Source organism: Comamonadaceae bacterium M7527, from assembly GCA_021044545.1.
Taxonomy (GTDB): Bacteria; Pseudomonadota; Gammaproteobacteria; order Burkholderiales; family Burkholderiaceae_C; genus RS62.
The window spans coordinates 1,611,426-1,669,096 of record CP087990.1; the positions used below are offsets into that span (position 1 = coordinate 1,611,426).

General features: G+C 56.9%; 45 protein-coding genes and 5 pseudogenes (1 of these 50 only partly in view). 20 read left to right on the forward strand and 30 right to left on the reverse strand.

The genetic code is table 11. The features are described 5' to 3' along the window. Nucleotides 1-66 precede the first annotated feature (66 nt). Together LN050_07860 and LN050_07865 are read right to left on the reverse strand one after the other, a co-directional pair. A complete protein-coding gene (locus LN050_07860; protein ID UFS55716.1) occupies nucleotides 67-1,794 on the reverse strand; it encodes a pseudouridine synthase in 1,728 nt (575 codons plus the stop codon). Between the two features lie 62 nt (nucleotides 1,795-1,856). Next, nucleotides 1,857-2,567 (reverse strand): Crp/Fnr family transcriptional regulator, encoded by a 711-nt coding sequence (locus LN050_07865; protein ID UFS55717.1) that lies wholly within the window; start codon nucleotides 2,565-2,567, stop codon nucleotides 1,857-1,859. A 157-nt stretch (nucleotides 2,568-2,724) separates the two neighbouring features. Between LN050_07865 and LN050_07870 the strand changes: the two genes are divergently transcribed. The 7 genes and pseudogenes from LN050_07870 (at nucleotide 2,725) to LN050_07900 (ending at nucleotide 11,329) form a co-directional block, all read left to right on the forward strand. Further along, nucleotides 2,725-4,671 carry an AMP-binding protein gene (locus LN050_07870; protein UFS55718.1) on the forward strand — a complete coding sequence of 649 codons (1,947 nt, stop codon included), beginning with the start codon at nucleotides 2,725-2,727 and terminating at the stop codon, nucleotides 4,669-4,671. Between the two features lie 65 nt (nucleotides 4,672-4,736). Continuing rightward, nucleotides 4,737-5,523: pseudogene (locus LN050_07875) on the forward strand (ABC transporter ATP-binding protein). A gap of 34 nt (nucleotides 5,524-5,557) precedes the next feature. Further along, nucleotides 5,558-6,487: a branched-chain amino acid ABC transporter permease gene (locus LN050_07880; GenBank protein UFS55719.1), complete on the forward strand. Its 930-nt coding sequence runs from the start codon at nucleotides 5,558-5,560 to the stop codon at nucleotides 6,485-6,487. 38 nt (nucleotides 6,488-6,525) lie between these two features. Then, a pseudogene (locus LN050_07885) lies at nucleotides 6,526-7,600 on the forward strand (branched-chain amino acid ABC transporter permease). Between the two features lie 117 nt (nucleotides 7,601-7,717). After that, entirely contained in the window at nucleotides 7,718-9,046 is a 1,329-nt protein-coding gene (locus LN050_07890) for an ABC transporter substrate-binding protein (GenBank protein ID UFS55720.1), read from the forward strand. A 145-nt stretch (nucleotides 9,047-9,191) separates the two neighbouring features. Further along, a complete protein-coding gene (locus tag LN050_07895; GenBank protein UFS55721.1) occupies nucleotides 9,192-10,022 on the forward strand; it encodes an ABC transporter ATP-binding protein in 831 nt (276 codons plus the stop codon). Nucleotides 10,023-10,060: 38 nt separating this feature from the next. Further along, nucleotides 10,061-11,329, forward strand: a complete 1,269-nt coding sequence (locus tag LN050_07900; GenBank protein ID UFS55722.1) for an AMP-binding protein — start codon at nucleotides 10,061-10,063, stop codon at nucleotides 11,327-11,329. Nucleotides 11,330-11,343: 14 nt separating this feature from the next. Here LN050_07900 and gshB read toward each other — a convergent pair whose 3' ends face one another. The 9 genes from gshB to apbC all read right to left on the reverse strand — a co-directional run bounded on the left by gshB (nucleotide 11,344) and on the right by apbC (nucleotide 20,180). Further along, entirely contained in the window at nucleotides 11,344-12,336 is a 993-nt protein-coding gene (gene gshB, locus LN050_07905) for a glutathione synthase (protein ID UFS55723.1), read from the reverse strand. 47 nt (nucleotides 12,337-12,383) lie between these two features. Continuing rightward, nucleotides 12,384-13,667 carry a molybdopterin molybdotransferase MoeA gene (locus tag LN050_07910; GenBank protein ID UFS55724.1) on the reverse strand — a complete coding sequence of 428 codons (1,284 nt, stop codon included), beginning with the start codon at nucleotides 13,665-13,667 and terminating at the stop codon, nucleotides 12,384-12,386. A gap of 75 nt (nucleotides 13,668-13,742) precedes the next feature. Further along, on the reverse strand, nucleotides 13,743-14,600 hold the full coding sequence (locus LN050_07915) for a formate dehydrogenase accessory sulfurtransferase FdhD (GenBank protein ID UFS55725.1): 858 nt from the start codon (nucleotides 14,598-14,600) through the stop codon (nucleotides 13,743-13,745). Nucleotides 14,601-14,604: 4 nt separating this feature from the next. Further along, on the reverse strand, nucleotides 14,605-15,207 hold the full coding sequence (gene mobA, locus LN050_07920) for a molybdenum cofactor guanylyltransferase MobA (GenBank protein UFS55726.1): 603 nt from the start codon (nucleotides 15,205-15,207) through the stop codon (nucleotides 14,605-14,607). After that, nucleotides 15,137-15,889 carry a molecular chaperone TorD family protein gene (locus LN050_07925; protein ID UFS55727.1) on the reverse strand — a complete coding sequence of 251 codons (753 nt, stop codon included), beginning with the start codon at nucleotides 15,887-15,889 and terminating at the stop codon, nucleotides 15,137-15,139. The genes mobA and LN050_07925 overlap by 71 nt, the downstream gene beginning before the upstream one ends. Then, nucleotides 15,889-17,973 carry a 4Fe-4S dicluster domain-containing protein gene (locus LN050_07930; protein ID UFS55728.1) on the reverse strand — a complete coding sequence of 695 codons (2,085 nt, stop codon included), beginning with the start codon at nucleotides 17,971-17,973 and terminating at the stop codon, nucleotides 15,889-15,891. Before LN050_07930 ends, LN050_07925 begins: the two co-directional genes overlap by 1 nt. Continuing rightward, nucleotides 17,970-18,620 (reverse strand): DUF3306 domain-containing protein, encoded by a 651-nt coding sequence (locus tag LN050_07935; GenBank protein ID UFS55729.1) that lies wholly within the window; start codon nucleotides 18,618-18,620, stop codon nucleotides 17,970-17,972. The genes LN050_07930 and LN050_07935 overlap by 4 nt, the downstream gene beginning before the upstream one ends. Next, nucleotides 18,613-19,104: a DUF3305 domain-containing protein gene (locus LN050_07940; GenBank protein UFS55730.1), complete on the reverse strand. Its 492-nt coding sequence runs from the start codon at nucleotides 19,102-19,104 to the stop codon at nucleotides 18,613-18,615. The genes LN050_07935 and LN050_07940 overlap by 8 nt, the downstream gene beginning before the upstream one ends. Then, entirely contained in the window at nucleotides 19,101-20,180 is a 1,080-nt protein-coding gene (gene apbC / locus LN050_07945) for an iron-sulfur cluster carrier protein ApbC (protein UFS55731.1), read from the reverse strand. Before apbC ends, LN050_07940 begins: the two co-directional genes overlap by 4 nt. Nucleotides 20,181-20,397: 217 nt before the next feature. Between apbC and LN050_07950 the strand changes: the two genes are divergently transcribed. The 5 genes and pseudogenes from LN050_07950 to LN050_07970 all read left to right on the forward strand — a co-directional run bounded on the left by LN050_07950 (nucleotide 20,398) and on the right by LN050_07970 (nucleotide 25,477). After that, complete coding sequence (locus LN050_07950) at nucleotides 20,398-20,589, forward strand: formate dehydrogenase (protein UFS55732.1); 192 nt, start codon at nucleotides 20,398-20,400, stop codon at nucleotides 20,587-20,589. Nucleotides 20,590-20,634: 45 nt separating this feature from the next. Further along, the gene (locus LN050_07955) at nucleotides 20,635-23,607 is read left to right on the forward strand and encodes a formate dehydrogenase subunit alpha (protein ID UFS55733.1); all 2,973 of its coding nucleotides are present in this window, start codon (nucleotides 20,635-20,637) and stop codon (nucleotides 23,605-23,607) included. Nucleotides 23,608-23,623: 16 nt separating this feature from the next. Further along, nucleotides 23,624-24,239, forward strand: a pseudogene (fdh3B, locus tag LN050_07960) (formate dehydrogenase FDH3 subunit beta). 15 nt (nucleotides 24,240-24,254) lie between these two features. Further along, nucleotides 24,255-24,482, forward strand: a complete 228-nt coding sequence (locus LN050_07965; protein UFS55734.1) for a hypothetical protein — start codon at nucleotides 24,255-24,257, stop codon at nucleotides 24,480-24,482. Beyond that, entirely contained in the window at nucleotides 24,479-25,477 is a 999-nt protein-coding gene (locus LN050_07970) for a formate dehydrogenase subunit gamma (GenBank protein ID UFS55735.1), read from the forward strand. Before LN050_07965 ends, LN050_07970 begins: the two co-directional genes overlap by 4 nt. Before the next feature lie 130 nt (nucleotides 25,478-25,607). Here the strand turns inward: LN050_07970 and LN050_07975 are convergent, their stop codons facing one another. The 8 genes and pseudogenes from LN050_07975 to LN050_08010 all read right to left on the reverse strand — a co-directional run bounded on the left by LN050_07975 (nucleotide 25,608) and on the right by LN050_08010 (nucleotide 36,212). Then, nucleotides 25,608-27,482 carry a potassium transporter Kup gene (locus tag LN050_07975; protein ID UFS55736.1) on the reverse strand — a complete coding sequence of 625 codons (1,875 nt, stop codon included), beginning with the start codon at nucleotides 27,480-27,482 and terminating at the stop codon, nucleotides 25,608-25,610. Nucleotides 27,483-27,637: 155 nt separating this feature from the next. Then, complete coding sequence (gene gshA, locus LN050_07980; GenBank protein ID UFS55737.1) at nucleotides 27,638-28,933, reverse strand: glutamate--cysteine ligase; 1,296 nt, start codon at nucleotides 28,931-28,933, stop codon at nucleotides 27,638-27,640. Between the two features lie 91 nt (nucleotides 28,934-29,024). After that, a complete protein-coding gene (locus LN050_07985; protein ID UFS57361.1) occupies nucleotides 29,025-30,278 on the reverse strand; it encodes a glutamate-5-semialdehyde dehydrogenase in 1,254 nt (417 codons plus the stop codon). A 76-nt stretch (nucleotides 30,279-30,354) separates the two neighbouring features. After that, nucleotides 30,355-31,407 (reverse strand): DNA polymerase III subunit delta, encoded by a 1,053-nt coding sequence (gene holA / locus LN050_07990; GenBank protein ID UFS55738.1) that lies wholly within the window; start codon nucleotides 31,405-31,407, stop codon nucleotides 30,355-30,357. Between the two features lie 30 nt (nucleotides 31,408-31,437). Beyond that, nucleotides 31,438-31,995: a hypothetical protein gene (locus LN050_07995; GenBank protein UFS55739.1), complete on the reverse strand. Its 558-nt coding sequence runs from the start codon at nucleotides 31,993-31,995 to the stop codon at nucleotides 31,438-31,440. A gap of 7 nt (nucleotides 31,996-32,002) precedes the next feature. Further along, entirely contained in the window at nucleotides 32,003-34,681 is a 2,679-nt protein-coding gene (leuS, locus tag LN050_08000) for a leucine--tRNA ligase (GenBank protein ID UFS55740.1), read from the reverse strand. A gap of 70 nt (nucleotides 34,682-34,751) precedes the next feature. Beyond that, nucleotides 34,752-35,517 (reverse strand): annotated as a pseudogene (dapB, locus tag LN050_08005) (4-hydroxy-tetrahydrodipicolinate reductase). Nucleotides 35,518-35,582: 65 nt separating this feature from the next. After that, nucleotides 35,583-36,212 (reverse strand): outer membrane protein assembly factor BamE, encoded by a 630-nt coding sequence (locus LN050_08010; GenBank protein UFS55741.1) that lies wholly within the window; start codon nucleotides 36,210-36,212, stop codon nucleotides 35,583-35,585. Between the two features lie 188 nt (nucleotides 36,213-36,400). On the opposite strand from LN050_08010, the gene fur reads away from it, so the two are divergent. Next, nucleotides 36,401-36,829, forward strand: a complete 429-nt coding sequence (gene fur / locus LN050_08015) for a ferric iron uptake transcriptional regulator (protein UFS55742.1) — start codon at nucleotides 36,401-36,403, stop codon at nucleotides 36,827-36,829. A gap of 25 nt (nucleotides 36,830-36,854) precedes the next feature. On the opposite strand, the gene hprK is transcribed toward fur, so the two are convergent. The 4 genes from hprK to LN050_08035 form a co-directional block, all read right to left on the reverse strand. Next, the gene (gene hprK, locus LN050_08020; GenBank protein UFS55743.1) at nucleotides 36,855-37,808 is read right to left on the reverse strand and encodes an HPr(Ser) kinase/phosphatase; all 954 of its coding nucleotides are present in this window, start codon (nucleotides 37,806-37,808) and stop codon (nucleotides 36,855-36,857) included. A gap of 48 nt (nucleotides 37,809-37,856) precedes the next feature. Next, complete coding sequence (gene ptsN, locus LN050_08025; protein ID UFS55744.1) at nucleotides 37,857-38,330, reverse strand: PTS IIA-like nitrogen regulatory protein PtsN; 474 nt, start codon at nucleotides 38,328-38,330, stop codon at nucleotides 37,857-37,859. A gap of 146 nt (nucleotides 38,331-38,476) precedes the next feature. Next, nucleotides 38,477-38,806 (reverse strand): ribosome-associated translation inhibitor RaiA, encoded by a 330-nt coding sequence (gene raiA / locus LN050_08030; protein ID UFS55745.1) that lies wholly within the window; start codon nucleotides 38,804-38,806, stop codon nucleotides 38,477-38,479. A 168-nt stretch (nucleotides 38,807-38,974) separates the two neighbouring features. Beyond that, nucleotides 38,975-40,216 (reverse strand): MFS transporter, encoded by a 1,242-nt coding sequence (locus LN050_08035; GenBank protein ID UFS55746.1) that lies wholly within the window; start codon nucleotides 40,214-40,216, stop codon nucleotides 38,975-38,977. A 65-nt stretch (nucleotides 40,217-40,281) separates the two neighbouring features. Here LN050_08035 and LN050_08040 point away from each other — a divergent pair, with 65 nt between their 5' ends. Both LN050_08040 and corA read left to right on the forward strand, forming a co-directional pair. Beyond that, nucleotides 40,282-40,896 carry a patatin-like phospholipase family protein gene (locus tag LN050_08040; protein UFS55747.1) on the forward strand — a complete coding sequence of 205 codons (615 nt, stop codon included), beginning with the start codon at nucleotides 40,282-40,284 and terminating at the stop codon, nucleotides 40,894-40,896. Nucleotides 40,897-41,699: 803 nt separating this feature from the next. After that, a complete protein-coding gene (gene corA / locus LN050_08045) occupies nucleotides 41,700-42,683 on the forward strand; it encodes a magnesium/cobalt transporter CorA (protein UFS57362.1) in 984 nt (327 codons plus the stop codon). A 6-nt stretch (nucleotides 42,684-42,689) separates the two neighbouring features. Here corA and LN050_08050 read toward each other — a convergent pair whose 3' ends face one another. The 3 genes from LN050_08050 to LN050_08060 form a co-directional block, all read right to left on the reverse strand. Beyond that, nucleotides 42,690-44,372, reverse strand: a complete 1,683-nt coding sequence (locus LN050_08050; protein UFS55748.1) for a long-chain-fatty-acid--CoA ligase — start codon at nucleotides 44,370-44,372, stop codon at nucleotides 42,690-42,692. Between the two features lie 181 nt (nucleotides 44,373-44,553). Further along, entirely contained in the window at nucleotides 44,554-45,972 is a 1,419-nt protein-coding gene (pntB, locus tag LN050_08055; protein UFS55749.1) for a Re/Si-specific NAD(P)(+) transhydrogenase subunit beta, read from the reverse strand. A 15-nt stretch (nucleotides 45,973-45,987) separates the two neighbouring features. Further along, entirely contained in the window at nucleotides 45,988-47,592 is a 1,605-nt protein-coding gene (locus tag LN050_08060) for a Re/Si-specific NAD(P)(+) transhydrogenase subunit alpha (protein ID UFS55750.1), read from the reverse strand. 140 nt (nucleotides 47,593-47,732) lie between these two features. Here LN050_08060 and LN050_08065 point away from each other — a divergent pair, with 140 nt between their 5' ends. The 3 genes from LN050_08065 to mnmA are packed head-to-tail and all read left to right on the forward strand — an operon-like array spanning nucleotide 47,733 to nucleotide 50,156. After that, on the forward strand, nucleotides 47,733-48,236 hold the full coding sequence (locus LN050_08065; protein ID UFS55751.1) for an NUDIX hydrolase: 504 nt from the start codon (nucleotides 47,733-47,735) through the stop codon (nucleotides 48,234-48,236). A 29-nt stretch (nucleotides 48,237-48,265) separates the two neighbouring features. Beyond that, on the forward strand, nucleotides 48,266-49,024 hold the full coding sequence (locus tag LN050_08070; protein UFS57363.1) for a sulfite exporter TauE/SafE family protein: 759 nt from the start codon (nucleotides 48,266-48,268) through the stop codon (nucleotides 49,022-49,024). A 34-nt stretch (nucleotides 49,025-49,058) separates the two neighbouring features. Continuing rightward, a complete protein-coding gene (gene mnmA, locus LN050_08075) occupies nucleotides 49,059-50,156 on the forward strand; it encodes a tRNA 2-thiouridine(34) synthase MnmA (protein UFS55752.1) in 1,098 nt (365 codons plus the stop codon). A 207-nt stretch (nucleotides 50,157-50,363) separates the two neighbouring features. Here mnmA and LN050_08080 read toward each other — a convergent pair whose 3' ends face one another. Together LN050_08080 and ssb are read right to left on the reverse strand one after the other, a co-directional pair. Next, nucleotides 50,364-50,768: a hypothetical protein gene (locus LN050_08080; GenBank protein UFS55753.1), complete on the reverse strand. Its 405-nt coding sequence runs from the start codon at nucleotides 50,766-50,768 to the stop codon at nucleotides 50,364-50,366. Between the two features lie 130 nt (nucleotides 50,769-50,898). Further along, on the reverse strand, nucleotides 50,899-51,429 hold the full coding sequence (ssb, locus tag LN050_08085; protein UFS55754.1) for a single-stranded DNA-binding protein: 531 nt from the start codon (nucleotides 51,427-51,429) through the stop codon (nucleotides 50,899-50,901). A 142-nt stretch (nucleotides 51,430-51,571) separates the two neighbouring features. On the opposite strand from ssb, the gene LN050_08090 reads away from it, so the two are divergent. Then, the gene (locus LN050_08090; protein UFS55755.1) at nucleotides 51,572-52,924 is read left to right on the forward strand and encodes a chloride channel protein; all 1,353 of its coding nucleotides are present in this window, start codon (nucleotides 51,572-51,574) and stop codon (nucleotides 52,922-52,924) included. A 48-nt stretch (nucleotides 52,925-52,972) separates the two neighbouring features. Here the strand turns inward: LN050_08090 and LN050_08095 are convergent, their stop codons facing one another. After that, nucleotides 52,973-54,154 (reverse strand): MFS transporter, encoded by a 1,182-nt coding sequence (locus LN050_08095; GenBank protein UFS57364.1) that lies wholly within the window; start codon nucleotides 54,152-54,154, stop codon nucleotides 52,973-52,975. A 245-nt stretch (nucleotides 54,155-54,399) separates the two neighbouring features. Here LN050_08095 and uvrA point away from each other — a divergent pair, with 245 nt between their 5' ends. Then, the gene (gene uvrA / locus LN050_08100; GenBank protein ID UFS57365.1) at nucleotides 54,400-57,255 is read left to right on the forward strand and encodes an excinuclease ABC subunit UvrA; all 2,856 of its coding nucleotides are present in this window, start codon (nucleotides 54,400-54,402) and stop codon (nucleotides 57,253-57,255) included. Here uvrA and LN050_08105 read toward each other — a convergent pair. Then, nucleotides 57,252-57,671 (reverse strand): annotated as a pseudogene (locus LN050_08105) (glutathione S-transferase family protein) (it continues 212 nt past the right edge of the window). The gene uvrA and the pseudogene LN050_08105 overlap by 4 nt on opposite strands.

Here is a 57,671-nt window from a genome sequence, read left to right on the forward strand (position 1 = left end):
CGAGACTCCCAGGGTTTTTACTTAAAACCTTGATTGTACCGACGCTTGTGGCGCCCACCCTGCCCTTTAGTTAGAGAAACGCTCAGTGGGGGCCAGAAACCGCCACTGACCCACTGGCAAGTTGCCCAGCACCACGGTGCCAATGCGAATGCGCTTCAAGCCCACGACTTTCAAGCCGACTTGCTCACACATTCGGCGAATTTGGCGCTTCTTGCCCTCTTTAAGCACAAAACGCAATTGCTCGGGGTTTTGCCATGACACCTGCGCTGGGCGCAAGGCTTGGCCGTCTAGCGACAAGCCTTCACGCAACAAGCTCAAACGATCTGGCGGGAATACGGACTCCACATCGGTTTCCACCACCTCAGAGTCAGCATGTGGGTTGTCGCCCACCCAGTGCACGCGCACCAGATACTCTTTTTCAACGTCGGAGTTTTCGCCAATCAGTTGACGCGCGACCAGGCCGTTTTGGGTGAACACAATCAAGCCAGTAGAGTCAATGTCCAAACGCCCCGCTGGTGCCAAGCCACGCGTGAAGCGCGCCTGAAACCGGGTGCGCACGGGGTCTTGCACCCATTGCGACTGAGGACCAATCAAGGTGGCGGCACTGTCGTGGCCGTCTTCTGGCAAGCCGCTGACGTAGCCCACAGGCTTGTGCAGCAATATGGTGACTTGTTGCGCTTGCTCGGCTTGCGCAGCATCAGCCACTTCGATGTTGTCGACCTCAAATACGGTCTGGCCCATAGCAGCCACTTCGCCGTTCACCAACACCCAACCCTTTTCAATCCAGGCATCGCCCTCGCGGCGTGAGCACATACCCAACTCAGCCAAGCGCTTGTTAAGGCGTACGCCGCCTGCTTTCTCGGCGTCGGTTTTAGGTCCCAAGTGCGCAGGCTTGTGCGCTGCGGCTGCCTCATGGCGGTTGGCGCGCGCCGGTGCCTGCATGTTGTCGCGCGCACCGTAGCCGTCGCGACTCGGTGCACGGTCGCGCCTGGGCGGCGCATCACGGAAGGCCTCTCGTCTGTCATCAAAACGCCCATCGTCTCGCGCCTCAAAGCGGCGTTCGTCCCTGGGCGCTGAACGCCTGTCATCAAATCTGGGCGCTTGGTCTCGGTAGCCACGCTCACCACCTTCAGAAGCGGTGCGGCGCTCGTAGCCGTCTCGTGGCCTGTCGCTGAACCTATCGCCAAAACCGTTATCGCGTCGGTTATCGACGCGGTCGTTTGAACGCTCGTAGCGGTGCTGGCGCGTGGGGTCCTCTGAGGGCCTGTAGTTGCTGGGCCGCGCATTGGCCAAGGCCGACAAGGCCCTGGCCGCTGAGGAGTCGCCTGTGGGCTGGACGCGCGGCGCGGCGCGATCACGGCTGTCGCCTCCCATGTCATGGCGGGGCTCAAAACGCTGATCACGCCTAGGCTGGTAATTGGGCTCATACCCAGGCGAGGGCGCGCGTCTGGGTGCCTCGTCGCGCCGCTCCCAAGAGCTTTGGCGTTCGTAGTGCGGCTCTCGCTGGCCACCACGGTTGTCGCTTGGGCGGTAGTCTTGGCGCTCATGACCGTACCTAGGCGGCTGCGACTCTGGCTCTGGACGGGCTGCGGCACGCTCCAGCTTTTGCATGGCGGTGCTTGCAGCTTGTCGCACCTCTAGCTCGTAGGCGCTGGGCTCGCGCTTGACAAACCGCGCCAGCGGCGCATTACCACGTGCGGGCTTGCGCGGGGCAGCACCAAAGTTGTCGCGTTTGCCAGCAGCACGCAGCGTAGGCTTGCGTGCGTCGTTTGAATCAGATGATTGATCAGTCATAGTGGGCGTTTCTCAACGTTAAAAATAAAAATCACAGTAAACAATGGGCTTTTAGCGCCCGCCTAGTTCAGCTCGCCAAAGCGCAATGCGTCCAGGTCTAGCACCCGCAAGCCGCCGTACTCTACGCTGATCCAACCTTTAGCGGACAACACTTTAAGGGCTTCATTCACGCGCTGGCGCGACAGGCCCACCAAATACGCCAGCTCTTGCTGCGTAATGCGCAACATTTGCGCCACACCGGGGTATAGCTTGGGGTCAAACATGGACGCAAGGTTTCTGGCCACGCGCAAGTCTGGGTCGTTTAGGCGGTCAATTTCTCTGGCCGCAATGAACTGGCCCAAACGCTCGTTGAGTTGGTACATCACAAAGCGGTTAAAGCCCAAGGAATGGGCGATGAGCCAGTGAAACATGTCCACTGAAATACCCGCCACACGGCTGGTGCGAAGCGCCTGGATGTTGTAGCGGTAAATCTCACGCTTGAGCACGGTGCCCTCGCCAAACCAGCCACCGGGGGCCACACCCGTAAACGTAATGGCAGAGCCTCGGCTGTCGTCGTTGCTCATTTTTAACAACCCGTCTATGAGGCCAAACCAATAGGTCACGGGTTTGCCTATACGCACCACGTAGTCACCTGGCTGGGCCACAGTCACCAGCATCTCGTTGCGCACGTAGGCACGCTCGTCAGCGCTGAGCTCTTTAAGCCACGCAATCTGCTCAAACTCGTCATCGGACAAGCTTCTGGCGCTGTTTCTGAGGGTCTCAATTGACGGCATGGCGACAAAGTACGCGGTATTTGGTGTAAGTCTAGGGAATGTCCTAGCAGGGATGACCCTGTGATTGTCGTCGAACCGACAGCTAAACGTCAAATGCTTGTCTAGTATCAGTCGTAAATACCACGCATCGTGGCGCCAAGCCAACGGAGACACCTACATGCAACACACCTTTGTCAGCCTTCTTGCTCACCACGCCAAAACGCGACCCACCGCGCCGGCCATGCGTGAGAAAGCGTTTGGCATTTGGCAGGCCATCTCGTGGGCAGACATGGCCGCCTTGGTTAACAACATCGCTGCTGGCTTGCATGTTGCAGGCTTGCAGCGCGGGGAACATGTGGTGGTAGTGGGCTCTAACCGTCCGCGCTTGTACGCCACCATGCTGGCCACGCAGAGCTTGGGCGCCATTCCCGTGCCGCTGTACCAAGACGCAGCTGGCGCTGAGTGCGTATTCCCCATCAACAACGCCGACATGCGCTTTGCAGTGGTAGAAGACCAAGAGCAAGTCGACAAAATGCTGGAGATTCGCGAGCAGTGCCCGCAACTAAGTCACATTTACTTTGACGACCCACGTGGCCTGCGCAACTATGAAGAACCAGGTCTGTCTGCCATTGACCAGCTTATAGAGGCCGGTCGCGCGTTTAACGCCAGCAACCCTAATTTTGTGCGCAGCGAGGCAGCCAAAGTACAGCCAGCAGACGTGGCCGCCATGTTTTTTACCTCTGGCACCACAGGCAACCCCAAAGGCGTGGTGCACACCCACTTGAGCCTGTTGGACCGTGCGGCAGTAGGCGCCGCCTTTGACAAGCTCAAGCCAGATGACGAGGTATTGGCCTACTTGCCCCCCGCATGGATTGGTCAAAACATTTTCAGCTACGCCCAGTGGCTGGCCGTGGGTTATGTGGTGAATTGCCCAGAGTCCGCCGCCACTGTATCAATTGACCTTAAGGAAGTGGGCCCCAGCTACTACTTTGCGCCGCCGCGCGTATTTGAAGGCTTGCTCACCAGCGTGATGATTCGCATGGAAGATGCGGGCGGCTTCAAGCGCAGCATGTTCCACTATTTCATGGATGTGGCCAAGCGCATTGGTCCCAGCAAAATGGATGGCAAACCCGTTGGCTTGCTAGACAACTTGCTATACGGCCTGGGCGACATCATGGTGTACGGGCCGCTGCGTAACAACCTGGGCATGAGCCGCGTGCGCGTGGCCTACACCGCTGGTGAGGCCATTGGTCCTGACTTGTTCAGTTTTTACCGCTCCATTGGTGTCAACATCAAACAGCTGTACGGCTCTACCGAGACCGCCGTGTTTGTATGCTTGCAGCCTGACCACCAAGCCAAAGCCGACACCGTGGGCGTGCCTTGTGACGGCGTTGAAATCAAACTGGCAGATAACGGCGAAATCTTGGTGAAGTCACCCGGCTTGCTCAAGGAATACTACAAAAACCCCAAGGCCACAGCCGAAGTGTTGTCTGAAGACGGCTGGTACCACACCAGTGACGCGGGCTTCTTGGATGCAGACGGTCACCTCAAAATCATTGACCGTGTCAAAGACGTGGGCCGCATCAAGGGCGGTGCGTTTGACGGCGCCATGTTTGCGCCCAAATACGTTGAGAACAAGCTGAAGTTTTTCTCATTCATCAAAGAAGCCGTGGCCTATGGCGACCAGCGCGAACGCGTGTGCGTGATGATCAACATTGACTTTGACGCAGTGGGCAATTGGGCCGAGCGCCAAAATCTGCCGTATGCAGGCTATACCGACTTGGCGCAAAAGCCTGCTGTCTACGAGCTCATCAAGAACTGCGTTGAGCAGGTAAACGCCGACCTCAGCCGCGACGAGATGCTGGCAGGCTCGCAAATTCACCGCTTTCTGGTGTTGCACAAAGAGCTGGACGCAGACGACGGCGAACTCACACGCACCAACAAAGTACGCCGCGGCTTTATTGCCGAGAAGTTCTCTGAGCTGGTTGATGCGCTGTACGGCGGCAAGACCGAGCAGTTCATCAACACAGAAGTGAAGTTTGAAGACGGCCGTGCAGGCAGTGTCAGCGCCACACTCAAGATTGCAGACACTCAAATCTTTGCGCCCGTGAAAACGGCGGCTTAATTGGCAACCCCAACGCGCAAGCCTTAGCAACCTACACAACAACCCATACAGCGACAACACTCAACATGGCTAAACGACAAATAGGCGACGTCATTCTTGATGTCAACAACATCAGTTTGCGCTTTGGCGGCGTTAACGCACTGACAGACATTTCGTTTGATGTGCGCGAGCACGAAGTGCGCGCCCATCATTGGCCCCAACGGTGCGGGCAAAAGCTCCATGCTCAACTGCATCAACGGCGTGTACCAGCCGCAAGAAGGCAGCATCTCGTTTAAAGGTCAAACCTTCAAACACATGAACAGCCGCCAAGTGGCAGAAATGGGCATTGCGCGCACCTTTCAAAACCTGGCCTTGTTCAAAGGCATGAGCGTTATTGACAACATCATGACCGGGCGCAACCTGCGCATGAAAAGCAACATCTTGCTGCAAGCCCTGCGCATTGGCCCGGCTGCACGTGAAGAGGCCGAACACCGCGAATTTGTTGAACAAATCATTGACTTTCTGGAAATCCAGGCGTTTCGCAAAACACCGGTCGGTCAACTGCCATACGGTTTGCAAAAGCGTGTTGATTTGGGCCGTGCCCTGGCCATGGAGCCGCAAGTGCTGCTGCTGGACGAGCCCATGGCCGGCATGAACCTGGAAGAAAAGCAAGACATGTCGCGCTTTATCCTGGATGTGAACGACGAATTTGGCACCACCATCGTGCTCATTGAGCACGACATGAGCGTGGTGATGGACATTTCAGACCGCGTGGTCGTGCTGGACTACGGCAAAAAAATTGGCGACGGCACACCCGAAGCAGTACGCGCCAACGAAGACGTGATCAGCGCCTACTTGGGCACCAGTCATTAATCACGAACCACGCATTAAAGAGCACTGAATCATCATGGCATTCTTTCTAGAAACACTATTTGGCGGCCTTATGGCTGGCATGCTTTATTCGCTTGTGGCGCTGGGCTTTGTGCTCATCTTTAAAGCATCAGGCGTATTCAACTTTGCGCAAGGCGCCATGGTGCTGTTCGCAGCGCTGGCCATGGCGCGCTTTTCAGAGTGGATACCCAACTGGACGGGCACCGACAGCTTGCTGATTGCCAACTTGCTGGCGTTTGTGGTGGCCGCTGTGCTCATGTTCTGCATGGCATGGCTTGTTGAGCGCTTGGTGCTGCGCCACCTGGTTAACCAAGAGGGCACCACACTGCTCATGGCCACATTGGGCATCAGCTACTTTGTAGACGGTTTAGGCCAAACTTTGTTTGGCAGCGACATTTACCAGATCAACATAGGCATGCCCAAAGACCCCGTGTTTTTGCTTGAAAACACGTTTGACGGCGGTGTACTCATCAGCCAAGAGGACTTGTTTGCCGCACTCATTGCAGCTGCTTTGGTGCTGGCGCTGTCTATATTTTTCAACAAAACCAAAACGGGGCGCGCCCTGCGTGCCGTAGCTGACGATCACCAGGCTGCCCAAAGCGTTGGCATTCCGCTGAACCGCATTTGGGTCATCGTGTGGTGCGTCGCTGGCATTGTGGCCCTGGTCGCCGGCATGATTTGGGGCTCAAAGCTGGGTGTGCAGTTTTCGCTGACCACAGTGGCCTTGCGTGCGTTGCCAGTGATTATTTTGGGCGGTCTGACCTCTGTGCCAGGCGCCATTATTGGCGGTCTCATCATTGGTGTCGGCGAGAAGTTGTCAGAGGTTTACCTGGGCCCTTACGTGGGCGGTGGTATCGAGATTTGGTTTGCCTACATGCTGGCTTTGGTGGTGTTGATGTTCCGCCCACAAGGTCTGTTCGGCGAGAAGATTATTGACCGCGTTTAACAGCGCTACACCCCGCACAACACACAGAGACTACGCACATGTTTTACAGAGAAAACGGTCAATTCAAAACCAGCTACGCAGCTGACCAGCAAATATTCACCATCGCCCAAGACAAATGGGCGGTGCTGGCCATGGTGGCCTTTGCCTTCTTCGCCGTGCCGCTCATTGCCGATGAGTACATGATGCGCGCCATTTTGATTCCCTTCCTTATCTTGGCGTTGGCCGCGGTAGGGGTGAATATTCTTGTGGGCTACTGTGGGCAAATCTCACTGGGCTCTGGCGCATTCATGGCCGTAGGTGCATATGCGGCATACAACACCTTTGTGCGGATTGAAGGCATGCCACTGATCGTGGCCATTTTGTCTGGCGGTTTTTTTGCCACCTTGGTTGGCATCGTGTTTGGCTTTCCCAGCTTGCGCGTGAAAGGCTTGTACTTGGCGGTAGCCACCTTGGCTGCACAGTTTTTTTGTGACTGGGCGTTTTTGCGCATTGGCTGGTTTACCAACAACACACCCAGCGGGTCAGTCTCGGTGTCCAACTTGCACATTTTCAACTGGAGCATTGACTCACCCGTCGATAAATACCTGTTCTGCCTGGGCGTGCTCACAGTGTTTGCATTGCTGGCCAAAAACCTGGTGCGCTCACACATTGGCCGCGAGTGGATGGCCATACGCGACATGGATGTGGCTGCATCCGTTATTGGCATTCGTCCCATGTACGCCAAGCTGTCCGCCTTTGGCGTGAGCTCCTTCATAGTAGGTGTTGCCGGCGCCATGTGGGGCTTTGTACACCTAGGCGCATGGGAGCCTGCGGCCTTCTCTATTGATCGCTCATTTCAGCTGCTATTCATGGTGATCATTGGTGGTAGGCTCCATCATGGGCAGCTTCTTTGGCGCCGCCTTTATTGTGGTGCTGCCTATTTTCTTGAACCAGTTTTTGCCGGCACTTGGCAGCTTGTTTGGCGTGGAAATTTCAACCGCTGGCGTTTCACACGCTGAGTTCATGATTTTTGGCGCACTCATTGTGTGGTTCCTGATTGTTGAGCCTCATGGCTTGGCCAAACTGTGGAGTGTGGCCAAACAAAAACTTCGGATTTGGCCTTTCCCGCACTAAGTGGTGAATCCAACTGACAATCGTTTCCCCGTGTGGTGCGGGGCTACAAAAGTGCTCACAAGGCACAGGCTTTGCACCATGCATTTTCAGCGCTTCAACCCTATAGGAGACAACCTCATGAAGCTACGACAATTCGCCCTAGCAGCCACCGTGGCCGCCGCTGGCCTGTCCAGTGCCTTGGTCACAACAGCGGCAACTGCCGCTGAGCAGTTTTTCCCGGCGCTGGTTTACCGCACTGGCCCTTACGCGCCTAACGGTGTACCGTTTGCCAACGGCTACATCGACTACCTCAAGCTCACCAATGAGCGCGGTGGCATTAACGGCGTAAAGGTCTCATTCGAAGAATGTGAAACCGGCTACGCCACAGACCGCGGTGTTGAGTGTTACGAGCGCCTGAAAGGCAAAAATGGCGGAGCCACTGTGTTCCAGCCACTGTCTACTGGTATCACGTTCGCGCTGACAGAAAAGGCGCCCAAAGACGAGATCCCACTGATCACCTCTGGCTACGGTCGTTCCGAGTCTGCTGACGGCGGTGTGTTCAAGTGGAACTTCCCACTGGTAGGCACATACTGGACAGCGGTTGACGTGTTGGTACAGCACATTGGCGCTCAAGCTGGCGGCATGGACAAGCTAAAAGGCAAGACCATTGGCTTGGTCTACCACGATAGTCCATTCGGCAAAGAAGCCATCCCAATGCTGGAGGCACGTGCTGCCATGCACGGCTTCAAGCCATTGCTGCTGCCTGTGACACACCCTGGTGTTGAGCAAAAAGCCACATGGTTGCAGGTGCGCCGTGCACGTCCAGACTACGTGTTGTTGTGGGGCTGGGGTGTGATGAACTCTACCGCCATCAAAGAAGCGCAAGCCACAGGCTACCCGCGCGACAAGATGTTTGGCGTGTGGTGGTCAGGTGCTGAGCCAGACGTGAAAGACGTTGCCGCAGGTGCCAAGGGCTACAACGCGCTGGCTTTGCAACACGGTGCAGAACCAAACGCTGCCGTAGTTAAAGAGATCTTGAGCAAGCTGCACGGCAAAGGCAACGGTACAGGTCCTAAAGAGGAAGTGGGCCAAGTGTTGTACATGCGTGGCGTTGTGGCTGCCGCCATGGCTGTAGAGGGCGTGCGCTCAGCGCAAGTCAAATACGGCAACAAGGTCATGACTGGCGCGCAAGTGCGTTGGGGCTTGGAGAACATGGACATCACTGACGCACAGATCAAAAAGCTGGGTTTTGAAGGCGTGATGAAACCAGTGTCAACCTCTTGCAAAGACCACATGGGTGCGGGCGCTGCGCGCGTGCACACATGGGACGGCACCAAGTGGGTGTTTACCTCTGACTGGTTGGAGGCCGATATGTCCATCATCAACCCCATGGTCAAAGCTGCTGCTGACAAGTACGCCGCTGAAAAAGGCTTGAAGCGTCGTCCTGCATCTGATTGCAGCTCTTGATGTCTTGAGGCGTGCATAGGTCTGGGCAGGCGTGAGTCGCCCAGACCCTTGTGCCAAATTGCTTGCTTTTTAAAAACTAAAAACGCAGGCGATTTGCCTCAAGTTTTAAGCTAACCACTATCTTGCGTTGTTGCAGAAAGACCGTATGACAACCAGCACCACCGCGGCCAACGCCGACCAAACCGTACTCAGTGTCAACGGCATTGAGGTTATTTACAACCACGTCATCTTGGTGCTCAAGGGCGTGTCGCTACAAGTTCAAAAGGGGCAGATCGCCGCTATTTTGGGCGGTAACGGCGCCGGTAGACCCACCACCTTGCGAGCCATTTCAAACCTGCTGAAAGGTGAGCGCGGCGAAGTGACCAAAGGCTCTGTTGAGCTGCGCGGTGAGCGCATTGAAAACCTCACGCCAGCTGACTTGGTCAAGCGCGGCGTGGTGCAAGTCATGGAGGGCCGCCACTGCTTTGCCCACCTGACCATTGAAGAAAACTTGCTCACTGGCTCATACACGCGCTCCGACAAAGGCGAGATTGAGGCCAACTTGGACAAGGTGTACACCTACTTCCCACGGCTCAAAACACGTCGCGGGTCGCAAGCCGCCTACACCTCAGGCGGAGAGCAGCAAATGTGTGCCATAGGACGCGCCATCATGGCCAGTCCCAGCGTGGTGTTACTAGACGAGCCGTCCATGGGCTTGGCGCCGCAAATCGTTGAAGAGGTGTTTGAAATTGTCAAAGACCTCAATCAGCGCGAAGGTGTAACGTTTTTGATTGCCGAACAAAACACCAACATGGCCCTGAAGTACTCTGACTACGGCTACATCATGGAGTCGGGGCGTATTGTGATGGATGGTGCTGCGTCTGACCTGCGCAACAACGAAGACGTGAAAGAGTTTTACCTGGGCATGGGCGGCGGTGAACGCAAGTCCTTCAAAGACGTTAAAAGCTACAAGCGCCGCAAGCGCTGGTTGGCATAACGCCGGGTACAAGTCACTCACGTCTACAAGATGCACACATGACACAAGACACACACTCAAACGCACATTACGATGCACTAGAGAGCCAAACTGCGCAACAGCGCTCTGAGCGTTTGCTAGGGCAGTTGGCACAAACAGTGGCGTATGCGCAAGCCCAGTCCGGCGCGTTTGCCGAGATTCTTGAAGGCGTAGACGCCAGTAGCGTCACGACGCTGGAGGCGCTGGCCAAACTGCCTGTGACGCGCAAGTCCGAACTGCTGGCGCGCCAACAAGCGCACAGGCACACCGATGTGTTTGGCGGGTTTTCCACATTGGCCTACGGCCAGGGCATGCCCCATGTGTTTGCCAGCCCCGGCACCATTTACGAGCCAGAAGGCACTGCTACAGACTACTGGCGCACGGCGCGTGCTGTGTATGCAGCAGGCTTTAGGCCGGGCGAGTTGATACACAACTGTTTCTCTTACCACTTCACGCCCGCAGGTTCCATGATGGACTGCGCTGCGCGCGCCCTTGGCTGCACGGTGTTTCCCGGAGGCATTGGCCAAACCGAGCAGCAAGTCACTGCCATGGCCGAGCTCAAGCCAGCAGGCTACATTGGCACGCCTAGTTTTTTGCGCATCATTCTTGAAAAAGCCGCAGAGATGAACGTGGCCTTGCCCAGTGTGTCCAAAGCCTTGGTCTCTGGAGAAGCCTTGCCACCGTCGCTGCGTGCGTGGTTTAAAGAGCGCGGTATTGATGTGTACCAGTGCTACGCCACTGCTGATATAGGTCTCATCGCGTATGAAACCGCCGCACTTGAAGGCATGGTGATTGACGAAGGCGTCATCGTAGAAATTGTGCGCCCCGGCACCGGCGACCCTGTGGCCCAAGGCGAAGTGGGCGAACTGGTCATCACCACACTGAACAGCGCCTACCCATTGATACGTTTCGGCACTGGCGACTTGTCCGCCGTGTTGCCAGGCAATTGCCCTACAGGGCGCACCAACATACGCATTAAAGGCTGGATGGGCAGAGCCGACCAGACCACCAAGGTGCGCGGCATGTTTGTGCACCCAGGCCAAGTGAACGATGTGATGCGCAAATTCCCATCGCTAGGTGGACGAGCAAGGTTGGTTGTAAAAGGCGAAATGGCCAATGACTCCATGGCTTTGCACGTAGAGGCCAGTGACCTGGATCACGACACACTAGAGCGCATAGGCACTGCCGTGCGCGAAGTGACCAAACTGCGCGCAGACGTCATTGCAGTGGCACCAGGCTCTTTACCCAACGACGGCAAGGTGATTGAGGACGCACGCAGCTACGAGTAACAACGGGCTTGGCACTAGCCAAGCTCGGCTTGCAATGCATCGGCAAACCGGCTTGCCACATCAAAACCCATCTGGTCTGTGATTTCTTGAAAGCAGGTTGGGCTGGTGACGTTCACTTCTGTGACCTTGTCGCCAATCACATCAAGGCCTACCAACAGCAGGCCACGCGCGTGCAAGCGTGGTGCAAACCAGTTGGCAATGGCCCAGTCTGAATCACTGAGCGGCTGCGCCACGCCTTTGCCGCCTGCAGCCAGATTGCCGCGTATTTCTGTACCTTGCGGAATACGTGCCAACGCAAACGGCACGGGTTCGCCACCTATTAGCAAGATACGTTTATCGCCGTCTTTGATGGCAGGCTGGTAGGCCTGCACCATGACGGTGGCAGCGCCATTTTGATTGAGCGTCTCGATAATTGAGCCCAAATTCATACCGTCTGCTTTCACCCTGAAGATGCCCATACCACCCATGCCGTCTAGCGGCTTCAGGATGATGTCTTGATGCAAGGCGTGGAAGTCTTTAATGGCGTGCGCGCTGCGCGTGACCAGGGTGGGTGGCGCAAAAGCGGCAAACTCCAACAAGGCCAACTTCTCGGGGTGGTTGCGCAAGGCTTGTGGGTTGTTAAACACGCGCGCACCTTCACGCTGGGCTTGCTCTAGCAGGTGTGTGGCGTAGATGTATTCGGCGTCAAACGGCGGGTCTTTGCGCATGAGCACACAAGCAAAGTCGCCCAATGCACGCTGCTCGGCCAGCGCTGATTTAAACCACGTGCCTTGCTGGGCCGCTTGTGATGCAGACCATACCTCTATGGGCGTAGCCACGGCCGTAACAGGCGCAGCCGTTTGCCACTGCAAGTCTTGCACGCGGGTGTGCCAAATGCGCGCACCCCTGGCCTGCAAGGCCAACATCATCACGTAGGTGCTGTCTTTTTTTATATTGAAGGTGCTGAGCGGGTCGGCAACAAACAAGACGTCGCCGACTATGGGTGGGGTTGCAATAGAGGTAGGCATGGCCCTATTGTCGCTGGTTCGCCCCGGTTGGTTGCTGTAAGCGCGACTCAAATAAACCGATCCAACCACCATACCGTCACCCAATCACCTGCTTGCACAGACGCTTGCTCGTGACCCAACACCACCAAACAGTTGGCGCGCACCATGCCACTCAGTACGCCTGAGCCTTGGTTGGGCAGTATTTCCACCGTTTGCTGGCCATCTGCGCCTACTGAACAAAAACCGCGCTGGTACTCGGTGCGACCCGCCCGTTTGCGTATGGCAGTGGCGCTGCGTACCTGTGCAGTCGGCAAACTGGTAACGGCGCTGCCCATCAGCGTTTGCAAGGCGGGTCTTACAAAGGCTAAAAACGTCACCATCACCGCCACCGGGTTGCCGGGCAAACCAAACACGGGGCAGCCATTGATGCGTCCCACGGCCATAGGTCTGCCAGGGCGCATGGCCACGCGCCAAAACACCACGTCGCCCAGTTGGCGCATCATGGCCTTGGTGTGGTCTGCCTCGCCGACACTGACGCCACCACTGCTAATGACCATGTCGGCCTGGCTAGCCGCTTGTTTGAAAGCCTGCTCCAACAACACCGGATCATCAGGCACAACGCCCATGTCTATGGGCTGCGCGCCCCAGCTGCGCAACAAGGACAAGATCACCCACCGGTTGCTGTCAAACACCGCGCCTTCGCGCGGTGCGTCGCCCAAGCTCAATATCTCACTGCCAGTAGAGAAATAGGCCACACGGGGACGCCGCACAACTGTGACCGTGGCAATGCCCAAACTGGCCAACAAACCAATGGCGGCGCTGTTCAGCAAGAACCCTTCTTGCAGCGCTACACCACCTTGCGCGAGGTCTTCCCCGGTCAATCGGCGGTTATCGCCAAGGCGCAAGCCGCCACCATTGAGCAGCACGCTATCGCCATCTCGCGTGCATAATTCTGAAGGCACCACCGTGTCAGCACCCGCAGGCATAGGGGCACCCGTCATGATGTGCACACACTCGCCGTCCAACAGTGTTTTGCCGCTGCTGGTTGTCGCGCCCGCCAAGACTTGCGCAACCACTTGCAAACGCATGGCCGATGCGCCGTCCCACTGACCGAAGGCAAACGCATAACCGTCCATAGCCGAGTTATCGTTGGGCGGCACACTTATAGGGGACACCACGTCCAGCGCCAACACGCGTCCAGACGCTTCGCCAATGGGTAACACCTCAAACTGGTCGGGCTTGCTGCGCAGTGACTCAACCAACGAACAAGCGATATCCACCACGTCGTTGACGTGCACAGACTGGGGGTCGTAGCCCGCCAGCTCTGCCGTGATGTCAGCCAATGACTTCATACCTCACCTTTTAAACAATAGGCACAAGCGACTACAACGCTGCCTCGAAACATAGCGTGATCGCTAGCGTAGAGTCTAGTGGGCTTCGCCCATTAAATCGATGACTGCTGGGTTGCTGGTGTCGCTGTTGCGCACGATGCGCTGCGCACCGTGGTAGACCAAAAAGTGCTGGCCGGAACAGCGCCCTACCAAGGTCAGGCCCACGCGCTTGGCCATCTCCAGGCCCATGTTGGTCACGCCTGAGCGCGACAACAAGAACGGGATACCCATTTGCGCACCCTTGACCACCATCTCTGACGTTAAACGCCCGGTGGTGTAAAACACCAAACCGTCCAGACTGGTGTTGTTAAGCCACATCCAACCGGCGATGGCGTCTACCGCGTTGTGTCGGCCAACGTCTTCCACAAATATCAGCAGCGCAGAGCCGCGAAACAAACCGCAGCCGTGCACTGAGCCAGCCTGCTTGTACACAGAAGGCTGCGTACGAATGGCACCCACCACCTCTACCAGGGTGTCTTGCCTCAGGCGCGCATGCGGGTCAAGCTGCAAACTGTCCAGGTCTGACAACACATCACCAAACATGGACCCTTGGCCACAGCCCGTCGTAACTGTGCGCTGCTTTTGTGACTCATTCCAGGCGGCCAAGGCCTCGGGCGTCGCCGTTACAGCGACGGCCTCTACGTCCCAGTCCACTTGCACGCTGATCACGTCTTCCAACGACTTAATCAGACGTTGGTTGCGCAGCCAGCCCAACACCAAGGCCTCGGGCTCACCGCCCAAGGTCATGAGCGTAACCAACTCTTGCTTGTTTAAAAAAATGGTGAGCGCGCGCTCGCCAGGAATGTGAATGCGCTTGGTACGACCAGCCTCATCGATCACCTCAACCTCGGTGACCAGGGGCACGCTTGCGTTGCTTAATAAAGGGCGGTACATGGTTTTACTGCTCACTTTGTTCCAGCTGGTGCATGTCAGCCAAGGTGTTGGCATTGAAGAACGCACGCGCATCGTCAAACGGCACCTCCAAAGCACCCAGCGGCTTGGTCCATGCGTCAATTTTGCGTCCACCGTTTTGCATGTAAACCATCAGGTTTTCACTCAGCTCGTTGCGCAGCAACAAAAACACTGGGTGTGTTTGCACCCGTCCATCAGCCTCGTGGGTACACGGCATGGCCGCGGGCGCATCAACGGCCTCAGCAGCCTCTACCAGGCGCTGCACCAAATCGGTTGGCAAATGCGGTACATCACAGGGCACCACCATCATCCAGTCTGTGGTGCAGTAGGGAAAACCAGCCGCCATGCCCGCCAGAGGTCCTTGAAAGTCACCACTCACATCGGGCACCACCGTGCGGCCAAAGCCCTCGTATGCACCCAAGTTGCGATTGGCATTTATCACCACGTCTTGCACTTGCGGCGACAAGCGCCACAGCACATGCATGGCCATGGGCATACCACGCAAAGGCTGCAAACCTTTATCTTGGCCGCCCATGCGACTGCCTCTGCCGCCCGCCAGAATCAGGCCTGTTACACGGTCGGCAATCATGGCTGTTGCGCAGCGTCCAGGCTGGCACTGAAGATATCAAAAGCTTGTTGCTCAACCGCCAAAAAGGCACTGGCAAAACCGGCAACCGCGCCGTAGACCTTGGCCCGGGGCTGAGCTTGCAGGGCTTCACACAATGCCTGCGCCCAGGCTGAAAGTAGGCAGCAAAAAACCGCTGCTGCTCGCCCAACATGTTGCCCGTGGCGTCGGGCGCAGCAATCAAGTAGCGCATGATTTCGCACAAGGCCGCAAAGTGGTCTTCACTTTGCACTTTGTCCAAGCTGGTCTCCAGACCTAAGCGCGCCAAGTCTGTGCGCAGCTCCACCAAAATGGCCTGGTTCATTGATCCGCCGGTATAAACCGAGGCGTGCAAGGCCACCAAAGGCTTGCCCACGGCAACAAACAAAGCATCAAACTCATCTGCTGCCTCATGCGGGTTGGCGCGCGAAACCGCATCTATCAGTGCGCGCCATGCATTGGCCAAGTCACTATGGTCCGCCTGATCAATGGCAGGGCTGGCAGCCAAACGATTGAACAAGTCGTCTGTGGGCGCTTGCATAAACCACTCCGCCAGCAAGCCGTAGGTGTCGGCGCGGGCCAAGTCTTCATCGCTGTCACCGTGGTCAGACGCCACACTCTTGGGCACAAATGCCACTTTTTTTCCGGCGCTATCCGAATGAGCCATTACGCTTTCTCCATCATATCCACAACGCGGCAGTCGCCGCACATACTGAGGCGATTGATCGCGTCTCCGGTAAAAGCTGGGTGGCCGCCCACGCGCGCCAACATGGTTTTCATCACGGCCTGTGTCGCAAACGGCTTGCGGCAACGCACGCAATGAAAGGGCTGGCTCAAGTGCAAGGTTTGCTCGGTGCGGCGCTGCTCAACGCTGCTCAGACGAGGGGCCAGCGTGAGCGCATTTTCGGGACATGTGCTCACGCACAAGCCACACTGCACACAGTCACGCTCCAACAAGCTCAGTAACGGCGTGTCGCCGCCATCTTTCAGTGCTGACTGCGGGCACGCACCAACACAAGACATACACAAAGTGCAACTGTCTTTGTTGATGGCAAGACCACCCAAAGGCGCACCTTGTGGCAACGCCACCGGTAACGCCGCGGGCGCGCACTGGTCATCGGCCTTGGCGTGGTTCAGCAAGTGCTCAACAGCCGCCTCAAGCGCATGGCGCTTGTCTTTGCCCACCGAGAACGTGGCGCGCACTGCCACCAGGGGCGCACGCGCTGGTGCCTGTTGCAAGGCAGCGTCAAGCGCATCTGGCGAACTGGCCTCAACAATGGCAATGCGGTCTGCATGGCCGCCTACGGCTTGCACCACGCCACGCACCCAGTTCACTTGTTCTAACAAGGCTGTGCGGTAGGTGCTGGCCTCTTCGCCGCTGAGCAAGATAAGCACGCGCGATGCGCCATACGCCAGGGCGGCCAACCACAGCTCCGGCCCAACTGAGGCGGCATGATGAACCGACAGCGGCATCACCCGTGCCGGCAAGCCTTTGGCTTTGCCAGCCACAGCCAGCGCGCCCAAACGGTTGATCAACGCTGTGCCGCCCACGCTATCGTCTGCGCTGTGCAGCAACACCTCGGGCTGATCCAGGCCGGCATCGGTAGCTGTGCCAATGAGTGTTCTGAGTGCGCGCGATTGATAGTCTGCACCGGGGTAGGCATAGCGCATGGCACCGCTAGGGCACACGGTGCTGCATGCGCCACAACCCATACACAAATTGGGGTTGACCTCAACACGGCCTTTGCCGCCTGACAGCACCGACGAAATCGCCTGTGTAGAACACACATCAATACATTGACGGCAGCCCACAGTGTTGTTGCGCCCGTGAGAACAAATAGACGCTTCGTAGTTGAAGTAACGCGGCTTTTCAAAGTTGCCCACCCACTGGCTTAACTCGGCCAAAGCCTCCAAGCCCAACGCTTGGGTCACAGCGTGCTTGTAGCCAGGCGGTGTGTCCAGCGCGGGTAACGCGGGCTTGTCGCTGAGATCAAGTACCAAATCTACGGTTTGCTCGCGCGTCTCGTCTTTGCGGTCAAAACGAATGGCACCCACGCGCTCACACGCCACTTCACAAGCGCCAGAGCGGTCGCATACGTCGGCTTTAATTTGAAACAAACTGGTGATCGCGCCTGTTGGGCAGGCCGCCACACACGCATGGCAGCGCGTGCAAAGCTCCAAATCGATGGGGTTGGCTTGTTGCCACGACACCTCGTATCGGCCCAAGTAGCCCTTGATGGCCACACTCGCGCCACTAAGCCAAGCCACACCTGGCAACAACGGCAAGTCGGCATCAGCGTGCGTGATCAAGGCGCTTACTTCCAATTCGCTGTACCGTTTTTGCGCAGTTTGCGCCAACGCCACCACCTTTGATGCGGGCCCTACCAGCATGATTCGCCCGTTGCTGACGTACTCAATCGACGGCACGGGGTCTGGATCAGGCAGCGCAGCTACGGCCAACAAGGCCTTGGTCTTGGCACCGGTTAACGCCCGCTCAGACGACCAACCGGCTGTTTCACGAATATTGACAAAACGCAGTGGCGCGTAAGCCGGCGGGTCTGCAAATTGAGCCGCGCTGTTAAACAGCGCTTGCTCTTGCGTACAGGCCACCAGCACGGGCTCTTGGCCTTGCGCGGCCTTTAAGAAGTGACCCATCTCGTGGCGGCACAAAGCGGTGTGAACGGTTTCACCAAGCTCGGCTTTGCCGGGCGACATGGTGGCGTTGCAAGAACACAAAAGGGTTTTGGTCATGGGGGGGCTTGCCTGTGGGTTGTCTCACCCTCGTCGGGGTCTGTATCAGCGGGTTGCTCAGCATCAGTGGTGCCTTGCACATGGTCAGCCCGCACTGGTTGGTCGTTATGCGGCTGGTCGTTGTTGTTATCTTGTGAACTGGCTACACCATCGCTGGCGGCTTGGGCTTGTGCAGCGGCCTTTGCTTTCGCCTCAGCCTCGGCCTGCACTTTCCAGGGTGGGTCTTCAAACAGATACAGGTCTTTGGATTGCTGAAGCTTGCTCACCTCCAGCTTGGTCATGGTCGCCATTTTGCTGTAGTCCTCAACGTAGTCATCCATCTCGCTGATGACGTTGTAGGCTGGGTCTGCAAACAGCTTTTTCAGAGCAGCGCCTTTGACGGCCTCGGACACGCCGTCGCGCAGAAAACGACTGACGTTGGCCCCCACTTCTAAAGACGCCGTGTCCTCGAGGGTAGGCATGGGCTGGTCTGCTGGAGCAGCCTCCTCGCCAACGACCAGGGGTTTGGTGTCTTCGCCTTCGCCAGTGAGCGCGGGGCGGGTGGGCGCGAGGGGCGTGGATTTAGTGGTTGCCTGGTCTCGCGCTTGGTCCAGGTCACGCTGAAGTGACTTTTGACGCGACCACCTGCTGAAAAAAGAATCACTCACCAGAACGGCCCGTGTTGATGCGATCGCCAGGCGTTACAAAAGACGCAGGACGCCGGCGTTTGCGTGGCTCAGACTTGAAGTGCTGCTGGGCAAAGTCTGCCAGCCATCGGGCAGTGGCGTCATCAGTGGGCAGATTTTCCACGGTCTCGCCTGCATCCAGTATGCGCCCCGCCTCGTTGTAGCTAAGCGTTACAAACCGAATGTCGGGCCTGGCGTCTTGGCCTAGCGCATCGTCTAGCCGGTAATGCACAAACCACGCCGGATGCGGCGCGGTGCAATTGAGGTAGTAACCGTCGGCCTCATCTTCAAACAGGGTCACTTCGGTTTGCGCCCATTCGTGTTCCTCAGTACTGGCGGGCAGCGGTGTACCAGGAGCCACACTAAAAACCTGGCTCAGCTGCCAACGAAACGGCACCCAAGGGTGAGACTGCGCAATTTTGGATACGCAAACCTGCACATTGCAAATAGCACGCGCCAAGGTCATGTTTTTTGCACCACAATTTTAGGGAACTTGCCGCTCATGTCTTTGGCCAGCTTGGCCACAGCCACAGACACCTTGCGCGCCATTGCCAAATACATGGCACTCACATCGCCGTCGGGGTCAGACACCATGGTCGGGCGGCCGTCATCTGCGTCACGGCGAATGCGCATGTCTAGCGGCAAACTCGCCAGCACCGGCACGTTGAAGTCTTTGGCCATGGTTTGTGCACCGCCGCTGCCAAAAATATGCTCTATGTGTCCGCAATTGGTGCACTGGTGTTGCGCCATGTTCTCCACCAGGCCCAACACCGGCACAGACACTTTCTCAAACATGCGCAAGCCTTTGCGCGCATCCATCAATGCCACCTCTTGCGGCGTGGTCACAATCACCGCGCCAGTGATGGGCACGCGCTGTGACAACGTGAGGTGAATGTCACCAGTGCCTGGTGGCAAGTCAATCAGCAAGTAGTCCAGGTCGCGCCATTTGGTTTGACGTAACAGTTGCTCCAAAGCCTGCGTCACCATTGGGCCACGCCAAATCATGGCCTCGTCCTTGTCTATCAAAAACCCGATAGAACTGGTTTGCAAACCATGGCCTTCCTTGGGTTCAATGGTCTGACCATCTTCGCTTTCTGGGCGGCCTGTAATACCCAACATGGTGGGGATACTGGGACCATATATATCAGCATCCAGCACACCTACCCGCGCTCCTTCAGCAGCCAAGGCCAACGCCAGATTCACACTGGTCGTGCTCTTGCCCACACCGCCTTTACCTGAAGCCACGGCGACGACATTGCGCACATTGCTCAAGCGCTCAACCCCATGCTGAGCCGCGTGCGAGGCTATTTCGGTATCTATCAAAACGCGTACTTCGCGCACACCCTCCAGCGGACGCAAAGCGGCGCCAACAGCTTGGCGCATGGCTGCGTGTTGCGACTTGGCCGCAAACCCATAAACCAAGCGCACCGTGGCAACACCGCCATCCAAATCACACTGTTTGACCAAGCCAGCGTCAACCACGTTGGCCTGCAAATCGTCGCATGCAACGGCCTTTAAAGCGTCACGTAAAACAGTGTTCATAGCGTTGGGGGGCCTTGGTTATGGATGTTGATTTCAAGATCAGCGACTGTAAAGCGGTTTAGGACATGTTGCGCATCTGTACGCGACAAACTTATAAAAAATGCGTTTTTATAGGTGTTTACCCTTGGCTACAAACCAGCTTGTCGCGCTAATATGCAGTTTCGTACATATGTACCACCTGTTTTGAATTCGAACACCCCTCCTGGAGCTTGTATACATGAAAACGTCCGCTTCTCGCCGTACTTTTTTTGGCGCCATGGGCGCTGCCGCATCACTGGCCGCCTTGGCAGTTGCCAAAAAACCAGTAGCAGCACCGGCTGCTGCGCCTGCGCTGGGCAAGACCGCAGCCCCCACTGGCTACCAGCTCTCAGAACACGTCAAGCGCTACTACCGCTCGACCGTAGCTTAAGTGCCCCAACTTTTCGACTCAACCCACCACTAAAGGCGAACTCCCATGAGCATCGTTAAAAAAGCTGGCTCCACCGCGCGCGTCGCGGGCGGCGGCCATTTGGTTCACAGCCTCACACGCGCAGTTGCTTCGCGCATGCCCACACTTGATCGTCGCGGCTTTTTGCGTCGCTCCGGTATTGGCGTTGGTGCAGGCTTGGCCGCCAGCCAACTAAGCCTGGTACGTCCAGCCATGGCTGCCGAGGGCGCAGCTGCCACAGACGGCAAAGGCAAGGTAGAAGTCAAACGCACCGTGTGCACACACTGCTCTGTGGGTTGCGCCATTGATGCCGTCGTCGAAAACGGCGTGTGGACACGCCATGAGCCCGTATTTGACTCGCCCATCAACTTGGGCGCTCATTGCGCCAAGGGCGCTGCCATTCGCGAGCACGGTCACGGCGACCATCGCTTGCGTTACCCCATGAAGCTGGTAAACGGCAAGTACACCCGTGTGTCATGGGATGAGGCTTTGACCGAGATCACCACGCGCATGAAAGACATTCAAACGACCAGTGGGCCAGACTCGCTGTTCATGATTGCGTCATCAAAGAGCAATAACGAGCAAGGCTATTTGCTGCGCAAGTTCATGGCGTTCATGGGCACCAACAACTGTGACCACCAAGCGCGTATCTGTCACTCCACCACCGTGGCCGGTGTAGCCAACACATGGGGCTACGGCGCCATGACCAACAGCTACAACGACATGCGCAACTCCAAGGCTGCGCTGTACATTGGCTCAAACGCTGCAGAAGCACACCCCGTTTCAATGCTGCACTTGCTGGCAGCAAAAGAGGCTGGCTGCAAGGTGATTGTGGTTGACCCGCGTTACACACGAACAGCCGCCAAGTCCGACCAGTATGTACGCTTGCGATCAGGCACTGACGTGGCATTTTTGTTTGGTCTGTGCTACCACATCTTCAAGAACGGCTGGCAAGACCAGAAGTACATTGATGACCGCGTATGGGGCATGAACGCTGTCAAAGACGAGATCATGTCCAAGTGGACACCCGAGAACGTCGAAGAAGTAACAGGCGTGCCTGAGGCTGAAATGTACCAAGCCGCACACACCCTGGCGCACAACAAGCCAGGCACTATCGTGTGGTGTATGGGCCAAACCCAGCACACCATTGGTAACAACATGACACGCGCGTCATGCATTTTGCAATTGGCGCTGGGCAACGTAGGTGTGGAAGGCGGCGGCGCCAACATTTTCCGTGGCCACGACAACGTGCAAGGCGTTACCGACCTGGGCCCCAACCCAGACTCACTGCCAGGTTACTACGGCCTGGCCGAAGGCTCCTGGAAGCATTTCTGCCGCGTGTGGGATGTCAACTTTGACGAAATGCAAGCACGTTTTGCCAAAGACATGATGGGCGCAAAAGGCACCACCGTGTCACGCTGGGTAGATGCCGTACTTGAGAACAAAGACAATATTGCACAGGCCAACCCTGTCAAAGGCTTGTTCTTCTGGGGTCATGCACCCAACTCGCAAACACGTGGCCTGGACATGAAGCGCGCCATGGATGCATTGGACTTACTGGTGGTGGTTGACCCTTACCCAACAGCCACTGCTGCCATGGCCGCCATGCAAACGGAAGGCAAGGTCAACCCCAACCGCGCCGTCTACTTGCTACCGGCATCCACTCAGTTTGAATGTTCAGGCTCAGTTACCGCATCTAACCGTTCGGTACAGTGGCGTGAAAAAGTGATCAACCCCTTGTTTGAATCACTGCCAGACCACGTGATCATGCAAGCGTTTGCCGACAAGCTGGGCTTTGGCGATGAGATGTCCAAGAACTTCAAGATGCTCAACACCGAGTTCGCCGGCAAGACATGGCGCGAACCACAAATTGAGTCCATCCTGAGCGAAATCAACAAAGGTTTGTGGACCATTGGCTACACAGGCCAAAGCCCAGACCGCCTCAAAGCGCACATGCGCAACATGCATTTGTTTGACGTGAAAACCTTGCGCGCAACCGCAGGCGTTGACAAGGAAACAGGCTACGACATTTCTGGCGACTACTTTGGCTTGCCATGGCCTTGCTGGGGCAACCCGGACATGAAGCACCCAGGCTCGCCCAACTTGTACCAGCCATCACGTCACGTGATGGACGGCGGCAGCCCATTCCGTGCACGCTTTGGCGTAGAGAAAGATGGCGAAAGTTTGCTGGCAGCCGACGGCTCCAGCACGCCAGGCGCTGATATCCAAATGGGTTACCCAGAGTTTGACCACAGCATTCTGAAGAAGCTGGGTTGGTGGGATGAGTTGACACCAGAAGAAAAAGCCGCAGCAGAGGGCAAGAACTGGAAGACAGACTTGTCTGGCGGCATGGTGCGCGTCATCATGAAAAACCATGGTTGCCACCCATATGGCAATGCGCGCGCGCGCACCATTGTGTGGAACTTCCCTGACCCCATACCAGTGCACCGTGAGCCGCTGTACGGCAACCGTCCGGACTTGATAGCCAAGTACCCAACCTACCAGGACTTTAAGACGCACTGGCGTTTGCCAACCTTGTACAAGTCGATACAAGACAAAAACGTTGCAGACAACGTGGCCGAAAACTTCCCACTGGTCATGACCTCTGGGCGCTTGGTTGAGTACGAAGGCGGCGGTGAAGAGACACGCTCCAACAAGTGGCTGGCCGAATTGCAACAAGTCAACTTTGTTGAAATTCACCCCTCCGCTGCTGCATCGCGTGGTTTGCGCGAGGGCGAGGACGTATGGCTGTCAACACCAACCGGTGCACGCATCAAGCTGCAGGCCATGCTGACCAACCGCGTACCCAAAGACACCGTGTTTGTGCCCTTCCACTTCTCAGGATGGTGGCAAGGCAAAGACATTGTTGATTCCTACCCAGAAGGCACTGCACCTATCGTGCGTGGTGAAGCGGTGAACACCGCCACCACCTATGGTTACGACTCCGTCACCATGATGCAAGAAACAAAAACCACGGTCTGCCAAGTCGCACGAGCGTAACAGGAGCACATAAGCAATGGCACAAATGAAGTTCATCTGCGACACAGAGCGTTGTATCGAATGCAACGGCTGCGTCACCGCGTGTAAAGCAGAGCACGACGTACCGTGGGGCGTGAATCGTCGCCGCGTGGTCACACTCAATGACGGCGAAGTTGGCGCTGAAAAATCAATTTCAGTCGCTTGTATGCATTGTTCTGACGCACCCTGTATGGCGGTGTGTCCCGTTCAGTGTTTTTTACAAAACCGACGAAGGCGTTGTCTTGCATGACAAAGACGTATGTATTGGCTGCGGCTACTGCTCATACGCCTGCCCGTTTGGCGCACCCCAGTTCCCTCAGTCGTCTACCTTTGGTATGCGCGGCAAAATGGACAAATGCACTTTCTGTGCAGGCGGCCCAGAGGAGAACGGCTCACAGGAAGAGTACGAAAAGTACGGCCGCAACCGCTTGTCTGAAGGCAAGCTGCCAGCCTGTGCCGAGATGTGCTCAACCAAGGCCTTGTTGGGCGGCGACGGCGATGTCATCAGCGACATTTTCCGCACACGCGTCACCATGCGCCAATCCAATGGCAAAGAAGCAGGTGCAAACCTGTTTGGTTGGGGCACCGCTTACGGCGGCAAGCCAGCGTCTTAATTCAGGATCGTCACAATGAAAAAATTCATCACACTGACGCTGGCGGCCGCAGCGCTTACGCTTGCTGGTTGCGCCGACCAGGCCGCCGGACCCAAGCCCGACCAAAAATCATCCGAGACTGCCAACAACAACTACGTGTCGCAAGACATGCAGTGGACGTCTGGTGACAAAGCCAGCTGGGAAAAAGCCATCAAACTGCGCTCACAAGGGCAAAACGACTACGTGAGGTCCAAAGCACTATGACACTCGCAACCATGTCCGCATGGGTGCGCGCTGCATTAGTCGGTGTTGTATTGGCGGTGGGGGCCGTTGGCGCCCACGCTGCTGACAACGACGCTGCAGCGCAAGTGGCGCGGGAAGCCACGCAACCCAGCAACAACGCGCCTGTATGGCGTGCCGTCAATCAGCCTGTTGAGCACTACAGCGCCATCAAAACACCGGAAGCCGGCGTCTTGATTCAGTCCAGTGGCAACGAGTGGGCCTTGTTCAGAAACGGTGTCATCACCGTTTATGGCGGCTGGCTGGTGTCGTTGGCGCTCACAGCCGTGGCCTTGATGTTTGCTGTGCGTGGCCCCATCAAACTCAAAACAGCACGCTCCGGCAAGCTGGTCAAACGCTTCACCCGGGTAGAGCGTTACGCCCACTGGTCAGTCGCCATCACTTTCATTACGCTGGCCATCACCGGTGTGATCATCCTGTGGGGCCGATACTTCTTGCTGCCGGTCGTAAGTGGCTCGCTGTATGGGCCCTTCCTGTGGTTTCTGAAAAGCGTACACAATCTGATTGGCCCGCTATTCACCATCTCAATCATTGTGATGTTTATCGTCTACGTGCGAGACAACATCCCCACCGCCAGCGATGTGCAGTGGCTGCTTAGCGGCGGTAAAAATCCGTCGCACCGCTTCAACGGCGGTGAAAAGCTGTGGTTTTGGGGTGGTGTAACCGTATTGGGCATTGTGGTGTCCACCAGCGGTTGGGTGCTCAATTCGATTGTTCCGGGGATCGACTACTTCCCTCGCGACACCATGCAATTGGCCAACATCGTGCACGGCGTTGCATCCGTGTTGTTCATTGCCATGTCTATCGGGCACATCTACATTGGCTCAGTGGGTATGGAAGGATCTTATGACGGCATGGCCTCTGGCTACGTCGATGAGAGCTGGGCCAAGGAGCACCATGCATTGTGGCTAGACGATGTTAACGCCGGCGCTGACCACCGCGGCAAGCATTCTGCCTAGCGTACTGCTTTAAGCCAATAAAAGAAAACGACCCGCAAGGGTCGTTTTTTTGCGCCCATACATGGCCAGCTGAATGCATAGAAAGCCCTCTGGTGGCGTTTGCTCAAACGTTACATGCTGAGCAAACACATTACAGCGCCACCTTGCTGCCCAGCTCCACCACCGCATTGTTGGGCAGACTTAGAAAGTCCGCTGCACCACTGGCGTTGCGGTGCATTTGCGCGAATAACTTTTCACGCCAAAACGACATCCCGCCATTCAAAGATGGCACGACGGTATCGCGTGACAAGAAGTAAGACATTTGCATAGGGTCCAGATTGCAGCCGCTGCTGCTCATCAGACTCAAGGCCTTGGGCACATCTGGCTTGTTTTTAAAGCCAAAACTCAACTCCACTTGCCAGCAATCATGGCCTAACGACTGCACACGCACGCGCTCATCCAAACCCACCCAAGGTACGCCCAGACTGTGCACAGACACAAATAGGTTTTGAGCGTGCAATACTTTATTGTGTTTGAGGTTGTGCAGCAAGGCACTGGGCACTATGCCAGCTTGAGGCGACAAAAATACAGCTGTACCCTCAACCCGTGCAGGTGGGCCGGCAAACACAGCATCTAGAAAGCTGGGCAAATCTGAGGCCTCGTCTGCTTGGCGTTTGGCCAACAACTCCCGCCCTCTGGACCACGTGACCATCAGCGTCACAATCGACGTACCAATGAGCAACGGAAACCAGCCGCCTTCAAACAACTTGAGCAAGTTTGAGGCAAAAAAGAAAAAGTCCACCACCGCAAATACGCCAGTAGCAGCCACACACAACCAAAGCGGGTAATGCCACGCATAGCGCACCACAAAGAACGTGAGCACTGTGGTGATGAGCATGTCTGTCGTAACCGCAATGCCATACGCTGATGCCAGGTTGGCCGACGACTGGAACAGTACCACGGCCAACACGATTGCGCCAAACAAGCCCCAATTCACAAACGGTATATAGACTTGCCCAGTGTCCTTGGCGCTGGTGTGCTGTATGTGCAAGCGCGGTAAAAAGCCCAACTGAATCACTTGCTTGGTCACACTGAACGCGCCGGATATCAGCGCTTGCGATGCAATCACCGTGGCCAGGGTGGCTAGGCCAATCAACGGCAACACAGCCCACTCTGGCGCCATCAGGAAGAAGGGGTTTTCAATGGCTTCAGGCTCACGCAGCAGCAACGCGCCTTGCCCCATGTAATTGAGTATCAAGGCTGGCATGACCAGGGAGAACCACGCAAGACGGATAGGCTTTTTACCAAAATGCCCCATGTCTGCATACAAGGCTTCTGCGCCCGTCACGCACAACACCAAAGCGCCCAGTATTAAAAAACTGGTCGCCGGATTAGCCGCTACAAAACCAGCAGCGTAATGAGGCGACAAGGCCCACAGCACCTCTGGGTTATGGGCAATGTGCACAACACCCAGGCCCGCAATCACAACAAACCACACCAAGGTTAGCGGGCCAAAAAACTTGCCAATGCCGCCAGTACCGCGTTTTTGCACCCAAAACAGCACAAACAAAATAGCCAATGTAAGGGGTATGACCCAATGCGATAGCGCTGGTGAAAACACCTGCAGCCCTTCAACCGCAGACAGCACGGATATGGCAGGCGTAATCACGCCGTCACCATAGAACAAAGCGGTACCAAAAATACCCACTACCAGCAACACCCGGCGCAGCTCAGGCTTGTCTTTGACAGCGGTAGAAGCCAAAGCCAACATGGCCACCAGACCACCTTCACCGTGATTGTCGGCGCGCAGTACCAGCACCACGTATTTGAACGACACAATGACAGTGAGCGTCCACACAAACAGCGACAAAATTCCCAGCACATTGTCTGGCGTGAATGCTATCTGACCGGTGGCAAAAACCTCTTTCAGCGCATACAGCACGCTGGTACCTATGTCGCCGTAAACAACGCCCAAAGCGCCAAGAGTGAGTGCGCCCAATGACGACTTGGAGTGAGAGACCGACACGCGTTTAAGACCGCGCCTAAACTTGTTTTAAGCGCTTAAGGCCTGTGGTTAACAGGGGTCAAATTGTGCGCTTATGCCGCAAGCTGCGCTAGACACCTGGCTTCTTTTTTGCCCCAAACCCGAGAAATGTTGCAGCGCAGCAACGCTGCACTTGCTCAATCGTAAACTTCGGCGTTGGGGTCTGTGGCTTCCAGCTCATAAGCAGCCGCCAACATGGCCAAGCGGCCAATAACGCCATACATGTAAAAACGGTTGGGTGCGCTGGCACCTGGCTGCACGCCAGGTTGCGCCAGGTGTGAACTTTGGTCAAAAGCCAAGGGCACAAAGCTGGCACCCGGCGCGTTGAGGTTTTCGTCAACGCCACGCTCAGCGTGTACGCGGTAAAAACCGCCCACTACGTAGCGGTCCAGCATGTAAACCACGGGCTCAGCCACCGCATCGTTGATGCGCTCGTGGGTTAGCACGCCTTCCTGAATGATGACGTCGCTCACACTTTGGCCATCTTTAATGGCACTCATTTTGTTGCGTGTCTTGCGATTGAGCACTTCCAAGTCTGCGACGTCGCGCACCGTCATGATGCCCATGCCGTAGGTGCCGTTGTCGGCCTTGACCACCACAAATGGCTTTTCATTGATGCCGTACTCTTTGTACTTGCGCTTGATCTTGGCCAGCATGCTCTCGACGTTGGTGCGCAAACAGTCCATGCCCGTACCTTCGGCAAAGTTGACTTCTCCACAACGCTCAAACATGGGGTTGATCAGCCATGGGTCCATGCCCAACAGCTTGGCAAATCGCTTGGCTACCTCTTCGTAGGCCTCAAAGTGCTTGGACTTGCGCCGCACAGACCAACCAGCATGCAACGGAGGCAACAAGTATTGTTCGTGCAGGTTCTCCAAAATAGCGGGCGTGCCAGCGCTCAAGTCGTTGTTGACCAAAATGGTGCAGGGGTCAAAGTTCTTTAAGCCCAAGCGCCTGGGCGTGCGAATCAGTGGCTCTAGCAACACAGACTCGCCGTTGGGTAGCGCCACTTCGGTGGGCTCTGTGATGTCTGGATTGAGCGTGCCCAGGCGAACGTTTAAGCCGGCTTGCGTAAAAATGCGCTGCAGCTGCACCACGTTGCTCAGGTAAAACGTATTGCGCGTGTGATTCTCTGGAATCAACAGCAGGTTTTTAGCCTCCGGACAAATCTTCTCGATAGCCGCCATGGCTGCTTGTACCGCCAGCGGCAGCATTTCCGGCGTGAGGTTGTTCCAGCCGCCTGGGTACAAATTGGTGTCAACCGGTGCCAGCTTGAAGCCTGCATTGCGCACGTCTACAGATGAGTAAAACGGGGGCGTGTGCTCCATCCACTCCAGACGAAACCAGCGCTCAATCGCCGGCATGGACTCCAAAATACGCTGCTCCAACTCGTTGATGGGGCCGTTAAGGGCTGTGACTAGGTGGGGGACCATAAAACGCTCGCTTGTGTGTTGGGGTGCAGTGTGCACCGCCTATAAAACTATGTGGCGACACCCAGCACTTTTGCAAGTGCTGCCGGCCAGCCTACACCCTTATTTCGCCTTGGCCCAGGACCACATACTTCAGCGAAGTCAGGCCCAGCACGCCAACGGGGCCGCGTGCATGAAATTTATCAGTTGAAATGCCGATTTCGGCACCCAAACCATACTCAAAACCGTCAGCAAAGCGCGTACTGGCATTGACCATCACGCTGGCGGAGTCCACTTCGCGCAAAAAACGCTGCGCGTGCGCATGGTTGTTGGTCACTATGCAGTCAGTGTGATGACTGGCGTATTGGTTGATGTGGGCGATGGCCTGGTCTACGTCGGCCACCACCTTCACACTCACAATGGGTGCCAAGTACTCTTCAAACCAATCGGCCTCAACAGCATCCACCAGTTTCAACCCCTCAACAGTCGCCAAAATGGCCTTACTGGCTGGACATGCGCGCATCTCCACACCCTTGGCGGCATAGACATGGGCTATAGCTGGCAAAAATGTGGGCGCTGCAGCCTTTGTGACCAATAGACTCTCTGTGGCGTTACAAGGGCTGTATTTCTGCGTTTTGGCATTGTCTGCCAAACGCACTGCCATGGCTATATCGGCGCTATCGTCCACAAACGTATGACAATTGCCGTCTAAATGCTTGATAACAGGCACCTTGGCCTCGGCGCTGATGCGTTCTATCAAGCCTTTGCCGCCACGCGGAATAATCACATCCACAAAGTTGGGCATGGCGATCAAATGCCCAACAGCGGCTCTATCGGTAGTAGCCACTAATTGCACTGCATTTGCAGGCAAATCAGCGCTATTTAGCGCTTGTTGCACCAAAGCAGTCAAAGCCTTGTTGGACTCGATGGCCTCGGAACCACCGCGCAAGATGCAAGCGTTACCGCTTTTAATGGCCAAGGATGCAGCCTCAATGGTGACGTTGGGACGACTTTCAAAGATCATGCCAAATACGCCTATGGGTACGCGCATTTGCCCCACACGTATACCGCTGGGGCGCTGGGTCATGCCCGTAATTTCGCCAATGACATCGGTCATGGCTGCCAGCTGCTCACAACCTTGTGCGCAAGTCTCTATGGTCTTGGCGTCTAGCTTTAACCTGTCCACCATGGGCGCGGACAAACCATTGGCTGTGGCGCGCGCCATGTCTTGGGCATTGGCGGGCTGCAAGTCTGACTCGTGCTCACGCAGCAAAGCCGCCAGTGTCATCAGTGCCTTGTTTTTTTGTGCCGCGCTGGCTTTGGCCATGGCTGCGCTGGCCTGACGAGCGGCCACGCCCATGTCTTGCATGAGGGCGGCAACGTCTTGGTGGTGATCAGAAGCGTTCATGTTTGGATTGTCGCACTACCAGTTATCTGCTGGCCATTCAAACAGCTGCGCAGTGCTTGCACACTGTCGTCGCCATATGGTGCAAGGCCCGCCAGGGCTTGGCGGGCAAGTCATCTTGGGGCAAGCCTTTAACAATGCCATCTATGGCGTGCGCCATCACCACCCACTGCGCCACTTGTTTGGACTGCAAGGAAGGCAATACCCGCTCCATCAAACGCTCACGCGGGCCCCATACGCGGCTTTCACGCAGCGCCATAGGCAAGGCCTTACCCGCATTGGTCGCCGCTTTGACGCGGCTGAGTGTGCGTATGTCTTCGGCCAAGGCCCAGTGCACCAACACAGCGGCCACGCCCTCGGCCTCCAGGCCATCCAACATACGCTGCACGCGCGCCAACTTGCCAGACAACACGGCCTCGCTGAGCTTAAAAGCGTCGTAGCGTGCCACGTTCAGTACCGCTGCCTCAATTTGCTCAAGAGACAACTCGCCTTGTGGGTATAACAGCCCCAGCTTTTGGATTTCCTGATGTGCCGCCAGCAAGTTGCCCTCAACACGGTCAGCAAAGAATGCAAGCGTTTGCTGCCCGACCTCGCCAGACAACACGCGCTGGCCTTGCTGACCAAGCCGTTGTGCAATCCAGTTGGGCAATGCGGCCCTGTCAATACTGTCCACCTTAATGGCAGCGCCGCTGCCCTCTAGTGCCGCAAACCAAGCGCTTTTAGTCGTTGCACCGTCCAAGCGCGGCAACACCACCAGGGTGAGTGTGTCGTCACTGGCGGCAGCTGTTTGCGCCAGCGTTTGCAAAGCGATTGAGCCGTCTTTGCCGGGCTTGCCCGTGGGTATGCGCAGCTCAATGAGCTGCTTGTCGGCAAACAAGCTGAGCGAAGCACCGCTGGCCAGCACCTCGCTCCAGTCAAAACGCGCGCCGGCGGCAATGTGCACCACGCGCTCAGAGAAGCCTTGCGCACGCGCCGCTGCTCTGATCGCGTCGCAAGCCTCTTGCACCAGCAAGGCCTCGTCGCCGTAGACGGTGTAAAGGCTTTTAAGGCCTTTGTCTAAGTGCGCACTAAGCGTATTGAAAGCAACTTGCATGGCCTGGCGACTTGTGCAGCGACGTATGCCTTAGGGCTGACGCGCGGCCAAATCAATGGCAGCCAGCCGGCGCATGACTTGCTGCACCACGCGCGCTTGCAAGCCTTCAAACACGGCGTCTTGCTCTAGCTGCTTGGACAAAGTAGCCGACTCTTGATAACTCATGTCTTGCTCAAGCGACACATCGGTAGGCGGCGTGAGTGCGCGGCCACCCGCGTCTAGCGCCTGCCAGCTGTACTGTATGCGCAGGTTTAACTCGCGCACCTGGCCCGCAATGGTAGATCCCACGACCGTGCGCTCTCGCTGGTCAGCGCTCACGCGTATCACCACACCTGTGGCGCTGGCACTGTCTCCGGCTACGTTGGTTGGCGTAAGCACGTCCACACGCTCAATACCCTGCAAGGCCAGGGCTTTGCCAACGGCCTCACTCACCAAACCCACCGCGCCAGAAAAAGCCACTCGTTCAAACACCAGTTTGGGCGCGTCGCCACGCAAGCGAAAGCCGCAGCCCGCCAGCGCACTGGCGGCAGCGGCAGTCAAACCAAGCTGAAGAAAAGCGCGTTTGCTGGCACGTGTTGCTGGTGTCATAAAAGCCTCAAATTACGATGTTGACCAAGCGCCCTGGTACCACCACTACTTTTTTAGCAGCAGCACCGTTGGCCTGTTTCAAAAAGGCGTCGCTGGCCAAGGCTGCGGCCTCTATGTCGGCCTTGCTGGCGTCAGCAGCCACCCTGACTGCACCGCGCAATTTGCCATTGACTTGTAGCATCAGCTCAATCACATCTTGCACCAATGCAGACTCATCAACCACCGGCCATGGCGCGTCAAGCAAGTCGGCCTGAGCGTTAAAGCCCAACTCAGCCCACAACGTGCAGGTGATGTGAGGGCAAGCTGGGTACAGCACGCGCAACATGATGGAGAAACACTCGGCCAAAGCCTTGTTGTCTGCATCGGTGTTGGCCAGCTGCGCGCCCTCTAGCGTATTGAGCATTTTCATCACGGCTGACACCACCGTGTTGTACTGCATGCGCTCGTAGTCAAAAGAGGCTTGACGCAAGACCGTGTGAACATCCAAGCGCAGCGCCTTGGCTGCGTCGCTGTAAGCAGGCGCATCGGCCGCCAGCTTCACGCCTGCAGCCAGTGCATCCTGGTGTTTGTAACCAAAATTCCAAACGCGGCGCAAAAATCTAAAGCTGCCCTCAACCGCAGCGTCGTTCCACTCAAGCGTGGCCTCAGGCGGCGCAGTAAACATGGTGTACAGGCGCGCGGTATCGGCACCAAAGGTGTCTATCAAAGACTGGGGGTCAACGCCATTGTTTTTAGATTTGGACATGGTGCCCACGCCCTCGTAGTCAATGGCGGTACCAGCGGGCAAGTCCCCCACGGCTTTGATGAGCTTGGCGCCCATCACCTTGCCTGCATCATCGTGTACATGCTCAACGTCGCTGGGCCAAAAATACTCCTTGCCGCCTTGCGCTGTGCGCTTGGAGTAAATATTGTTCAGCACCATGCCCTGCGTGAGCAGCCTGGCAAACGGCTCGTCCACGCTCACCAGCCCCAAGTCACGCATGACCTTGGTCCAAAAGCGCGCATAGAGCAAATGCAAAATGGCATGCTCAATACCACCAATGTACTGATCCATGCCGCCGGCCATCCAGTACTGCGCACCCTCGCTCACCATGGCATCTGCGTTGTGTGGGTCGCAATAACGCATGAAGTACCAAGACGAATCGACAAAGGTATCCATGGTGTCGGTTTCGCGCTTGGCAGGTTTGCCGCAACATGGGCAAGCCACATTCAAAAACGCCTCAGACTTGTTCAGCGGGTTACCGCTGCCGTCCGGAACCAGGTCTTGTGGCAGCACCACCGGCAAGTCTTTTTCAGGCACTGGCACTGCGCCACAATCATCACAGTGAATGATTGGAATGGGCGTACCCCAGTAACGCTGACGGCTGATACCCCAGTCGCGCAAACGCCAAGTGGTTTGCTTCTCGCCCAAGCCTTTGGCACTGAGGTCTTTGGCCACCGCATCCACGCACTCGGCAAACGGCAAACCGTTGTAGGCGCCTGAGTTGATCGCAACACCAGCCCCCTTGGTGGCATACCACTCTTGCCATTGCTGGTCGTCAAACGGGCCTTGCCCTTCTACAGCGACAACAGGCTTGATGGCCAACTGGTATTTGAGCGCAAACGCAAAGTCACGCTCATCATGGGCAGGCACGCCCATAACAGCGCCGTCGCCGTAGCTCATGAGCACATAGTTGCCCACCCACAGCGCAACCGACTCGCCAGTCAGCGGATGCACAACAGTAAGACCTGTGTCCATGCCCACTTTTTCCTTAACCGCCATTTCAGCTTCTGTGGTGCCGCCTTGCTGGCACGTCACAATAAAAGAGGCCAGTGTGGGGTTGTTGCTGGCCGCATGCGCAGCCAGTGGGTGCTCAGGAGCGACCGCACAAAACGTCACACCCATGATGGTGTCCGGGCGCGTCGTAAACACATACATGCGCCCGCCATCTATCAGCTCACCACCGGCGTTTTTGACATCGTGCGTAAACGCAAAGCGCACACCTGCGCTTTTGCCAATCCAGTTTTCTTGCATGGCGCGCACGCGCTCTGGCCAGCCGCCAAGTGTGGCGTTGCTGTTGCCGTTTTGCACGTGGTCCAGCAACTCGGGCGCGTAGTCGGTAATCTTGAGGTAGTACCCGGGAATCTCCCGCTTTTCCACCACGGCACCTGTACGCCAGCCTTTGCCGTCAATCACTTGCTCGTTGGCCAATACGGTTTGGTCTACCGGGTCCCAGTTCACCACCTGGGTTTTGCGGTAAGCAATGCCTTTGTCCAGCATCTTCAAAAACAGCCACTGGTTCCACTTGTAATAAGCCGGGTCGCAGGTGGCCACCTCGCGTGACCAGTCAATGGCCAAGCCCATGGCTTGCATCTGCTTTTTCATGTAAGCGATGTTGTCAAACGTCCACTTGGCTGGCGGCACTTTGTTTTTGAGTGCTGCGTTTTCAGCGGGCAAGCCAAAGGCGTCCCAGCCCATGGGCATCAAGACGTTGTAACCCTTCATGCGCAGCTGACGCGTGAGCATGTCGTTGATGGTGTAGTTGCGCACGTGGCCCATGTGTAGCTTGCCACTGGGGTAAGGCAACATAGAACAGGCATAAAACTTGGGACGTGATCTGTCCTCTGTGACGCGGTAGGCGTCAGCGCTGGCCCATGCGCTGCGCATGGCCTGTTCAATCACTTGGGGTTCAAATTTCTCTTGCATCTGGGTGCTGTGGCGCTGGTAATGGTGAGCAAGCTGGCGCTTGCCAATTCAGGTAATCGGATTCAGTAGGTCAGTGCAAGCCCAACACATCGAACATGTCAAACATGCCTGTTGGCTTGTCTGCCAAAAAGCGGGCGGCGCGCAAACTGCCCTGCGCATAGTGGCGCGCGGCTGCTGGACTTGTGGGTGATTTCAATGCGCTCACCGGTGCCGGCAAACAACACGGTGTGGTCACCCACAATATCACCGCCACGAATGGTGGCAAAACCAATGGTGGACGGATCACGCTCACCGGTGACACCTTCGCGGCCATACACCGCGCAGTCTTTGAGGTCGCGCCCCAGGGCGTGGGCAACCACCTCGCCCATCTTCAAGGCTGTACCCGATGGCGCGTCAACCTTATGGCGATGATGGGCCTCGATGATTTCAATGTCATAGCCTTCGGGCATGGCTTTGGCAGCCATCTCCAGCAGCTTTAGTGTGACGTTGACACCCACACTCATGTTGGGCGCCATCACCAGCGACGTGGTTTGACTGGCTTTTTGCAACTGCGCTTTCTGGTCGTCGCTGAACCCGGTGGTACCAATCACCACAGACACGCCCGCAGCAACAGCAGCAGCCACATGCACCATGGTGCCTTCGGGTCGGGTGAAGTCAATCAACACCTGCGCACCTGTCAAGGCTTGCGCCACATCACTTTGAATGGTGACACCCGTGGTGCGCCCGGCAAACGCACCAGCATCCAAGCCCAACGCGGTTGAGCTAACGTGATCCAGAGCGCCTACTAACCGCATGTCTGGGCTGGCCAACACAGCCTCTACCAACATCTGGCCCATGCGTCCGCTGGCACCAGCTACCACCACACCAATACTGTCGGGCTGGATAGCCACTTGCGCCGAGCTCATTGGACCTCCTGGGCATTCAGCGCGGGGAAGCTAGTCGTAGACGGCTCGTTGGCGTTATTGGCCGCAGGCCCTGCATTGCTGTCTTTTAACGCAGCCTGTTGCGCTTGAAACTGCTTGATTTGCTCGGGCGTTGCAGACAATGGCAAGGCCTCGGTGGTGTCTATTGGACGGCTGATGGACTGCACAAATGCCTGCTCTGAAGGCATGTCGTCACCTACAAATTTGGCCACCTTATTGTCTTCAAACCATATGGTTAAGCGACGCTGTTGGTCGGGTGAGCCTTGGCGCGCCCATGTGAACACGTAGTCCCAACGGTTGCTGTGAAACACGCTTTGCAACAGCGGCGTACCCAACAAGCCAGCGACTTGTTCGCGCGACAAACCGACACGCAACTGTGCAGCTTGCTCTTTGGTGATAACGTTGCCTTGCAACACGTCAGGACGGTAAGGGCTTAGCCAGCCGCCCAGCGTGCTGATGGTTTCGCCCAAACTGGCGGACGGCTCGGAGTCGGCTTTGGGCGCGCTGCTGGCGCAACCTGTCAGCACCAAAGCACATAGAAAGGCAGCACCGATGGCGGCTAGGCGCACACGGCACTGGTTGGCAATCAACAATACAGCAGACGTCATAAAAGTGTGGCCCCAAAAGGCCTTGCGTTGAGGTGTCTGATTGCTGCACCCAACCCGCTTGCGACGGGGTTTGAGGCAACCTAGCATCCTTAGCGCGCCAAGTGTTTAGCTGACGCACTATGATCTAGCCATTGTAGTTCAGGGGCTACGCCCTGCACCCCGCCACACCACGCAGCGCATAGCCTGTTATGAATACCTTAGACGAACTTAAAAACACTGGTTTAAAGGCAACGCTGCCGCGTTTAAAAATTTTGGAAGTCTTCCAAAATGCCAGCCAACGCCACCTTACCGCTGATGACGTCTACCGTTTGCTACTGGACGACAAGGCCGACATAGGCTTGGCCACGGTTTACAGGGTGTTGATGCAGTTTGAACAGGCTGGCTTGCTGGTTCGCAGCAGCTTTGAGTCTGGCAAGGCGGTGTACGAACTAGATCACGGCCAACACCATGACCACCTGGTGTGCCTGGACTGCGGGCGTGTTGAGGAATTTTTTGACGCGGAGATTGAAAAGCGCCAGCACGATATCGCCACAGCCAAGGGCTTTGAGTTGCAAGAACATGCCTTGTCCTTGTATGCCAACTGCACCACAACCAACTGCCCCCACAAAAACAAGTAAGCCCGCCCAATCGGGCCAGGCGGGCCTAGTCCAGGCCTTGGTCCATGGCCAAACGCTGACGCTGGACAAACTCTTTGTAGGTATCAATGCCGCGCAGCTGCAAGATGGTGTTGCGCACAGCAGCCTCTACCAATACCGCAATATTGCGCCCGGCCACCACCTGAATAACCGCCTTGCGCACCGGCACGCCCAGCACGTCCTGGCTGAGTGTTTCGTGGGGCATGCGCTCGTATTTGCGCTCCAGGGTCTCCTTGCGCACCAAATGCACAATCAATTTAAGACGTAATTTCCGCCGCACTGCCGTCTCGCCAAATATGGCCTTGATGTCCAGCAGGCCAATACCGCGCACCTCCAACAGGTTTTGCAGCAGCTGCGGGCAGCGGCCCTCTATGGTGGCTTGGTTGATACGGAATAAATCCACCGCATCATCCGCCACCAAGCCATGACCACGAGAAATCAGCTCTAAGCCCAACTCGCTTTTACCCAGGCCGGACTCGCCGGTAATCATGACGCCCATGCCCAATATGTCCATGAACACACCGTGCATGGTGGAGCGCTCGGCAAAGTGCTTGGACAGGTAAGCCCGCAGCACGTCCACTACAAAAGCGGCTGACTCGCCAGTGGCAAACAGCGGGATACCTGCTCGCTCGCACATGGCCAGCAACTCGGGTGGTGCCGTGGCACCATCAGCCAGCACCAACGCTGGCGGCTCCAAGGTAACAATGCGCGCGGCCCGTCTGGCGCAGTCGGCACTGGCGTCGCGGGTGAGGTAGGCAATTTCACGCTCACCCAACACTTGTACACGGTAGGGATGTATGTAGTTGAGGTAGCCCACCAGGTCAGCGCCAGAGCGTGCAGCCCTGATGGCCACTTCGTCAAAGGGGCGCTCAGACGCGTCCAAACCAGCCACCCACCGCCAGCGCAAGCGCGAGCGGTGCGCTTCAAACAACACATCAGCACTGATGACAATGGGGCGCATAGTCGTTGGTGCTGCTGGTGCGGTGGCTAGCTGCTAAGGGTATTGAGCTTACGCAGCAGCAGCGTGGGCAGACTGCCAGTTGGCAATCAGTTGGTGCAAGTCTTGCACCGAGGGCGCGCTCTTCATGCGCTCGCGCAAGTCGGCGTCACTCAAGATTTCTGCGATTTCAGACAGTATTTCAAGGTGTTTTTGCGTAGCCGCCTCGGGCACCAGCAAGCAAATCATGAGTGTGACGGGTTGCTCGTCTGGCGCATCAAATGCAATGGGTGCGGCCAGCTGGAACACCGCGGCCATGGGCTGCTTAAGCCCTTTGATACGACCATGCGGTATGGCCACACCGTGACCCAAGCCCGTAGAACCCAGGCGCTCACGCGCAAACAGACTGTCTGTCACCAAAGAACGGCTAAGGCCATGCTGGCCTTCGAACAATAAACCTACCTCTTCAAATGCGCGCTTTTTGCTCGTGGCATCTAGCTCAACTGAGACTTGCTCTATGGGCAAGATTGCTGACAAACGGTTCATGACATCCCTCTAGCGGCACGGGTACAAACGCGGGTTGCGCTGCACCCCCACCCACAAGAAAAAGCCACCTGTTTAGCAGGTGGCTTGTTACGTTGCGTCATTTTTACCACTTTTTCAAGCCTTCGCAAGCCCAAGTGGCGCGAAGCCTACATCAATCGCTTAGTGCTTTGATGATGGTGATCTTGCGTTTTATCCTTGTGTTTGAGTACCTGTCTGTCCATTTTGTCGGCCAAATCGTCTAATGCAGCGTACAAATCAGCGTGCGCACTCTCGGCGAATAAGTCTTTACCCTTCACATGGATATTGCACTCAGCGCGCTGCCGCAAATCTTTTTCTTTCAGGTTGTCAACGGTGAGCAGCACCTTGACGTCCACCACTTGATCAAAGTGTCTTGTAATTCTGTCCAGTTTGGTGGTCACGTAACTGCGCAAGGCGGGGGTAACGTCCAGATGGTGTCCGCTGATGGTCAAGTTCATGATTAAGCCTCCTAAAGCTTAGGTTGACAAACAAAGCGGGAGCAGCTGAACCGTTACTCCCACTTAGAGAAAAACCGACTCAACCCCACTATGCGCTCACCTCAAACTTTTTGCAATATTGCGCTGCAGCAATACAGATCAGGCCCTGGCATCCCGTTACATCACCCCTTATTGATTGGGTTTGAGGCCACTGTCCACCACTTGCGGCGCAGGGGTATGGGTGTGCATGCGCACCTTGGTCAACACCCACAACGACAGCCCAGCCAGTCCAAAACCAACCAAGGCAGTCAACCAATAGCCCACCACCAAGCCGTTGGCGTCACGGCTGATCAGCAAGCCGCCCAACACTGCACCCAGCGCCATGGCCAGCGATTGAGACGCACCTGACAAGGCCATAAAAGTGCCTCGGCGCTTGGGGTTGGCAGCCGAGGCCACGATGGCCGAGCTGGGTATCATGCGCCCGCTGACCACTACAAAGAACAACACATACACCACAGCCACCACCCACAACGGCGTGCCCTGCGGCATCAGTGTCATGGCAAACAACGGCACCCAGATGACCCAGTTCAGGCGCTGGTAAATCCAGACCTTACCGCGTTTGTCAGCCAACACGCCAATCACGCGCGCACTGATCAGCGTTGCCAAACCACCTATGAGGTACAAGCCCGGTATGTCGGTGCTGGGTATGCCCACATTGGTGTCCACATAAATGGTGATGTACGGGATGACCATAAAGCCAGTCATCACCGACAGGCCAGAAAACAGGAAGGCCCATAAGTGGTTGCGCTCTCTTACCGTAGCCCAAATGCCGCCCAACATAGAGCTGCGGTCTGGCAGGCTGAGGTGTGCGTCTAGCTTGGGCATGGCCACGGCGGTGATGGTCATAAACACCACCGACAAGCCCACCACCAGCCAAAACGGCGCATGCCAGCTGAGGTTGGCGGCCAGGTACAGGCCAATGGGCACACCCGCCACAGTCGATACCGAAAACGACGACATCACAATGCCCATGGCGCGACCGCGCCGCTCAAAGGGCACAACATCGGCAATGATGGTTTGGCTAAGCGCCGACAACACGCCACCAAACAGGCCGGCCGCAATGCGCGCAGCCATAAACTGGCCGTAGGTATCGGATAGGGCGCACGCCATGGTGGCCACGGTAAACGCACCGTACAACACCATCAACAAGCGCTTGCGGTCAAACATGTCCAGGTACGCTGAAGCCAGCACACCCGACAAACCCGCTGCAAATGTGTAGGCCGACACCAGGGCGCCAAACTGGGCGTAGCTGATGTCAAAGACCTTTGTAAACTGGGGCCCAAGCGGCATCATGACCATAAAGTCAAGAATGTGCGTGAATTGAATGCCTGCCAATGTCAGCATCAACCAGCGTTCGCGAATGGGCGTCATGAGAGATAGCGCTTTGTTTTGTGAGAGACAAGAAAGCCTACTAATGTACAAGTTTGACACCCAACATGCTATTAGATAAGTTACTAAAGCCCAACGGCGCGGCCACGCATGGCCACACGGGCTTGGTGCTGATGGGCGGCGGCGCACGAACGGCCTACCAAGTGGGCGTGCTGCGCGGCATTGGACAGCTGCTGGCGGCGCAGGATTCATCAATGCACAGCTCGCCCACCTTCCCCTTTCAGGTGCTGGTGGGCACCTCAGCCGGCGCGCTCAATGCCACTTATTTGGCCAGTCAAGCCAACACCGGCCTGGTTGCGTTTGAGCGGCTTGCCTCTTTTTGGTTGCGTCTGCGCAGCTACAAGGTCTATGACTTGGACGCACCCGCCTGGGCCAGACACAATCTGCTTTCGGCTGGCTGGGTGTTGGCCAAGCAAGTGCGCGCGCACAAGGCACTGCTGGACAACACGCCGCTGGTAGACACCCTGCACAAAGCCATTGACCTGCAGGCCATTGAAAGTACGATTGCGAAAGGCCTGATTTCCAGTTTGGCCGTCACCACCTCCAGCTACACCAGCGGCCTGCACTGGACCTTTGTACAAACTGGTGAACACGTCAGCATCAAGCTTGGCGCAGAGCCGATAGGCGGGCTGAGATACAGCCCATCAACATTGAGCACCTGATGGCATCCAGTGCCATTCCGTTTTTGTTCAGGTCTGTACCGTTGTGGGTAGACGGTCACCGTGAGTTTTTTGGCGATGGCTCCATGCGCCAAACCGCCCCCCTGTCACCGGCGATACATTTGGGAGCCAACCGCATACTGGCCATTGGCGTGGGCAAGCCCGTGGGTGCGCGCAACCGCATTCATGCCGCACAAGGTGAGCCCACCGCAGGCGTGGTAGCCAGCCATGCCATGGCAGGCATTTTTCATGACACCCTGCATGGCGACGCCGAACAAGCCAAGCGTGTAAGCGAGGCTGTGCGGGAGCTCAACCCCAAGCTGCGTAAAGCCTTGCCCTACGAACCACTAGAGGTGTTGGCAATTCACCCCTCAGAGTCGCTGGACCAGATTGCGCTGCGTCACACCCACCTGCTGCCCAAAGCCACGCGTGCCGTACTGATGGGCCTGGGCGCTGTCAACGACAACGTCGCCAGACCCAGCGACAATGCAGCCAGCCTGGCCAGCTACTTGATGTTTGAGCCGGGTTTTATCCATAGCCTGGTCGCGCTGGGCGAGCACGACGCCAAGCTGCACCGCGACGCGCTGCTGCGCTTTTTGCAGTGCCATAATGTCGCAGTCACATACATCGGAGAAACTCCTTGGAAGCCAGCCCCAGTTGCTTGCTTTCAGTCCAGAGTTGCCGCGTCAGCTAAGCGTCGCCTTGGCCGAGCAGGCAGGGCTGAAAGCACACACCACCACTTTTCAGCCCGCACAGCGACGCGCTGTGCTTTGCCCCAACGCTTAACCCCCAAAGGGACCAGCTACATGCTCAACGTATTTACCTTGGTCAACGGTCGTCTATTTCAAGAAGAAATTGAGTCGCTGGAAGACCTGCGCCGGTTTAAACCTATTTGGGTTGACCTGGATGAGCCCACCGCCGAGGAAAAGCAGTGGATTAAGCAAACCTACGCGCTAAGCATTCCAGACGACGCTGTAGATGACGACATCGAAGAGTCAGCGCGCTTTTACCAGGAAGACAACGGCGAAATGCACATTCGCAGCGACTTCTTGATAGACGATGGTGAAAACCCACGCGGCGTGCGTGTGGCATTTATTTTGAAACAAGAAGACGCCGCAACAGGTGGTGGCGTGTTGTTCTCAATTCACGATGAAGACGTACCAGTCTTTCGCTTGCTGCGTATGCGTGCACGGCGTCTGCCCGGCCTCATTGAGGACTCCAAAGACGTGCTACTGGCATTGTTTGATGCGGACGCCGAGTACTCCGCCGACACACTGGAGGAGATTTACGACCAACTCGATGACGTCAGTCGCCGCGTGTTGTCAGGCGACGTCACCGACGACACCGCGGGCAAGGTGCTGTCTGCCATTGCCCGCGACGAAGACATGTCCGGGCGTATCAGGCGCAACGTCATGGACACGCGCCGTGCGGTGAGCTTTATGATGCGCGCACGCATGCTCAACGCCGAACAATTTGAAGATGCCCGCCAAATCTTGCGCGACCTTGACTCACTGGACTCGCACACGGCCTTTCTGTTCGACAAGATCAACTTCCTGATGGACGCCACGGTTGGTTTTATCAACATCAACCAAAACAAAATCATCAAGATCTTCTCGGTGGCCAGCGTGGCCTTGCTGCCGCCCACACTGATTGCCAGCTTGTACGGCATGAACTTTCGCTTCATGCCGGAAACGCAGTGGGAATATGGTTACCCCATGGCGCTGGGCATGATGGTGTGCTCAGCCATTGTTCCCATGCTTTACTTTAAAAAGCGGGGCTGGCTGGGCTGACACCCCCTAGCCGCGCAGCTCCCGGCGCAGTACTTTGCCCACTGGCGTTTTAGGCAGCTCGGGCCTGAACTCAATGGTGCGCGGCTGCTTGTAACCGGTGAGGTTGGCGCGGCAGTGCTCGCGCACCTCTTCTTCGGAGAGGTTGGCGTTTTTGCGCACAATCACCAGCTTGACGGCCTCGCCTGTTTTGTCGTCGGGCTGGCCTACACAGGCGCACTCCAGTACACCTTCGATTTGTGAGACCACGTCTTCAATTTCGTTGGGGTAGACGTTGAAGCCGGCCACCAAAATCATGTCTTTCTTGCGATCTACCACCTTGAAGTAACCACGCTCGTCTTGCACGCCAATATCGCCAGACTTGAAGTAACCATCGGCGGTCATGACCTTGGCGGTCTCGTCTGGGCGCTGCCAATAGCCAGCCATCACCTGCGGGCCCTTGATGGCAATTTCACCAGGCTGCCCCAGTGGCACCTCGTTGCCATCGTCGTCCAAACACTTCATGTAGGTACTGGGGATTGGCACGCCAATGGTGCCCGAGAAGGCGGTGCTGGTGGTGGGGTTGCAGCTGGCAGACGGTGAGGTCTCAGACAAGCCGTAGCCCTCGCAAATGGGGCAACCGGTTTTCTCCAGCCACAGCTTGGCCACGCCGCTTTGTACGGCAGTGCCACCGCCCAGCGACACGCGCAAATTGCTCCAGTCAACCGTGTTGAAGTCTGGGTGGTTGGCCAAGCCGTTGAACAAAGTACTCACGGCGGGGAATAGGTGAAACTTGTACTTGGCCAGCTCCTTGAGTACGGCAGGCAAGTCACGTGGGTTGGGGATCAAAATCGTTTGACCACCCATACGCATGCTCAACATCATGCTGACCGTAAACGCAAAGATGTGATAGAGCGGCAATGCACACACATTGACCACTTGCTCATGCGCAGGCATGCCGCGCATGGCGGGCTCGTTCCATACCTCTGACTGAATCACGTTGGCCACCACATTGCGGTGCAGCAGCACAGCGCCTTTGGACACTCCAGTGGTACCGCCCGTGTATTGCAGCACCGCCACGTCGTCGCCATTAATTTCAGGGCGCATAAGATTCATGCGCACGCCACGCGACAAGGCTTCGTTAAAGCGCACGGCGTAGGGCAAGTCGAACTCGGGCACCATTTTTTTGACGTTGCGCACCACGTAGTTCACCAACATGCCTTTGAGTGTGCCCAACATGTCGCCCATGGCAGACAACACCACGTGCTTGACGGGCGTGTTGGCAATACAGGCCTCCAGTGTGGCGGCAAAGTTCTCAATAATGATGACGGCCTTGGCGCCAGAGTCCTTGAGCTGATGCTCTAACTCACGCGCCGTATAAAGCGGGTTGACGTTGACCACCACCATGCCTGCGCGCAAAATGCCGGCTACCGCCACGGGGTAGTTGGGCACGTTGGGCATCATCACCGCCACGCGGTCACCCTTGACCAGTCCCAAACTTTGCAAGTAAGCACCCATCGCCGTTGAGGCTTGGTCAACCTGCGTATAGGTGATGTCTTTGCCCATGAAGCTAAAGCCGGTGCGCGGGCCATAGTCACGAAAGCTGGTCTCTAACAGCTCAACCAATGACTTGTATTGGCTGGCATCTACGTCTGCTGGCACCCCTTCTGGGTAGGCGCTTAACCATGGACGTGCTGCGGCTTGCTCTGACATGCGTTGTATCTCCGAATTTGTTGTTGTGCAGTTGTTGTACGGTTGCCATGCCTAGCGCCGGGCCTAAACCCAGCACTGACACGAAACTGACACCTACTGTAGCAAACCTTTGGCGCAAAATCGCCAAGGAAAACCCGCTGACCCAAAAGTGTTCGTTGGGAGGGGCTCTTTGTGCTGCGCTTTAACCCCTGAGCGCGCCCAAGACTTCGTCCAGCATTTTCTTGGCATCGCCAAACAACATGCGGTTGTTGTCTTTGTAAAACAGCGGGTTATCTACACCAGCGTAACCGCTGGCCATTGAGCGCTTCATCACAATAGATGTACGCGCTTTCCACACCTCTAGTACTGGCATGCCAGCAATGGGACTGGCTGGGTCGTCTTGAGCAGCCGGATTCACAATGTCGTTGGCGCCAATGACGATGGCCACGTCGGTGTCTGGAAAGTCGTCGTTGAGCTCGTCCATCTCAAACACGATGTCGTAAGGCACTTTGGCCTCTGCCAGCAACACGTTCATGTGGCCTGGCATGCGACCCGCTACTGGGTGAATGCCAAAGCGCACGTTGACACCCTTTTCACGCAAGTGCTTGGTGATCTCAAATACGGTGTGCTGGGCTTGCGCTACGGCCATGCCGTAGCCCGGTACGATGATCACGCTTTTGGCATCACGCAGCAGCTCTGCAGTCTCGCCCGCCAAGATGGGGCTAACCTCGCCGGCGGGCTCAGCCGCGCCGCCAGCAGGCTTGGGAGCAGCAGCCGCAGTGCCAAAGCCGCCTGCAATCACGCTGATAAAGCTGCGGTTCATGGCGTTGCACATGATGTACGACAAAATCGCACCGCTTGAGCCCACCAGCGCACCCACCACAATCAGCAAGTCGTTGCTGAGCATAAAACCCGTTGCAGCGGCAGCCCAACCGGAGTAGCTGTTGAGCATAGACACCACCACTGGCATGTCTGCGCCACCAATAGCCAACACCATGTGAATACCAAACAGCAAGGCAATCGCACTCATGATGAACAAAGGCAACATGCCATCAGCTATGGTCTCTGCTTGCAAGAACATGCGACCAAAATAAATGACGGCTAACAAGCCCGCCAGGTTCAACCAATGGCGCGCAGGCAGCAACAATGGGCTGCCACCAATGCGCCCGGACAACTTGCCAAACGCAGCCACTGAGCCCGAGAAGGTCACCGCACCAATAAAGATGCCAATGTAAATTTCCATGGCGTGGATGGCGTGCGCTGCACTACCCAAGCCTTTAGAGGCTTCTGGATCTACGTAAGTGGCGTAACCCACCAGCACAGCAGCCATACCCACCATGCTGTGCATCAACGCCACCAGCTCTGGCATCTGGGTCATTTGCACCGCGCGCGCGGCGTACAAACCAATGCCACCACCCAACGCCATGGCAGCAATAATCCAAGGCATACCGGCCAACGTAACTTGCGGCCCCAATACGGTAGCGGCCACGGCTATCGCCATACCGACGATGCCGTACAGGTTGCCGCGGCGCGCGGTTTCTTGGTTGGACAAGCCACCCAAGCTGAGAATAAAGAGAATGGTCGCACCTATGTAGGAGACCGTTGCCAAACTTGCAGACATTGAAAGGTCTCCTACTTATTTACGGAACATTGCCAGCATGCGCTGGGTAACAGCAAAACCGCCAACCATGTTGATCGCGGTCAGCACCAACGCCACAGAAGCCAACACCAGGATGAGCGTGTTGGGCCTGTCTGCAGCGTCGGCCATGGGCGAGATTTGCACCAACGCACCAATCGCAATAATGGAGCTGATGGCATTGGTCACGCTCATCAGTGGCGTGTGCAGCGCAGGTTTCACGTTCCACACCACCATATAGCCCACAAAGCAGGCTAAGACAAACACCGTGAAGTGCGCCAGGAATTCAGCTGGGGCATAGGCACCCACCAACGCGAACAAGACCGCTGTAACCGCCGCCACCATCAGCAACTTGCCCGCAGGCATGGGACCTGAAGGCTCGCCGTGGCCATGGCCCTTTTTGGCAACAGGTGCAGCTGCGGGTTTAGGTGCAGGCTTGGGCGGTGCCGCCAAGGCAGGCGCGGGCCAAGTCACTGCGCCACCCTTGACCACGGTAAGGCCGCGAATCGCGTCGTCTTCCATGTTGACGTTGATCACGCCGTCCTTGGTTTTGCACAGCTCTTCGCTCAAGCGGAACAGGTTGGTGGCGTAAAGCGTTGACGACTGACGCGCCATGCGCGAGGCCAGGTCGGTGTAACCCACAATGGTCACGCCGTGCTTCACCACCACTTGGCCGGGCTCGGTCAGTTCACAGTTACCGCCTTGCTCGGCGGCCATGTCCACAATCACGCTACCAGGCTTCATGCTTTGCACCATCTGGGCGGTAATGAGGCGCGGTGCAGGCTTGCCAGGTATCAAGGCGGTGGTGATGATGATGTCCACGTCCGCGGCTTGTTTGGCATACATGTCACGCTGCGCAGCTTGGAAGCCCTCGCTCATGACCTTGGCGTAGCCGCCGCCGCCTGAGCCCTCTTCCTCAAAGTCCACTTTCACGAACTCGCCGCCCAAGGAGACCACTTGGTCAGCCACTTCAGCGCGTGTGTCATTGGCGCGCACAATGGCACCCAAGCTCGCAGCCGCACCAATAGCGGCCAGGCCAGCCACACCAGCACCGGCAACAAACACCTTGGCAGGCGGCACTTTGCCTGCGGCCGTAATTTGGCCATTAAAGAAGCGGCCAAAGGCGTTGGCCGCCTCAACCACGGCGCGGTAGCCGCTCACACCTGCCATTGAGGTGAGCGCGTCCATTTTTTGTGCGCGACTCAGCGTACGCGGCAAAGCGTCAATGGACAGCGCTGTAACATGCTTGGCTGCAAGCTGCTGCATCAAGTCCGGGTTTTGGGCTGGCCACAAAAAGCCAATAAGCGTTTGGCCCTCATGCATCAGCGCGATTTCATCAGACGTTGGGGCGCGCACTTTAAAAATCAAATCACAGCCGCCCCACAACACCTGCGCATCAGGCGCAATCGTGGCGCCGGCTGCCACAAAGGCGTCGTCAGACAAGTCGGCCGCATCACCAGCGCCCGCCTCCACCACTACGGCAAAGCCAAGCTTGACCAATTTGGCCACCACATCGGGCACTGTGGCCACACGTTTTTCACCCGGGAAAGTTTCCCGTGGCACGCCAATGCGTTGCGCGCTGGGCGCTTGTTCGCCTGTTTGCATAGTTGTCTCCTCGCTCAATTCACAAAAGTAGCCTGAAAAACGCTTGCATGATCAGCCAAACCTGCTTGACCCGCACTAGCCTTTGATTTTACCGCGCAAGCACCACTGGCGATGCCTTGTGTAAGGTGATAATTGCCGGCATGACAAGACAACGTTGGAAACCCAGCGCCACCGTCGCGGCCATCATGGCGCGAGATGGCCAGTACCTGATGGTCGAAGAACACACACCAGAAGGCTTACGTCTGAACAACCCGGCTGGCCACCTGGATCCGGGCGAGAGTCCAGAGCAGGCTTGCGCGCGCGAAGCACTTGAAGAGACAGCCCACCACTTTGAACCCACAGCCTTGGTAGGCATTTATTTGTCGCGCTTTCACAGGGATTTGGGGCCCAACAAACCCGTGCAAGATGTCACCTATTTGCGCTTTGCCTACAGCGGCGTGGTAGGGCTGCACGAACGAGACATGGCCCTGGACAAAGGGATTGTGCGTGCGCTGTGGATGACGCCCGCACAAATCAAGGCCAGCCAGGACCGTCACCGCAGCCCACTGGTGTGGCAATCTATCCAAGACCACTTGAACGGGCGCAGCTTTGACATGGGCCTGGTGCACACCCACAGTTCGGTGTGGGACTTGCACAATCGCTGATGTACAACATGGGCTTACTCAATATGGACATGCTCACATTAGCCGTATTGGCCAGCGCCGCATTTGGCGCGGGCGTTCTTAATGCGATTGCAGGCGGGGGTAGCTTTTTAACTTTCCCGGCCCTGGTGTTTGCAGGCATACCGCCTATTGCCGCCAACGCCACCAGCGCCTTGGCGGTGAGCCCGGGCTACCTGGGCAGCACACTGGGCTTTAAGCCAGAACTAAAAGCCCTGCCCAAACGCTTGCTCACGCAAGAGTTGATGGTGGCTGCATTTGGCGGTGTGGCTGGCGCACTGCTGTTGCTGGTCACGCCTGCGTCCGTGTTTGCCAGCGTTGTGCCTTGGCTGTTGTTGTTTGCAACAGTCTTGTTTGCACTAGGCCCTGCACTGGCCAAGCTCAGACCACAAGCCACCGACGGCACACAAGTCACAGCGCTATCAGGCACACGATTGGTTGGCCTGCTGGCCGTGTGCGTATACGGCGGCTACTTCAACGGTGGCTTGGGCATTTTGCTGATGGCCATGTATGGCTTGGTCGGAGAGTCTCGCCTCAACACCACCAATGCGCTCAAAAACGTCAACTCGTTGGTGTTGTCGCTGCTGTCGGTAGCGGCTTTTGTATGGGCTGGGGTGATTGCCTGGCCAGAAGGCTTGCTGATGATGGCGTGCGCCACCGTTGGCGGTTTTATGGGGGCCAAGTGGGCCAAGCGCATGCCCACACAATGGGTGCGCGCTTTGGTCATTGCCACAGGCGTGGTGATGACCATGGTGTTTTTTGCGCGCGCCTGAAACGCACAGCCAAGCAATCGCCGACAATAAGACCATGGCTTTATCACGTGTAGTAGTAGGTTTGTCGGGCGGCGTGGACTCTGCGGTCACCGCGCACTTGTTGAAACAACAAGGGCATGAGGTCGTGGGCATTTTCATGAAGAATTGGGACGACGACGACTCGGAATACTGCTCCAGCAACATTGACTTTGTAGACGCCGCCGCTGTAGCAGACGTGATTGGCATTGATATAGAGCACGTCAACTTTGCCGCCGAATACAAAGACCGCGTGTTTGCAGAGTTTGTGAGTGAGTACCAAGCTGGACGCACACCCAACCCCGATGTTTTATGCAACGCCGAGATCAAGTTCAAAGCATTTTTAGACCATGCCATGCGCTTGGGCGCAGACCACATTGCCACCGGCCACTATGCCCGCGTGCGGCAACAAGGCGAGCAGCAAGGCGGACAGTTTGAGTTGCTCAAAGGCCTGGACCACACCAAAGACCAAAGTTACTTTTTGCACCGCTTGAACCAGGCGCAGCTGAGCAAAACCATGTTTCCGGTGGGGGAGCTGCGCAAAACGCAGGTGCGCGAGATTGCACAAACCATTGCACTGCCCAACGCTAAAAAGAAAGACTCGACAGGTATTTGCTTTATAGGCGAGCGCCCATTTAGAGAGTTTCTAAACCGCTACATTGCAAAAACGCCGGGCCCTATCAAAAACGAGCAAGGCCACACCATTGGCCAGCACTTGGGCATGAGCTTTTACACGCTGGGACAACGTCAAGGCCTAGGGATTGGCGGTGTCAAAGTAAAGGGCGACAAGCGCGGCGGCTCAGACCATGCACCTTGGTTTGTCGCCAAAAAAGACATGGCGACCAACACCTTGTGGGTCGTTCAAGGTCATGACCATCCTTGGCTGCAAAGCAGCGCACTGACGGCACAAAATGCCAGTTGGGTTGCGGGTAAGGCTCCGGCGCCCAGCATCACCCTGGCAGCCAAAACCCGCTACCGGCAGGCTGATGCGCCTTGCCACCTAAGCAACGCCGACACAAGCGAATTCACCTTGAACTTCCCCGCACCACAATGGGCTGTCACGCCGGGACAAAGCGCTGTTTTGTACGATGGCGAAGTGTGTTTGGGGGTGGGGTGATTGCGTAACGTGGACCAGCGGCGAGGCGCTACAAGCCGCGTCACCACAGCCAGGGCTTGATGCCCCGTTCCCTGGTCTGGTGTTGTGTGGCCACACACTGCTGCGATCTTCTCAGTCGGCAGACAACACCACCTGTGCTTGGCTAGGTAATCGGCTGACTTGCATGGCTAAAAATGTATTGGCATACACCTGCATGCCTTTGCCTGTTCAGGCCCGCAGGCTGTGGTCGTAGCCACGACGCATGTCGCCTTGGCGAGCGTTACCAAACATGGTCTCGCGCACTTCATAAGCCTCTTGCAGCGCCCGCATGAGCTCGGACTCGGCCACCAAATTTTGCTCACACATGCGCTCTAAAATCGTCGCGACATCATCAAAGTCTTTGCTGCGCAAACGCCGGTTAAGTCTGGCCGTCTCTAAAGCAGGACGACAGCCCATACCTTGCGCATTGGCAACCAAATCCTTGACCAAACGCAACTGGTAGTTCATGAACGACTCGCACTCCACCTTGTCACGGCCAAGCGCTTGAGCGTGATCGGGGCGTTGCTCGTAGTGCGAGCGAACCAGGCTTGGAATCGTAACGGGTACATCGTACGACCTCAAAAGATTAGTCATTGCATTCTTTTATTTGCTATCGGGGGATGGCAAATAATACCTTTGGTTCCGGCGTCAGTCAACCGCAAACAGGCTTGCAACAAAAAACCGGCCTAAGCCGGTTTTTACGTCAAATGCTGACAAAAGCGCATTAAAACGGAATATCGTCGTCCATATCATCAAAGCCAGTGGCTGCTGGGCGTGCTGCCGGTTGTGGTGCGGGCGCTGGCGCGCGCTGTGCTGGCGCTTGTGCGCGCGGTGTAGCACCGCCATAACCACCGCCCTGTGAGCCACCTTGAGAGATGGCTTGGCCGCCTCCGGACATGCCACCGCCATCACCCAAACCTTCACGCCCACCCAACAATTGCAACTCGGTTGCAATGATGTCCACGGTATTTTTCTCAACGCCTGACTGATCTGTGTACTTGCCGTATTTCAAGCGGCCCTCCACGTAAATTGGGCGGCCTTTTTTAACGTACTCACCGGCGATTTCTGCCAGGCGCTCGTAAAAAGTCACGCGGTGCCACTGGGTGTCTTCAATCATTTCGCCGCTGCTGCGGTCTTTGCGACGGCTTGACGTGGCAATGCTCACGTTGGCAACGGCCTGACCTGATGGCATGTAGCGCACCTCTGGGTCACGCCCGCAATTACCAATAAGAATGACTTTGTTAACCGATGCCATTGCTGAATTCCTCTTAACGCTGTGGTGGTGATAGTTGTGTACGAATTACTGGCTGTCATGTTCGCTACGAAGCCGTCCAACCCTCATTGTGCCGCAAGCTTTGCGGGCCGCGCCAACCGCATGTCAAAATACTAACTTACCTATGCAAAACCACGAACCAGACTTTCTGCAAAATCTGCAACATGAGTTGTCGGATGGTCGAGCGTGGTTGGGCCGTGCCGTCGTATTGGGCTACGCGGCCCTGGCTGGCCTGGCGGTGGTGGTTTTCACCATCATGAGTGAGACCGCTTTTGAATGGTTCTCACACGGGTTTTCGCACTACCCCTGGCTGGTGCTGCTATGGATACCCGCGCTGACTGCCGCTATTGTGTGGCTCACGCGTCAATTTGCACCCAGCGCCGCAGGCTCTGGTATTCCGCAGGTGATGGCCGCGCTGGACCCCCAACTGCCCGACGAGCACCGCTCTTACTTTGTCTCTATCAAAGTCACTATTGCAAAAATGGTGCTGGGCGCTGCTGGCATGTTGGCTGGCCTGTCTATGGGGCGTGAGGGGCCCTCGGTACAGGTAGCTGCTGGCGTGATGCACGACGCCAGACGCTGGCTGCGCCCAGGCTCTGCCATGAACGAGCACGCTTTGCTAGTTGCCGGCGGCGCAGCCGGTATCGCGGCGGCATTTAACGCGCCGCTGGCTGGTGTGGTATTTGCCATTGAAGAGTTGTCGCGCAAGCTTGAGTCGCGCAACAGTGGCCTGATCATCGCGGCGATTGTGCTGGCCGGTTTGATGGGCGTGTCCGCCTTTGGCAACTACGCCTATTTTGGCTCTATGGCCGCGCCTGAGCTGGGCCTCGCCGCGTTGTTGCCCAGCGTCCTGGTCGTCGTGGTTTGCGGCGCACTGGGCGGGCTGTTCTCCAGACTATTGGCTGCCTCGCTCACAGGCTCGCCTGACAGGTTTAGCGACTGGCGCGCGCGATATCCCATTCGCTTTGCTGCCGGTGGCGGCCTGGCCATTGCCATTATTGGTTTGGTCAGCCATGGCGCCACTTTTGGCGCTGGTGGTGAAGAGGTCAAAGCCATGCTCAACGGCGAGTCAGATGTGAGCAACCTGTACTTTTTGCTAAAGCTGGTCGCCACATGGATTACCACGTGGTGTGGCGTGCCCGGCGGTATTTTTGCGCCTTCTTTGTCTATTGGTGCTGGCATTGGCCACGACATTGCGCAGTTCACCCTGGGCCCCGATCAGCAGCTGATACTGCCAGCCCTGATTGCCATGGGCATGGCTGGCTTTTTGGCTGCGGTCACGCAAGCGCCGTTGACATCCTTCATCATCGTGATGGAAATGCTAGATGGCCGCCCCATGGTGTTGTCACTAATGGTTTCAGCCATGATCGCCAGCTTGATTTCACGTCTTATCAGCCGGCCGCTTTATGCCACCTTGTCAGAACACATGATTGGCAAGGTAACCGGCCAACCCGTCACACCCAGCCGCCACGATTGACAAGGCCCAGCATGGCCTCTTCGCACAGGCCTGCTGCACGGCACAACCTTAGTGCACGGCAAGCTTGGGCTGCAAGCCCCACGCCACGCACAACCACAGTACCAACCACGCACTTGTTACTGTAAACAGCGCACCAGCACCGCCCCAGGCCAGCAGTGCACCACCCACAGCGCCGCCCACAAAAAAGCCCAACGACTGACAGGTGTTGAACACGCCCAGTGCGGCACCACGCACAGGCGCTGGCGCAAACTTGGACGCCAAGCTGGGCTGGCTGGCCTCTAGCGCGTTAAAGCCCAAAAAGAAGCCAAACAACAACAAGCCCAGCAACCACACACTGGGTGTGATGTGCAGGCCCACGTAGGCCAGCAACCCAAGCTGTACCAGTAGCAGCATGGCTATGGACGCCAGCAACACGCCGCGTAAATAACCTTTGCGCTCCAGGCGGAACAGCACACCACCCAGCATCAGCACCGAGGCAATAACCGCTGGCAGATACACCTGCCAGTGCGCTGCCTTGGCCAAGCCAGCCTGCACCAGCAAGGCTGGTAACACCAGCCACATGGCCAGCTGTATGGCGTGCAAGCTGAACACGCCCACGTTCAAGCGCCACAGCTGACGGCTGGCCAGCACGGTCTTGAGACCCACCAGCGGACTGATATGACGCCTGGCCTCAGGTGCCGGCGGCACCCACCACACCACAACAGCCATACCCACCAAGGCCAGTACGGCTGTGAGCACAAACAAGCCACCAAGGCCAAACTGCCCTGCCAGTACAGGCGCCAACACCAGCGACAGCGTGAACATGGCAGCGATACTGATGCCCACCAGGGCCATACCCTTGGTGCGCACCTGTGGGCGGGTTAGGTCAGCCAACAAGGCCGTGACGGCCGCCGAGATGGCACCCGCGCCTTGCACGGCGCGCCCCACCAACAAGCCGTCAAGGCTGGTCGCCATGGCAGCTACTGCGCTACCTGCGGCAAAGATAGCCAAGCCAGCCAACATCACAGGCTTGCGGCCAAATTTGTCGCTGGCGATGCCGAACGGAATTTGCAAAAACGCCTGCGTGAGGCCATAAACGCCCATGGCAAAACCCACTTTGGCCGCGTCTAAACCACCTGTGTAGCGCATGGCCTCAAGCGCAAACACCGGGAGCACCACAAACAAGCCCAGCATGCGCAAGGCAAACACAGACGCCAACGACAAGCTGGCGCGCCGCTCAAGCGCAGTCATGCGGTGGTCTTGCAAGGCGTGATTGGCGGAAGGGGCAGGCGCGTGCGAGGTCAATGTCATATCAATATATGAGGATGGGCTGATAAAGCCAAGCCCGTATTGTGCGGCAAACCAAGGCGCCCCTCCTGGAGGCGACTTTGCACGGCCATACCCGCGCGTTATCATGCTTGGTTGCCTTTTTGTTTGGTCTGTGTGCTGTGAACTCTCCTGAAAACGTGTTGTTGTCCGAAATATCCAAACCCCATATGGCTGCTGGTGCAGACGTTTTAAGTGTGCGCGGCGCACGCACGCACAACCTTAAAAACATTGACATAGACATTCCCAAACACGAGCTGGTGGTAATCACCGGCTTGAGCGGCTCAGGCAAATCCAGCCTCGCATTTGACACGCTGTACGCCGAAGGCCAGCGCCGCTACGTAGAGAGCTTGTCGGCCTACGCGCGCCAGTTTTTGCACCTCATGGACAAGCCAGACGTTGACTTGATTGAAGGCTTGTCACCGGCCATTGCTATTGAGCAAAAAGCCACCAGCCACAACCCACGCTCAACGGTGGGTACGGTCACGGAAATACACGATTACTTGCGCTTGCTATTTGCCCGCGCAGGCACGCCACATTGCCCAGACCACGATTTGCCGCTGCAAGCGCAAAGCGTAAGCCAAATGGTGGATGCTGTACTGGCCTTGCCCGAAGACACCAAGATCATGATCTTGGCACCGGTGGCGCGCGAGAAAAAAGGCGAGTTTGTAGATTTATTTGCGCTGATGCAAGCCAAGGGCTACGTGCGCTTTCGCATTGATGGGCAAGTGGTTGAGGCCGAGCACTTGCCCGCACTTGAAAAAGCCAAGAAACACGACATCGACGTGGTGGTCGACCGCATCAAAGTACGCCCAGACATGCAGCAGCGCTTGGCCGAGAGCTTTGAAGCTGCGCTCGCTATTGCAGATGGACGAGCGCTGGCGCTTGAGATGAACACCAACAAGGCTCACATGTTCAGCGCCAAGTTTGCCTGCCCTGTGTGCACCTACTCCTTGGGCGAACTGGAGCCACGACTATTTTCTTTTAACTCACCCATGGGTGCTTGCCAAAGCTGCGGCGGCCTGGGGCATGCCGACGTGTTTGACCACGAGCGCGTGGTGGCCTTCCCAAGCCTGAGCTTGGCCAGTGGTGCCATCAAAGGTTGGGACAGGCGCAACCCTTACTACTTTGCCATTTTGGAGTCGCTGGCCAAACACTACAAGTTTGATATAGACACGCCATTTGAAGAACTGGATGAGGCCGTGCAGCAGGCCATTTTGTTTGGCTCTGGCGATGAAGTGATTCGCTTTCACTACGTCATGGGCTCTGGCGAAAGCGCTGGCAAAAAAGTGGCCAAGCAACATGCATTCGAGGGCATTATTCCCAACTTTGAGCGCCGCTTAAAAGAGACAGAATCTAATGCGGTGCGCGAAGAGCTGGGTCGTTACCGATCAACCAAACCCTGCGCAGACTGCGGCGGCACCAGACTGCGCCGTGAAGCACGTCATGTCTTTATTGGCGAAGGCGAGCAACGCCGCGCTATTTTTGACATCAGTCACGTGACATTGGGTGAGGCGCAAGGCTACTTCACCAGCCTCATCATGCGCGGCTCCAAAGCAGACATTGCCGACAAAGTGGTACGGGAAATTGGCTCGCGTCTCAAGTTCTTAAACGACGTGGGTCTGAACTACCTAAGCCTGGAGCGCAGTGCGGACACCCTGTCTGGCGGTGAAGCGCAACGCATTCGCCTGGCCAGCCAAATTGGCTCGGGTCTCACTGGCGTGATGTACGTACTGGACGAGCCCAGCATTGGTCTGCACCAACGCGACAACGACAGACTCATTGGCACGCTCAAGCATTTGCGCAACTTGGGCAACACCGTGCTGGTGGTTGAGCACGATGAAGACATGATTCGCGACGCCGACTATGTGATTGACATGGGTCCAGGCGCTGGCGTGCACGGCGGCCAAGTCATGGCCCAGGGCAAACCCGCCGAGGTAGCGAGCAACCCCAACTCGCTCACAGGCCAGTACCTAAGCGGCACACGCAGTATCGCCGTGCCACAACAGCGTCTTAGCCGCACTGATCGCGACGCCATTACCGTGGTCAACGCCACCGGCAACAACCTCAAAGGCGTCACGGTCGAGTTTCCGCTGGGCCTGCTCACGTGCGTGACTGGCGTGTCGGGTTCTGGCAAATCCACGCTGGTCAATGAGACGCTTTACGCCAGCCTGGCCAAGCATTTGTACCGCGCCCACGACGAGCCCGCCGCTTGCGACGAGGTACTAGGTCTTGATCTGGTAGACAAGGTCATCAACGTAGACCAGTCGCCCATTGGTCGCACACCGCGCAGCAACCCGGCCACTTACACCGGCATGTTTACAGCCATACGTGAGCTGATGACAGAGACCAACACCGCGCGTGAGCGTGGCTATGGCCCTGGGCGCTTCTCGTTCAACGTGGCAGGCGGACGCTGCGAAGCCTGCCAAGGCGATGGCATGGTGAAAGTGGAAATGCACTTTTTGCCAGATGTTTACGTGCCCTGCGACGTGTGCCACGGCAAGCGTTACAACCGCGAGACCCTAGAGGTGTTGTACAAAGGCAAGAACATTGCCGACGTACTCAACATGACGGTAGAGCAAGCGGCCGAGTTTTTCAGTGCCGTGCCGACCATCGCGCGCAAGCTGCAAACCTTGCTGGATGTGGGTTTGAGCTACATACGCTTGGGCCAGAGCGCCACCACCTTGTCTGGCGGCGAAGCGCAGCGCGTCAAGCTGGCCCTTGAGCTGTCCAAGCGCGACACGGGTCGCACCATTTACATACTGGACGAACCCACTACGGGCTTGCACTTTGCAGACATTGAACTGCTACTCACAGTACTAAACCAACTGCGTGAAGCGGGCAACACCATAGTCGTGATTGAGCACAACCTAGACGTTATCAAAACCGCCGACTGGGTCATAGACATTGGCCCAGAAGGCGGCGCAGGCGGCGGTCAAGTTGTCGCGCAAGGTACGCCGGAAGACGTGGCCAGGGTAGAGTTCAGCTTTACTGGACGGTACCTGGGCAGGTTGTTGCCAGGCTAGCTGTTGCCAGCTGCGCTGCTGGGGCGATCATTCATGGCGGCTTGCCAGCGGGCCACATTGGCATAGCCCTTGTCTGCAGCCTTGAATTGGCCAAGCGCGCAAACTCCAAGGTACAAAACGCGGTGATGTCGGCGATGCTAAAGGCATTCCCCGCTACCCAGGTGTGTTGCGCCAACTGCTCATCCAGCCACCGCACACCTGCCTCAAACCTGGGCGCCTGGTGTTGGCCAAAATCGGGGAATTGCGTGCCCTCCAGCACCGCCAGGCCGGGGTGAGTGTGGCGTATCCAGGCGGCCAGCGGCATCATGATGTACCACTCCACGTAACGGTCTGCCATTTCTATAAAGGCACGCTGTTCATGGTCTTGGCCCATGAGCCTGGGGCCTTCGAATGCGTCTTCCAGGTAGGTGCAGATA

Bases quoted from the DNA above. Each gene is read 5' to 3' on its own strand.
- LN050_07870 (UFS55718.1), top strand. From the start codon at position 2,725: ATGCAACACACCTTTGTCAGCCTTCTTGCTCACCACGCCAAAACGCGA.
- mnmA (UFS55752.1), top strand. From the start codon at position 49,059: ATGGCTTTATCACGTGTAGTAGTAGGTTTGTCGGGCGGCGTGGACTCT.
- LN050_08035 (UFS55746.1), bottom strand. From the start codon at position 40,216: ATGACGCCCATTCGCGAACGCTGGTTGATGCTGACATTGGCAGGCATT.
- LN050_07865 (UFS55717.1), bottom strand. From the start codon at position 2,567: ATGCCGTCAATTGAGACCCTCAGAAACAGCGCCAGAAGCTTGTCCGAT.
- LN050_07910 (UFS55724.1), bottom strand. From the start codon at position 13,667: ATGAAGTCATTGGCTGACATCACGGCAGAGCTGGCGGGCTACGACCCC.
- LN050_08065 (UFS55751.1), top strand. From the start codon at position 47,733: ATGACAAGACAACGTTGGAAACCCAGCGCCACCGTCGCGGCCATCATG.
- corA (UFS57362.1), top strand. From the start codon at position 41,700: ATGCTCAACGTATTTACCTTGGTCAACGGTCGTCTATTTCAAGAAGAA.
- LN050_07930 (UFS55728.1), bottom strand. From the start codon at position 17,973: ATGACCAAAACCCTTTTGTGTTCTTGCAACGCCACCATGTCGCCCGGC.
- LN050_07925 (UFS55727.1), bottom strand. From the start codon at position 15,889: ATGGCTCATTCGGATAGCGCCGGAAAAAAAGTGGCATTTGTGCCCAAG.
- LN050_07985 (UFS57361.1), bottom strand. From the start codon at position 30,278: ATGCAAGACATGGGCGTGGCCGCTCGTCAGGCCAGCGCAGCCATGGCC.
- gshB (UFS55723.1), bottom strand. From the start codon at position 12,336: ATGCCTACCTCTATTGCAACCCCACCCATAGTCGGCGACGTCTTGTTT.
- LN050_08095 (UFS57364.1), bottom strand. From the start codon at position 54,154: ATGACTGCGCTTGAGCGGCGCGCCAGCTTGTCGTTGGCGTCTGTGTTT.
- fur (UFS55742.1), top strand. From the start codon at position 36,401: ATGAATACCTTAGACGAACTTAAAAACACTGGTTTAAAGGCAACGCTG.
- LN050_07890 (UFS55720.1), top strand. From the start codon at position 7,718: ATGAAGCTACGACAATTCGCCCTAGCAGCCACCGTGGCCGCCGCTGGC.
- LN050_07915 (UFS55725.1), bottom strand. From the start codon at position 14,600: ATGTACCGCCCTTTATTAAGCAACGCAAGCGTGCCCCTGGTCACCGAG.
- gshA (UFS55737.1), bottom strand. From the start codon at position 28,933: ATGGTCCCCCACCTAGTCACAGCCCTTAACGGCCCCATCAACGAGTTG.
- raiA (UFS55745.1), bottom strand. From the start codon at position 38,806: ATGAACTTGACCATCAGCGGACACCATCTGGACGTTACCCCCGCCTTG.
- LN050_07955 (UFS55733.1), top strand. From the start codon at position 20,635: ATGAGCATCGTTAAAAAAGCTGGCTCCACCGCGCGCGTCGCGGGCGGC.
- LN050_08040 (UFS55747.1), top strand. From the start codon at position 40,282: ATGCTATTAGATAAGTTACTAAAGCCCAACGGCGCGGCCACGCATGGC.
- holA (UFS55738.1), bottom strand. From the start codon at position 31,407: ATGCAAGTTGCTTTCAATACGCTTAGTGCGCACTTAGACAAAGGCCTT.
- ssb (UFS55754.1), bottom strand. From the start codon at position 51,429: ATGGCATCGGTTAACAAAGTCATTCTTATTGGTAATTGCGGGCGTGAC.
- LN050_07940 (UFS55730.1), bottom strand. From the start codon at position 19,104: ATGACCTTGGCGCGTGCTATTTGCAATGTGCAGGTTTGCGTATCCAAA.
- ptsN (UFS55744.1), bottom strand. From the start codon at position 38,330: ATGAACCGTTTGTCAGCAATCTTGCCCATAGAGCAAGTCTCAGTTGAG.
- LN050_08060 (UFS55750.1), bottom strand. From the start codon at position 47,592: ATGCAAACAGGCGAACAAGCGCCCAGCGCGCAACGCATTGGCGTGCCA.
- pntB (UFS55749.1), bottom strand. From the start codon at position 45,972: ATGTCTGCAAGTTTGGCAACGGTCTCCTACATAGGTGCGACCATTCTC.
- LN050_08090 (UFS55755.1), top strand. From the start codon at position 51,572: ATGCAAAACCACGAACCAGACTTTCTGCAAAATCTGCAACATGAGTTG.
- leuS (UFS55740.1), bottom strand. From the start codon at position 34,681: ATGCAAGAGAAATTTGAACCCCAAGTGATTGAACAGGCCATGCGCAGC.
- LN050_08070 (UFS57363.1), top strand. From the start codon at position 48,266: ATGCTCACATTAGCCGTATTGGCCAGCGCCGCATTTGGCGCGGGCGTT.
- LN050_08080 (UFS55753.1), bottom strand. From the start codon at position 50,768: ATGACTAATCTTTTGAGGTCGTACGATGTACCCGTTACGATTCCAAGC.
- LN050_07880 (UFS55719.1), top strand. From the start codon at position 5,558: ATGGCATTCTTTCTAGAAACACTATTTGGCGGCCTTATGGCTGGCATG.
- LN050_07950 (UFS55732.1), top strand. From the start codon at position 20,398: ATGAAAACGTCCGCTTCTCGCCGTACTTTTTTTGGCGCCATGGGCGCT.
- LN050_08010 (UFS55741.1), bottom strand. From the start codon at position 36,212: ATGACGTCTGCTGTATTGTTGATTGCCAACCAGTGCCGTGTGCGCCTA.
- LN050_07965 (UFS55734.1), top strand. From the start codon at position 24,255: ATGAAAAAATTCATCACACTGACGCTGGCGGCCGCAGCGCTTACGCTT.
- LN050_08050 (UFS55748.1), bottom strand. From the start codon at position 44,372: ATGTCAGAGCAAGCCGCAGCACGTCCATGGTTAAGCGCCTACCCAGAA.
- mobA (UFS55726.1), bottom strand. From the start codon at position 15,207: ATGATTGCCGACCGTGTAACAGGCCTGATTCTGGCGGGCGGCAGAGGC.
- uvrA (UFS57365.1), top strand. From the start codon at position 54,400: ATGGCTGCTGGTGCAGACGTTTTAAGTGTGCGCGGCGCACGCACGCAC.
- hprK (UFS55743.1), bottom strand. From the start codon at position 37,808: ATGCGCCCCATTGTCATCAGTGCTGATGTGTTGTTTGAAGCGCACCGC.
- apbC (UFS55731.1), bottom strand. From the start codon at position 20,180: ATGAACACTGTTTTACGTGACGCTTTAAAGGCCGTTGCATGCGACGAT.
- LN050_07900 (UFS55722.1), top strand. From the start codon at position 10,061: ATGACACAAGACACACACTCAAACGCACATTACGATGCACTAGAGAGC.
- LN050_07970 (UFS55735.1), top strand. From the start codon at position 24,479: ATGACACTCGCAACCATGTCCGCATGGGTGCGCGCTGCATTAGTCGGT.
- LN050_07895 (UFS55721.1), top strand. From the start codon at position 9,192: ATGACAACCAGCACCACCGCGGCCAACGCCGACCAAACCGTACTCAGT.
- LN050_07995 (UFS55739.1), bottom strand. From the start codon at position 31,995: ATGACACCAGCAACACGTGCCAGCAAACGCGCTTTTCTTCAGCTTGGT.
- LN050_07860 (UFS55716.1), bottom strand. From the start codon at position 1,794: ATGACTGATCAATCATCTGATTCAAACGACGCACGCAAGCCTACGCTG.